We start from the raw sequence: 42470 nt of genomic DNA, 5'->3' as shown, positions 1-42470 counted from the left end.
CGAGATATTTTGGACCGGCTCTTTTGATAATGCTATGCTTTCGGGTTTGATCAGGACTTTTAATTCCTGGTTTATCGCCACATCTTTTAGGATGGTATTAAATATAAAGCAAGAAATGCCTGCTTTATCAAGCAACTTTTCGCGGAAACACAAACAATTTCAGAATAGAATCACATATTATTGCGGCATAATTATTGGCAAACATCGATCCTCCATGTGTTCTCCCCGGTTCTATTATATATAATCTCGCAAAAAACCGGCCCTGCCCGTTCAGAACATACCCTTATCCTTAATTGAAATAAGTGTGACCAGTAATTTTAATGGGATGCTTTATTCGAACTTTTTATTTTATCAGCAGATTTTCTGCTCTAAATGACCCAAAAGAGTTTCTGTCAAGCTTAATATATACTGAATCTAAATCTCTTTTTACAACTAATAAATTTTCTGACTTCCAATCGGGCCCTCTCTCCTCTTCTCCTTATTTAAGTGAGGTATAAAACAAACTCCTACTTTAGCTGTGCTTTCCGCCAGTACATTTGAGAGATGGCATACTGGTTAGTTCCAAGCAATATGCAACTATTTATTAAACCGATGTCTCTTCAAAGCTCAAGTCGTCGAATAATTCTCGAAAATATTTCCTCGGTTGATGACACACGAAAAGACCGAACATAGAATCACTACTTTTCCCCTGAGACCTCCAATGCCGAAGACATTACAATAATGATTGATTTTCTATGCCCATTCATCTTTTATTGCGGACGTGGAATTTATAGCTCATCTTTTAATCCTACTGTAGCGCTCCTTTAATTATTATATATACCGTAATGATTCGTGCTTGTGTCGACACATTTCAGGATGGGACATTGGCATAAAAAAAGCCATCCGGTTTCCCGAATGGCTTTAAATATATTCTTTTGCTTTGTATTAAGCGTTCAAAGTATAGCGGTCGAAAGCTGTTACAGCTAACTCAGCATCTGCACCTTTCAGGTATTCTTTTACAGACATTTTTCCATCTTTAACAAAAGCCTGATTGATAAGTGTCACATCTTTGTACCACTTGTTCAACGAACCTTGAGCAATTTTTTCAAGCATTGCTTCCGGCTTACCTTCTTTGCGGTATTTTTCTTTTGCGAACTCTAATTCCTTATCAATTTCAGCTTGTGGAATAGATGCTTCGTCAACTGAAACAGGAGCCATAGCAGCAACCTGCATCGCGATATCTTTTCCTACCTGAGTATCAACTGCTTTATTGAAAGCAACAAGTGTTGATAATTTGTTTCCAGGGTGAATGTAAGGAACTACAGCCTCGTCGGCTAAACATTTGTAGTACGAAAGGTCAAGTTTCTCACCAGTTACACCAGTTTGCTCAGTAATTAGTGCTTCAATTGTAGAACCGTCAATCTCAATCGCTTTTAATGCTTCCAAACTTTCAGGTTTAGCTTCCAATGCTTTTGCAAGAATTTTCTCAGCAAATACCACGAAGCTTTCGTTTTTGGCAACAAAGTCAGTTTCGCAATTCAATACGATTATCGCACCGAATTTACCGTCTTCAGTTGCACTGGCAAGAGCAACACCTTCAGCGGCGTCTCTGTCTGCACGTTTGTTAGCAATTAATTTACCTTTTTCGCGGATGATTTCCAGTGCTTTATCGAAGTCACCTTCGGCGTCTTTCAGGGCATTTTTGCAATCCATCATCCCTGCGCCTGATACTTTACGCAATTTTACTACGTCTGCTGTTGTAAAAGACATAATTAAAATTTCTTTTAAATGGTTTATATATTACTGAACCTTTACTTACTCTTCAGAAGCTTCTTCTGCTTTTGCTGCCTTCTTTTTAGGAGCTTCTTCAGTTTCGTCTTCTTTATCTTTTTCAATTTTGCGCTCGCTCAATCCAGCTTTAATTGCGTCGCACATCTCACCCACAATAATGCGGATTGACTGAGAAGCGTCATCGTTAGCTGGAATTACGAAGTCGATATCATCAGGATTTGAGTTCGTATCAACAATAGCAAATACAGGAATTCCCAATTTTTTTGCTTCGCGAACAGCAATTTTTTCTTTCAATACGTCAACAACAAATAATGCAGCAGGTAAACGGGTAAGGTCTGAGATTGAACCCAATACTTTATCCAGTTTCGCACGCTGACGAGTGATTTGTAATTTCTCGCGTTTTGAAAGGTTATCCCAACTTGTGTCCTTCATCATTTTATCGATGGAGATCATTTTTTTAACCGCTTTACGGATTGTTGGGAAGTTGGTAAGCATACCTCCTGGCCAGCGCTCAGTTACGTAAGGCATTCCTACCTCTTTAACTTGCTCGGCAACCAATTCTTTGGCTTGCTTTTTAGTGGCAACGAATAACACTTTACGGCCTGATTTTGCAATTTGTTTGATAGCTGCAGCAGCTTCATCAATTTTTACAACTGTTTTTTGCAGGTCGATAATGTGGATACCGTTTTTCTCCATGAAGATATAAGGCTCCATGTTTGGATTCCACTTTCTTTTCAGGTGACCGAAATGTGCACCTGCTTCCAATAATTCTTGAAAATTTGTTTTTGGCATCTGTTTACTTTTTCTATGCTCTAAAAGCAACCGCTGAGTAGTCCGTCAACCGACGGAATCACAGCCGTTTTAGATCCATATAAATTGATAAATAATAATCTTAACGTTTTGAGAACTGGAAACGTTTTCTTGCTTTTGGTTGTCCAGGTTTTTTACGCTCAACTTCGCGTGGATCTCTGGTAACAAAACCTGCAGCTTTCAACTGTGGTCTTGACTCCGGATCGATTTCCATTAATGCGCGGGTAACAGCCAAACGGAAAGCTTCTGCCTGACCTTTTGGACCACCACCATCAAGATTTGCTTTAATATCATATTTCTCTGCAACTGCTAAAAGGTTTAGCGGCTGCATAGCAATGTATTGCAATGTTTCTGCAGGAAAGTACTCTTTAAGTTCTCTTTTATTAATGGTAATATTTCCTTTACCTTCGCTTACGTAAATACGAGCAACAGCTGTTTTTCTACGTCCGATTGTGTTTACTACTTCCATTATTTAATCGTATTTAAATCAACAACTTTTGGTTTTTGAGCCTCATATTTGTGCTCTGCACCAACTACTACATGCAAATTTCGGTATAAAGCGCTACCCAATTTATTTTTAGGAAGCATACCTTTTACGGCTTTCTCAACCAAACGCTCTGGATATTTAGCTAAAATATCTTGAGGAGACATAGTACGCTGTCCACCCGGGTAACCTGTGTGACGAACATATACTTTGTCCGACATTTTTTTACCGGTTAATGCTACTTTTTCAGCATTGATAACAATTACGTTATCGCCACAATCAACGTGAGGTGTGAAATTTGGCTTGTATTTACCTCTTAACATTTTGGCAACTACACTTGCCAAACGTCCCAATACCATATTTTCGGCATCAACAACTACCCACTCTTTGTTTGCGGTAGCTTTATTCGCCGAAACAGTTTTATAACTAAGTGTGTCCACTTTTCTAATTTTTTATTGTTTAAAACACTTCTGATTTTACTTTTCGCCGCATTTTTTGTCTCAACGGAATTTTTCGACAAACTGCTTTACTCCAAGAAAATCAACTATTTACACTCCTTATTTCTAAGGATAATAATCGGGACTGCAAAAGTATTCTCTTTTTTTGGATTTCCAAAGAAATAACAGTCAAAATTTCAATTAGTTAAATGATTTTCTGACCGATTAGTATTCCTTCTCTGAAAACGGCTGGAAATTGCCATATGCTGCAGGCTTCGCGACTTTTGCTTCAGATGAATTTAATGTTAACACCCCGATGTAAAAAAAAGAAGCCAGGGCGAAATTATTGTCGCTCACAAAATTATTTACATTTGTAAGAGACAGAAATTTTGTAACAGCATGAGCAAAAAACCTAAAAAGTTTAAAAAGCGTTTTTTCAACTCCTGGATTACTTCGTTAACCAGTATTACGCTTGTGCTTATTTTGCTGGGCATACTCAGTTTCATTCTAATTAACAGCAAAAAGCTATCGGATTATGTGCGCGAAAAAATCGGGTTCACCCTCGTTTTGGCCGACGACTTGCGGGAGACTGAAATCATTCGACTTCAAAAAGTTTTAAGCGCTGCCGACTTTGTAAAATCAGTAAACTACATTGATAAAGAATCGGCGGCCAAAGAATTAACAAACGAATTGGGCGAAGATTTCCAGGGGTTCCTGGGTTATAACCCGCTATTTGCTTCGCTTGATATTAAATTAAATGCCGCTTACACCCATACCGACAGTCTTCAGTTTTTGGAACAGCGGTTTTTGGAGCACCCTCAGGTTACCGAAGTGTATTACCAAAAAAACCTGGTTAGCCTGATTAACGAAAACGTAAGAAAAATAAGCGTGGCCCTGCTGATTTTAAGCGGACTGCTCACATTTATATTCTTTGGTCTTATTAATAACACCATTCGCCTGTTGATTTATTCGCAGCGTTTTACCATAAACACCATGCAAATGGTTGGTGCCAGTAAAGGTTTTATTCGCAAACCATTTTTAATTAAAAGTTTATTCCTTGGTGCGCTTGGCGGAATTTTGGCAAACACCATTCTTATTGGCAGCATTTATTTCTATAAACAAGAACTTTACGGATTGGTAAATTTTGCCGATCTGCAAACTATCGCTCTAATTGCAGGCATTGTTTTTATATTGGGTTTTACCATCTCGTTTTTATCAACGTGGCTGGCGTTGGGCAAATTCCTTCGTATGAAATTTGATGAATTATTTTATTAATTATCTTTACCCCACCAATTACAGAAAATAATGGCAAAAAAAAGTAAAGAAGTAAAGGAAACTGCAGGCTTTGCACTGGGCAAAGAAAACTATAAACTCATGGCAATTGGTTTTGCCGTAATCGTTATTGGATTTATATTAATGGCCGGTGGCGGGAGCGATGATCCCAATGTTTTTAGCGAAGAAATTTTTAGTTTTCGCCGGATTACGCTGGCTCCAATCCTGTTGCTTTTAGGTTTTGGATTCGAGATTTATGCCATTATGAAAAAACCAAAAGACGATTAACCTCCATTTTTTATGACTGAACTCCAGGCATTACTTCTCGGTATCATCCAGGGACTTACCGAATTTCTTCCCGTTAGCTCCAGCGGACATCTTGAAATTGGACACGCGCTTCTGGGAATTAAAGATGAAAACAATTTACTTTTTGTGTTAACCGTTCATGTGGCAACGGTACTGAGCACCATTCTTGTATTCAGAAAAGACATTGCGCTACTTTGCAAAGATCTATTTGCATTTCAATGGAACGACTCAACCGAATATATCAGCAAGCTCTTGTTTTCGTCTATACCAATAGTTATTGTCGGTTTTATGTTTCGCGATAAGCTGGAAAGCCTTTTTACCGGCAATTTATTTTTTGTGGGTTGCATGTTGCTTTTTACTGCCTGCTTACTTACCCTTACTCAATTTGTTAAAAAAAGCGATGGGAAGATCACCTTTGGCAAAGCACTGCTAATTGGCGTTGCCCAAACGCTGGCTGTTTTGCCGGGAATTTCACGAAGCGGATCGACCATTGCAACGGGCTTACTGTTAAAAGGTAAAAAAGAAGATGTTGCCCGTTTTTCGTTCCTTATGGTTTTAATACCCATTTTAGGAGCTGCTTTTCTCGACATTGTAACAGGCGAACTAAAGTCAACCAAAGTTGATTTACTCCCCTTACTCATCGGATTTGTAAGTGCTTTTATTTCAGGATGGCTGGCCTGTTCGTGGATGATAAAAATCGTAAAACGTGGTAAATTAATTTATTTTGCAATTTATTGCGCTCTTATTGGGCTAATTGCTATCTTTGCAGCCTGATTTTTCAAAACAGGCTTAATTTACTGGAAGATAGATTCTTAATGCCCGATTTCAAAAAAACATACGATTTCCCTGGCGGGGAAATTTTGCTTTTCGATAAAGAACTGGAATGGACATCGTTTGATGTGGTTAACAAGATAAGGTATAACCTGTGCCAAATGATGAGAATAAAAAAGTTGAAAGTTGGCCATGCCGGAACACTTGATCCGCTGGCAACCGGACTGGTACTTTTGTGCACAGGCAAAGCCACAAAAAAGATTGAAGAGTTACAGCTTGGTGAAAAAGAGTACATCGCAACCCTAAAAATCGGGGCAACAACTCCTTCATTCGACCTGGAAACAGAAGAAGACAGCCAGGCCGATTTTTCGCATGTAACACGAGAAAGCTTTGAAAATATACTGCCGCAGTTTATCGGAGAGATCGATCAGGTACCACCGGTGTTTTCGGCAGTAAAAGTAAAAGGTAAACGCGCATTCGATTATGCCCGAAATGGCGAAGATGTAAAACTTAAAGCAAAAAAGATTGTTATAAGAAGCATTGAAATTGAATCGTTTAATCTTCCGGAGGTAAAACTTAAGGTTGTTTGTGGCAAAGGAACTTACATCCGATCGCTGGCACGCGACATTGGCGAGGCATTAAATTGCGGCGCCTACTTAACCGGATTAATTAGAACAAGAATTGGCGATTACAAACTGGAGGATGCTTTTAAGGTGGATTTTTTTCTGGAAAACTTAAATTTAAATGAAACCAATTGAAAATATCGCCGTATAACGTGATTCTGAATTAAAAAACCAACTGACTGTATTATCTTTGCAGATCGCTTAAAAATGACTATTAATAAATAAATTACAATATGAAGTTATCAAAATTCAAGTACAATTTAGAACAGGAAAAGATTGCTTTGCACCCGGCGGATAACAGAGACGAATCGAAACTTATGGTGCTAAACAGAGCAACACGAACAATTGAACACAGATTGTTCAAGGACCTGCTTGATTATTTTGATGATAAAGATGTGATGGTTTTTAACGATACCAAAGTGTTTCCCGCACGTTTGTATGGTAACAAAGAAAAAACCGGAGCAGAAATCGAAGTTTTTCTACTTCGCGAATTAAACCGCGAGCAGCGTTTGTGGGATGTTTTGGTTGATCCGGCACGTAAAATACGTATTGGTAACAAGCTGTATTTTGGCGACGACGATTTATTGGTTGCCGAGGTAATTGATAATACTACATCGCGCGGTCGTACTTTACGTTTCTTGTTTGATGGTCCTTACGACGAATTCAAGCAAACACTTTACAGCCTGGGAGAAACTCCTCTTCCAAAATTTATCAACCGCCCGGTACAACCTGAAGACAAGGATCGTTACCAGACTATTTTTGCAAAACACGAAGGCGCAGTTGCTGCACCAACAGCCGGTTTGCACTTTAGCCGCGAGTTGTTAAAACGTTTGGAGATCAGAGGTGTTGATTTTTCATACGTTACTTTGCATGTTGGTTTAGGAAACTTCCGCAGTGTTGATGTTGAAGACCTTACCAAACACAAAATGGACTCGGAGCAGATTTGGATAAAAAACGAAGCCTGTGAGATGGTAAACAACGCAAAGCAAGAGAAACGTAATGTTTGTGCCGTGGGAACTACGGTAATGCGTACACTTGAAAGCTCGGTATCAACACAAGGATTTTTGAAGCCATTTGAAGGATGGACAAACAAATTTATTTTCCCTCCTTACGAGTTTAGCGTCGCAAACAGCATGATTACAAACTTTCACTTGCCATACTCAACATTACTGATGATGGTTGCCGCATTTGGCGGATACGATTTTGTAATGGAAGCTTACGATGTTGCCACTAAAAACGACTACCGTTTTGGTACATATGGCGATGCTATGCTGATTATTTGATCGATAACTTACACGACAATATGGAAACCACGGAATTTATTTCGTGGTTTTTTTTATTTCATTTCTGAAGCCATTTTGGCTATTCTGTAATTATTCCAACTCGTAGCACAACAGGTTTCCATCATCATCGCCAACTACCAGGCTCAGCGGTCCACCATTTTTTAATTGCCCAATCGCAAATTCACTGTTACCGTTCAACGGAAATCCGCCGTACTGTTTTCCCTTTGCATCAAACAAATAAATCTCGTTTTCATCAGCATCGGTTACACCAATCATTTTTTGGGTTGCTGTAAAAGAATACAGATTTACTGCCAACAAATTATTGTCGAACTCTTCTTCAAATAGCTTATCGCCTTCTTCGTTGAAAACAAACAGCCCGTCTTCGTCAATAAAGACAAACTCCGGCTTTCCGTCTCCGTTAATATCATCCACTTCAAACTGGTGCTCTGATGAAAATTTACCGGCTTTCTTTTGTGCAAATTTGCCGTCGAAGAACAGGTAGAAAACATCTCCATCATTGCTTGTGGTTACCATTTTGGGTACACCTTGTGTATTTAAAGTTATTTCGTTTGCCGATGGTGAAAATTTTGCTGATGAATTTACACGTGTCTCACCCCTTCTGTTTTGGATATAAACCTGGCTTTCATCGCTAAAAACAATATAATCTTTATTGCTCACCCTGAAAAACTGAATCGGGGCCGTAATCGTTCCGCTGGTTTTATCGAATATCCAACCGTTGAGAATTGACCCGTCGTGACTGTAAGCATAAACCTTCTTATCCTTGCAAGCCACAAAATAACGGTATTGGTTATTGTTGTTATAATCAAACACATTGATACCGTTGGTAGCGGGCGATTTCAGAATAACCGGGAAGTTGGCCACACTTGTTCCGGTTCTGTCGATCAGGTAAATTTTTTCGCTGGTATTAAACAGGTATTGCAATTTACCATTGTTGTAATAATCCACCTGGTGAATCTGCCCCAAAATTTTTCCGCTAACCGGTGCGCTCCAAATAATTTTACCATCAGCATCAATTAAATGCAGTTGATTATTTACATCCTGAACAATTATTTCCTTATTCGCTTTATTCGTATGATTGATTACAACTTGTGGCTTTATGGCCACTTCGGCTCCTAACCGGCACTGCCATTTTGCGCGAACATCGTTTTTCGGCTTCTGCCGGTAACCCAGATTCAGCGCGTTAAAATAAATGTTGTTTTCGCAAACCACCTGCCAGCATATGGCATTAAACTTTCTGAATATCTCTTCATGTTTCTCCAGGCCTTTGTTTATGCCAGAATTAAATAAATCGTGGCGAAGCGCATAAAGATTATTTATATTGCCATAAACATTCAGGTTCGCTTTGCTTTCGGCCGCTTTGTTAATCGTTTCATAGTCGGAATCTGTTCGTAATGTTTCTCCCGAATCCATATCGTCGAGGTATTTTTCCAACACTTTTGCCGAGCTGGCAAAAATCAGTTGATCTTCACGGAAGGCAGCAAACCGGGCACGCACAAAATCAAATGCTCCACCCAACCAGATTCCCGGCAGCGTTGGATAAGGGAATTCGTATATCCGGTAGTTTTGTTCGTCTGACGATTTATACGTGCTCACCATACTTTCAAATTCAATATCTTTTCGTTTGGCATAATTCGCCAGCATTCCTTCAAAAAGCTCCTGACTTTCTTTCCTCGACTGGCCACTTAAAATAAAAAGCGAGCCCATCTCTGCCTCTGTAGGAATAGAAGTTATGGCTGCCAGCACCCTGTCTTTTACCAGGCTTCTTAATTTCTCGCGACTATCAGTACGGAAATTTTGCTCCATCATTTTTATCTTCTCTTCCCGGTCGTAATATGCCTCGGAGTGCACAAAATAGTTCTCCAGGTTTTTAAAAAACAGGTCTCTGTCGGAAAATGAAAATCCAATGTAAAACGATGTTGATTTTGGCAACAAACGATCGGCATTACTACTCACTGCTTCCTGCCCCTGTAAAACCGATAGAAAATGATTCAGCGAATCGTCGGCAGCCGTAATTCCGTTTAATGTTAAGCGATTGTCGTGAAAACTCAAATCCAACTCACTCCAACTGGCGTAATCTTTAATTTTTAACACGTCGTTTTTGAGGTTAACGCGATCGGTTTCACCAAATTCGTTCTCCTTCTTTTTTGTTGTGGAATTGAGTAAATTGGCCCAAAACTCAGGAAAACGCCTGTGGTTAATATACCAGGCAACCTCCGATTGATTGGCAACGGTGCGGTTTACCAGATTAAAGTATCGATTATCGGTAATGCCCGGCGCATCGAGTTGCCTGATACATTTCTCTACCAAAATTACTTCGGGACTAATAATTACCAGGTTTCCGGCAACACTATAGCTCAATACATTTTCGCCATCCGAATCAAAAACATCGATTATGGCATAACCGTTATAGTTCCGTTTCTGAAAAGAAGTTCGTGCAATTCCCGTGAGCTTCTCAATTAAAAGCTCAAGTCCCTCGCGCTCTTTGGCACTTTTCAGGTTGCTTATTACAACCGGATACAAAACATTCTTCCCAACAAAATCGAGTGCCAGTACAACCGGCCGTTTACCAAGTTGTTTCTGAATCTCGGGTTCACTCTCGATAACATTCTGTATGCCCGATACTTCGTTCAACAGGTTATTGAATTCGGGAATTCCCGATAATTCCATTACCACAGGATTATCAGTTGGAATAGCTTTTAGCCCGTCGGCCTCAAGAAACAGCGGCGCCGACAAAGGCACAGCTTTATATAAAGGCGACTCTTTGGTGAAAGCCACCTCTTCTTTTGTAAAATAGAGAAACCCTGCCACTGCCGCGACTAAAATAAGGAGTATGATTATGAGGTACCGCTTCATTTTTCTATCTTTTTGTCAAAAGTAATAATTAGAGAACGCCCGGAGCTACCTTTTTCGTTTATGAAATTAAACATTGATTGTTAATAATTTAGGGATAACAAAAAAGGCCGGGATAACCCGGCCTCTTCATATCTCGTTTCTACGATTTTCTTACAATGTTTTTGCTACCTCAATTTCGTGGTAAGCTTCAACGTGGTCTCCAACTTTAATATCATTGAATTTCTCGATATTCAATCCACACTCGTAGCCGTTTTTCACCTCTTTTACGTCTTCTTTAAAACGTTTCAGTGAACCTAATATTCCGTCGTAGATTACAATACCATCGCGAATTACACGAGCTTTCGAGTTACGTGTAACTTTTCCATCGCGAACAATACAACCTGCAACAGTTCCCACTTTCGTGATTTTGAACACCTCCAGTACCTCAACAGTTCCGGTAATTTCCTCCTTAATTTCCGGAGAAAGCATACCTTCCATTGCTGCTTTAATCTCGTTAATGGCATCGTAAATAATCGAGTACAAACGAATATCAATTTGTTCTCTTTCGGCAATTTTACGTGCATTCAACGACGGACGTACCTGGAACCCAACTACAATCGCTTCTGATGCGGCAGCCAGCGAAATATCAGATTCAGAGATCTGACCAACTGCTTTATGGATAATATTGATCTGAATTTCTTCGGTTGATAACTTGATCAATGAATCAGACAGTGCTTCGATAGATCCATCAACGTCACCCTTAACAATCAGGTTCAACTCCTGGAAGTTACCAATTGCAATACGACGGCCAATCTCATCAAGCGTAATGTGTTTCTGCGTACGCAATCCTTGCTCACGGGCCAGTTGCTCACGTTTATTGGTTATGCTTCTTGCCTCGCGCTCATTCTCCATTACATTGAACTTGTCACCCGCCTGTGGTGCTCCGTTCAATCCAAGAATAATTGCAGGTTGCGCCGGGCCAACCTCTTTAACGTTTTGGTTACGTTCGTTGAACATTGCTTTTACGTGGCCGTAATACTGACCGGCAATAATAATATCGCCAACACGAAGTGTACCGCTTTGAACCAATAAAGTTGAAACGTAACCTCTACCACGGTCGAGCTCCGATTCAATAATTGTTCCCTGCGCCTTTTTATCTGCATTGGCTTTCAGCTCAAGCATTTCGGCTTCAAGCAATACTTTTTCAAGTAACTCTTCAATACCAATTCCGTTTTTGGCCGAAATATCGTGCGACTGGTATTTACCACCCCACTCTTCAACCAGGTAATTCATATTGGCCAGTTCTTCTTTTATCTTTTCAGGATTTGCTCCCGGTTTATCGATCTTGTTAATTGCAAAAACAATTGGAACTCCCGCTGCCGATGCGTGGTTGATCGCCTCAATGGTTTGTGGCATCACATTATCGTCGGCTGCTACAATAATAATTGCAATATCGGTTACCTGTGCTCCACGCGCACGCATTGCGGTAAACGCCTCGTGACCCGGAGTATCAAGGAAAGTAATCATTCTGCCATCTTCCAGGCTTACGTGGTATGCACCAATATGCTGGGTAATACCACCAGCCTCTCCGGCAATTACGTTTGTGCTACGAATATGGTCGAGCAGCGATGTTTTACCGTGGTCAACGTGTCCCATCACAGTTACAATTGGCGGACGAGGTTTTAAATCTTCCGGATTGTCTTCCTCCTCCTCAATCGCTTCAGCAATTTCAACACTAACAAACTCTACTTTGTACCCAAATTCTTCGGCAACAACAGCGAGTGTTTCAGCATCAAGACGCTGGTTGATGGAAACAAACAGCCCCAATGACATACATGACGAGATAATTTCGTTTACGCCAACATTCATCATGGTAGCCAGTTCGGCAACAGTAACAAACTCGGTAACTTTAAGAATGTTCTGTTCCAGCATTTGCTGTTCCATGTCGGCCTGCATTCTTTCGCTGGCAGCGGCACGTTTGTCGCGACGGTGTTTTGCTCCTTTTTTAGTTTTGCCTTTTGTTGTTAAGCGGGCAAGTGTATCTTTAATTTGCTTTTGTACGTCCTCTTCGTTAACCTCTTTTTTAAGTGGTCGTTTTTTCTTTCCTGGTATTTGTTTATTTGCCTGGAATTTTCCTCTCGGACGATCGCCTGGTTTTTGCTGCTGTTGTTGTCTGTCAACAGTAACCTTTCCGGTTTCTTTAGAAATACGTTTCCTGCGTTTTTTTCTATCACCCTGATTTCCGGCATCTTGTTTCTTTTCAGGAAGATCAATTTTACCAAGAATGGTTGGACCATTCAGCTTGTTAACTTTTGCCTTTATAACTCCTGAATTTTCATCCCTGTCTTTTTCTGGTCCCTGGCGCTCGGCAATTCGTTGTTTCTTGCGCTCCTGACGCTCTTTTTCGCGTTCTTCTTTTGTTTTTTTGGCAGGGCGTGTTTTCTGATTCATATTGCTCAGATCGATCTTGCCCACTACCTTTATCTTGTCGTCCGACTTTGGAGCAGTTGTTTCAATAAGGTCTTCCACTTTTTCTTTTGGTGTACTTTCGGCTTTTGGTGCAGCTTCCTCTTTTTCTGCTTTCGGTGCCGGTTCTTCTTTCTTTTCGGCTGCAGGCGCCTCTTTTATTTCTTCTTTTACAGGAACCTGTTTTTCAGGTTTCTTTTCTTCGGCTTTAACTTCGACAGGCTTCTCTTCTACTGGTTTTTCAACCTTCTTCTTCGGTTTGTTAAGCTCATCCAGATCAATCTTGTCGAGCACTTTAACCTTCACCTCAGGTTTTTTAATAACTTCTTCTGCCGGTTTTTCTTCAACCTTTTTTACAGCAGCAGGCTCTTCAATCTTTGGTTCTTTTTTCTCCTGTTCTTCAGCTTCGGGCTCCATCGAAATCACTTCTTTCTTTGGACGCTGACTTTTCAGGTTCATTTTTTCCGACTCTTTCTTGATTGTAATATCTACTTTATATTCCTTTTCAAGAAGTTGCACGGCGTCTTCTGCAACTTTAGTATTAGGGTTTGAATCGATTTCGTACCCTTTTTTATGCAAAAACTCAACAATGGTATGAATACCTACGTTGAACTGTCTTGCAAGTTTACTAAGTCTTGTTGTTTTGCCTGCTACCATATAATTCTTTATTTACTTTTCTAATTTGTATGAACAAAAACCAATCTGTATTGATGGTTATTATTCAAATTCTGAACTAAGGATTTTCAGAACCTCATCGATTGTTTCGTCTTCCAGGTCGGTTCTTTTAATCAATTCAGCACGCGGGATGTTTAATACGTTCTTGGCGGTATCGCAACCGATTCCTTTTAACGCATCAATTACCCAGCTTTCAATTTCGTCTGCAAACTCATCCAGGTTCACATCTTCGTCGTCTTCTTCCATCTCACGATAAACATCGATCTCGTATCCGGTTAACTGGCTGGCCAAACGAATATTTAATCCGCCTTTACCAATTGCCAGCGAAACTTCTTCCGGTTTCAGATATACTTCTGCTTTTTTATCGTCTTCCAGAATTTTAATCGAATTAATTTTCGCCGGATTCAGTGCTCGTTTAATAAACAACTGAAGGTTCGATGAATAATTAATCACATCGATGTTTTCGTTACGCAACTCGCGAACGATTCCGTGGATTCTCGATCCTTTCATTCCCACACATGCTCCAACCGGATCGATACGTTCGTCGTACGATTCAACGGCAACTTTAGCACGCTCGCCCGGTACACGAACAATTTTTTTGATGGTAATTAAACCATCGAAAATTTCCGGAATTTCCAACTCGAACAAACGCTCGAGGAAAGCCGGTGCTGTACGCGACAAAATAATTAGCGGGTTGTTATTTCGTAATTCAACTTTATATACAATTGCGCGAACGTTATCGCCTTTACGGAAATAATCAGATGGAATTTGCTCTGATTTTGGAAGGATCAATTCGTTTCCTTCGTCATCAAGAATCAAAATTTCTTTTTTCCAAACCTGATAAACTTCACCGGTTACAATGTCGCCAATTTTATTTTTATACTTTCCGTAGATATGGTCTTTCTCCAGTTCCAGAATTTTACTGGCCAGGTTCTGACGCAAATTTAAAATGGCACGACGACCAAAATCGGCTAATTTAACCTCGTCGGTAACTTCTTCGCCTACTTCGTAATCGTCGTCAATTTTCAGCGCATCGCTTAAAGTTATTTGCAAATTCGGATCTTCAATCTCGTCGTCTGCAACAACTTCGCGGTTTCGCCAAATCTCAAAGTCGCCCTTATCAATGTTGATAATCACATCGAAGTTCTCATCAGTTCCATACTGACGGATAAGCACACTGCGGAAAACGTCTTCCAGCACGCTCATCATTGTAACCCTGTCAATGTTTTTCAGCTCCTTAAATTCGGCAAAAGTATCTATCAGGTTAATATTTTCCATCTTTCATCGCTTTATTTAAATGAAATAACCGCTTTCGCACTTTTTATTTCGTCGTATTTTAAATTATGTTTTTTTACTACCAATTGCTTTTTCTTGTGCCCCTCCACTTTTTCGCGCTTCGAAGTCTCAAGTACTATGCCATCTTCACTATTTTCCAAAAGCAGCCCTTTCAGTTTTTCACTGTCGGCTGTTAAAACCTCAATTTCTTTTCCGGTATATTTTTCGTATTGCTGCCTTACTTTAAAGCTTTCGGTTAGGCCCGGAGACGAAACCTGCAACGAAAAGTCCTCTTCTTCTCTGTCGAGATTATGCTCTACATTACGACTGACAGCAATACATTGTTCGATGGTAATGCCGTTAAATCCATCAACGTACACATTAATGTCGTTCGATGAACTTATAGTCACATCAACAATAAACATCTGATCATCAAGACGTTCATTCACCAAATCTATTACTTTTTGTTTTGCTATCATTTCTCTATATGTAACAAAATAGGGAACCAACGGTCCCCTAAAAATTTCGCTTTTTAGAAAATTCTCGGCAAAAATAGTAATATTATCCAACATTAACAAATATGCGCAGTTACATAAAATGCTGATTTTAAACTAAAAAATCATTAACCGCATTCTGTGTATAACAAATTCATTTTTACCTGTCTTTGCGTTTTATTTCCTAAAAAAAACATTGTCATTTGTATAACAGAAAGTTTTGTAGTTTTAAACCAATCGAAAAACAGCTTTGTGCAACAAGTCCAGCTCAATAAAAAGAAAATTATAAACGACCCCGTTTTTGGATTTATCAACCTGCAGTCTGATATTATATTCGATTTGCTTGAACACCCCATATTTCAACGTCTCCGTTACATCAAGCAGCTGGGTTTGTCGTACCTGGTTTTTCCGGGTGCCAATCACACGCGATTTGAGCACGCTATCGGTACTGTGCACTTAATGCGCCAGGCTATTACGGTGCTAAAAATAAAAGGGCACGAAATTACCGACGAAGAGGCCGAAGCGGTTAGCATTGCCATTTTGTTGCACGACATTGGCCACGCTCCTTTTTCGCATGTGCTTGAAAATACCCTGGTAAATATTTCGCACGAAGAAATTTCGTTGATGCTGATGCAAGAGCTGAACCAGCAGTTTAACGGCAAGCTGGATCTGGCCATCAAAGTGTTTACCAATAAATACAGGAAACAGTTTTTGCACCAGCTTGTTGCCAGCCAACTGGACATGGACCGGCTTGACTACCTGAGCCGCGACAGTTTTTTTACTGGAGTGGTGGAAGGCACAATTGGTATCGACCGCATTATTAAAATGCTAAATGTACACAATGATCAGCTGGTGGTTGATGTAAAGGGAATTTATTCGATTGAAAAATTCCTGATCTCTCGACGCCTGATGTACTGGCAGGTTTACCTGCATAAAACAGTTGTGGCTGCCGAGTTTTTATTGATAAATGTATTAAAACGTGCACGTGAAATTATTACAAACGGCGGCGAACTGTTTGTAACCCCCACCCTAAAAGTTTTTTTAACGAATAATTTCACCCCTGAGGATTTTCGTTCAAACATTAAAATACAAGAGAGAAATGTATTGCAGTGGTACACGCTGCTCGACGACAACGACATTTTGATCTCGATAAAAGAATGGCAAAACCATCCTGATCCGGTTTTATCGGAGATGGCAAAAAGTATAACAAACCGAAAACTGCCGCGAACAAAATTCAGCGACAAACCCATTTCTACAGCAAAAGAACTGAAGTATTTAAAACAAATTGAAAAGCAGCTGGTTCCCGATCCTGATCTGGCGAAATATTTCCTGATGACAGGCGTTATAACCAACAATGCATACAACAAACACTACGAAAACATTTCGGTTTTATATAAGGATGGAACAGTAAAAGAAATCAACGATGCATCGGATATAAACCTGTCTGCACTTGGAAAAACAGTGAAGAAGTATTTTGTGTGTTATCCTAAAGAATTGGACATTTACTAGTTAAAACCTATATTTGCATCGCCAAAAAAACAGATAATGGATTTTAAAGCTACGGATATCGCCTCTTTTTTGAATGGAGAAATTGTTGGTGATGGTGATGCGAAAGTATCAAATGTTTCAAAGATAGAGGACGGAAAACCAGGCACTTTGGCTTTCCTTGCCAATCCAAAATACGAGAACTACATTTACGAGACCAAAGCCTCGGTGGTATTGGTTAATAAAAGTTTTACTCCAAAAGAGGAAATTTCGGCTACTTTGATAAAAGTTGACGATGCCTACCAGGCATTTGCGTCGTTACTTGATTTGTATGTACAGGCGAAAGCCAGTATGAAACAGGGAATTGAGCAACCTTGCTACATTGCAGAAAGTGCAACTCGTGGCGATGACGGTTACGTTGGAGCCTTTGCATACATCGGCAACAATGCCAAAATCGGGAAAAATGTAAAAATATACCCGCAGGTACATGTTGGCGACAATGTTAAAATTGGTGATGACTGTATTCTTTACCCGGGCGCAAAAATTTACGACGACTGTGTTATCGGAAACCGTTGTATCATTCACTCAGGAGCAGTAATCGGAGCCGATGGTTTTGGTTTTGCACCTCAGGCAGACGGTACGTACAAAAAGGTTCATCAGATTGGGAATGCCGTGCTGGAAGACGATGTTGAAATTGGTGCCAACACCACTATCGACTGTGGCACAATGGAGTCAACCATTATCAGAAAAGGTGTAAAACTCGACAACCTTATTCAAATAGCCCATAACGTTGAAGTTGGCGACAACACTGTTATGGCGGCTCAAACCGGTATTTCTGGCTCGGCCAAAATTGGTAAAAACTGTATGTTTGGCGGCCAGGTTGGTTTAGGTGGACACATTACTGTTGGCGACAACGTTACGCTTGGTGCTCAATCGGGTGTTGTTTCCAACCTTAAAAGCAATCAAACACTTCTTGGCTCTCCGGCCATCGAAATCAAAACGGCCATGCGCGCCTATGTTCTTCTGAAGGACCTTCCGGAAATTCGCCGCGATGTGCTTCAATTGAAGAAGACAATCAATACAGACAAAAAAAATTAAGAAATATTTCACTTTTCAATGGTTGTAAAACAAAAGACATTAGAAAACTCTTTTAAGATTGAGGGGAAAGGCTTGCATACCGGTGTTAATGTAACAATGAATTTTTTACCTGCACCGGAGAACCATGGCTTTAAATTTAAACGTGTTGATCTGGAACACCAGCCTATTATTGACGCTGATGTAGATTTGGTAATCGACACATCGCGTGGAACACTGCTTGAAAAAGATGGTGCGCGCATAGGAACAATCGAACATGCACTTGCCGCATTGGTGGGAATGGATCTCGACAATGTTCTTATTGAAGTAAATAACGAAGAAGCTCCGATTATCGACGGAAGCTCGAAATATTTTGTTGAAGCCATTGAGAAAGCGGGCATTGTTGAACAGGAAGCTGAGCGCGATTATTTCGAGATCAGCGAAAAAATCGAAATGTTCGACGAAAAATCAGGTTCGCACATTATTGCGCTACCCGACAACGATTACAGTTTAAATGTAATGATTTCGTTTCCGTCGGCAGTGCTGAACAATCAATACGCAACACTCGAGTCGATCAAGGATTTCAAAACTGAGATTGCCGAATGCCGGACCTTTGTTTTCCTTCGCGAAATTGAATTTTTACTGAGCCACAACCTGATTAAAGGCGGCGATCTGAATAATGCAATTGTAATTATCGATAAAGAGATCAGCCAGGAAGAACTGGACCGTTTGGCCGATCTAACAAATCATCCACGTGTTGAAGTAAAACCACAGGGTATTTTAAATAACCTCGATTTGCATTTCGACAACGAATGTGCACGCCACAAATTACTGGATGTAATTGGCGACCTGGCCTTGCTGGGCAAGCGCATTAAAGGAAGGATTATTGCTTCGAAACCGGGACACGGGCCAAACACCATGTTTGCTGCTACCCTAAAAAAGCAATTACGTAAAGAAGCTGATGCAGCTCCAAAATGTAATCCAAACGACGAGCCATTAATGGACGTTAACCGGATAAAAGAATTACTTCCGCACCGTTACCCTTTCCTTCTGGTCGACAAAGTAGTTTGTATTCACGAAGACGAAATTGTTGGTGTTAAAAACGTTACGGTAAACGAGCCCTTCTTCCAGGGACATTTCCCCGACGAGCCGGTTATGCCGGGAGTTTTACTGGTTGAAGCCATGGCTCAATGCGGAGGATTATTGGTACTCAATAAACAAGAAGGACAATTTGCGACCTACTTTATTCGAATTGATAATGTTAAATTCAGAAAAAAAGTAGTTCCGGGCGATACGCTGATTTTCAAATTAAAATTAACTTCGCCGATTAGAAGAGGAATTGCCAATATGAAAGGAACAACCTATGTTGGTGATAAAATTGTTGCCGAAGGTGAATTTATGGCACAGATTGTAAAAAAGTAGATAAATAAAGACAGTTAAAAAGTATAACATGAAACAACCATTAGCCTATGTCCATCCCGATGCAAAAGTTGCCGATAATGTAGTTATCGAGCCTTTTGTTTCAATTGATCATGATGTTGTAATCGGTGAAGGGACAAGAATTGGTTCAAGCGTAACGATTTTACCCGGAACGCGAATTGGAAAAAATTGTAAGATTTTCCCGGGTGCTGTAATTGGTGCCGCTCCTCAGGACTTAAAGTTCCAGGGTGAATATTCAACCGTTGAAATTGGCGACAACAACACCATTCGCGAGTTTGTGACCATTAACAGAGGTACCTCGGCAAAAGGTAAAACTGTAATTGGGAACAACAACCTTTTAATGGCTTACGTACACGTTGCTCACGATTGTAAAGTTGGTAACAACATTATTTTGGTGAACAATGTACAGCTGGCCGGCGAGGTTCAGGTTGACGACTGGGCAATCCTTGGTGGTATGTCTGCCGTACACCAGTTTGTAAGAATCGGATCGCACGTTATGATTTCGGGTGGTTCATTGGTTCGTAAAGATGTTCCTCCTTTTATTAAAGCAGGTCGCGAACCGCTTTCGTACGTTGGTATTAACTCTATTGGTTTACGTCGCCGTCAGTACAACAACGACAAAATTCGTGAAGTACAGGACATTTACCGTTACATTTACCAAAAAGGGTTGAACACTGCACAGGCTGTTGAAATTATTGAAGCAGAAATGCCGGCAACACCTGAGCGTGATGAAGTTTTACTTTTTGTAAAAGACTCGAAACGTGGTATTATCCGTGGTTATTTCCCGGATTAATTACCATCAGAAAATATCAAACAAAAAATGCCATCCGTCAACCGACAGATGGCATTTTTTTATGCAGCTTATTTCCTAATAATTTTTCCTAAACAATTGTTTTAATCCCTCATTACTTAAACCATGAGACAGATGTGGGTTAAGTACTTCACCCTGTTTTCCCACCAATGTATAATGTGGAATGCCTGAGATGTTAAATTGTCCACACAAGTAATTCCATTCATCCTGCGAAACCCTGTAATGTTCGCCATCAATGGTTTTAATCATGTTATTGTAAGTCCCCTCAGGCGAACTTGGATTTGTAATATATACAAACACAACATCTTCATCTTTCAGCTCTTCTTTAAGTGGCGCTATTCTTTTAATCGCCGAGCGGCAAGGTCCGCACCACGTTGCCCAAAAGTCAACCAAAACAACCTTTCCCCGGTAGTTTTCCAGTATCGCATCAAAAATTTCCTCAGCCTTTGTTTTGGGCACATCGTTCACAATTGAATTTTCACCATGTTTCGTATTATTGATTTTTTCAATGGTATTGTCATTCATCAATTGGATATAATCGGCTACAAAAGGTGTTGTAATTCGCCCCTTAACTTCGAGCAATTGAGGCTCCGAGAGAGGCGTATATTCTTCAACTACCTTTCGGCAAACATCTTCAGATAAAAATACATCTGTTGCAAAACCTTGCCCAACACCAAAATGTTTCTCCATTTGTTCATTCCTCATTTCTTCAAATCGCAGATTCACCAGCTCACTAATTCGTTCTGCTTTTGCTTTTGTGAGTTTTTGCCAGGCCTCAGAATGATCTTTATAAAATGCACCCCTCATTTTGCTGTAATCCGACGCTGCTATTTCCTTTTGCTTCGCAATAAACTCCTTTTCTGTATCATTTAGCGTTTCACCCTTTTCTTTTAGGTATTGCTCAAACTTTTCATAGTCCATTTCATGGTTATTCTCTTCATAAAATGTCCTCAATTCACCTTCGTATTTCCTGTAAAATTCTCCTCCAACATCTCTCATGCTTTCGCTAAGTTCCTTCATCCCCGAGCTAACACCTAAACGCTCAATCTTTTTAAATTCATGTATTAAAACTTGTTCATCGGGGGTAAAATCGCTGTCATCCATTTGCAGCAATATATCATCATGGGAAATGCCTACGCTTGTTCTAAGCAGCGGAAGAAACTTCAGTCGGTTATAAAATGTATCGAAATTATTACTGATTACAGCTAAGGGATTTTCAATATTTTCAGGAGTAACAAAATCATAATAATCTGCTTCCGGTTTTTCGATTTCAACACCTAAGTCACGCTGAGACCGGGGAATTTTATTTTTTTCGCGATAAGCATTCTCATAATTCCAATCATACTCCATGGCATTGCTCATTGCATCGTATTCGATATCAAATTTCTTTATCTGATAAGCTTGTGCATTTATTTCACCTTCATTTTTTAGTCGATCAAGTTCCTGAAGCCCCTTTTCGGCAAAACCAAAACAATACGCTTTATAAGCCTCCAAATCCATATCCAGAATTTTGTTTTGCATTTCCCTGTAATCCATCCGGGCCAGGTTGTTCAACTTTGCCAGATCGATATTTACGGCAGCACAATCTCCCATAAAAATACCGCCTTCTTTTTTTGGAGTAATTATATGAAACAGATGAGCCCCCGGTTCCAAATGAACGGAACTGTAATAATTTGGCATTCGAACAAACACGCCATGCGGATAATAAAACGGGAAAGTTTTGGAAAACGAACCATCATCCTGAATTTCTACTAAATGAGTTTCTTGAGAGCCGGTAAGAATGTTATTAACATATATGTTACCGGTTTTTTGCCCGTAGCGGGGTTTGTAAGTTAATACACATCCGGAATAGGTAACTGAATCGTATTTAAAAACAGAAAGCGCATATTCTGAAACATCAGCTTTTGTTGCCGCTGTTCCATCTTTTGTATAAGTGCGAAGTGATTTTTTTGAATCTCCAATCAGCACGTTTCCGTTTTTTTCCTGTTTCAAAAAAAGAACTTTCTGTGTCTTTCCATCTGAGATTGTTAGTTCTCCTTTCTTTTCCGATCCACTAAAAGCCTGAACACTCCAGAGACACATATCGGTTACCACATTTTTTTGAGTGATATAATATTCTAAGTCACCACTTGTCGCGTTAATCCAAGCACCCAAATAACTATCGGGCAATGAATTCTCCCCTTCTTTTGAATGAAGGGCAATATCATACAAAAACCAGGAACCGCCATCATTTGCCTCACCAAAATCTATCGCTTTTACCGTATCAGAAATAGCAGGAAACACCAGTTGATAATGAACCACTCCCGAATCTGGCATAAAATACTGCTCGCCAACCGGTATTCCTTTTGCAGAAGAAAGAAAAAGCTTTTCGCCGCCAACCGGCTGAATGTAGGACTCTTTGGGGATAAAGATCCAATTCCCCGGAGTGTATTCAGTCCTAAAATCCAAAATGGTCGCTCTGTCATTTATCTCCAGTTTCTTTATAGAAACATTTGAGCTGGTACTAAAGCCTACATCCGGATTTGTAACAATTTTTTGAGCAAAGGAATTACATACAATAAGAATGCAAAGGGTAAAAAACATTAGTCTCTTCATAACTTACTTTTTGATTTTTGATTATTTAAAAATGAGCTATGAAGATAACCAAATATAACTTACTCCCGTACTCTATGGATCATAATTAACATTTTATAAGAATTATTTTCCATGATTCCAGCCCTGGGCTTCCAGCGGAATTGACGAGCCGCCTGTTGTTTGCAGATTCACGCCTTCTCCCGCTTCTGTCATGTGACCAATAACAGTAAAATCAGGATCATTTTTTATTTTGTCATAATCGTCTAACGGCAGTGTAAACAACAGTTCGTAATCTTCGCCACCGTTTAAAGCTGCAACCAAAGGATTAATATTTAATTCTTCTGCCATTTGTTTGGTTTGGTAATCCATCGGCACTTTATCTTCGAACAAACTACAACCAACGCCCGAGTTTTTGCACAAATGCATAATTTCCGACGACAAACCATCCGAAATATCGATCATCGACGTAGGTTTTATTCCCAGTCGTTTAAATGCCGCAATAATATCTCCTCTGGCTTCGGGTTTTAACTGGCGCTCCAGAATATAATCGTAACCATCCATTTTGGGCTGCATGTTCTCGTTCACCTTAAAAACTTCATTTTCGCGCTCAAGCAACTGAAGTCCCATGTAAGCGCCACCCAAATCGCCCGACACACATAAAATGTCGTTTGGTTTTGCACCGCTTCGCATCACAATATCATCCTTTTCAGCTTCGCCAATGGCAGTAATACTCAATGTTAATCCCGTTAACGAACTGGTTGTATCGCCACCCACCAAATCAACATTATACTGCTCGCACGCCAGGTGAATTCCTTCGTACAATTCCTCCAAAGCTTCCACCGAAAATTTTCCGGAAACTGCCATACTCACCGTCACCTGTTTCGGTATGGCATTCATGGCATAAATGTCCGACAAATTTACAACTACCGCCTTGTAACCAAGGTGCTTTAGCGGAACATACATCAGGTTAAAATGAATTCCTTCGGTTAGCAAATCGGATGAAACAACCACTTGTTTATTCTTAAAATCAAGAATCGCTGCATCATCGCCAATTCCTTTAACCGTACTCTCGTTTTTTATGGTTACTGCTTTCGTTAACCGGTCGATTAAACCAAACTCTCCCAGTTCTGAAATATTCGTTTGTTTTCTTTCTTTATTCATTGTTAATAAAAGACCTTTTAGTCTGTTTTTGTACACTTTTCACCTGCAAAAGTACCTATAGTTTTATATCTTTGCAATTTATGCGTGAACAGGAACAAAAAAGCGTTGTTATTTAATCGAAATTGCTGTTATTTATTGCATTAAACCTGGGGAATTGCATGGGTAGAAAGCCATCAAAAAGATTCCGCAGCCAAAATTAGTTGAGTAGCAAGTTTTAAAGGAGACGCAAATTTTTTAATCATTCAAGATAGAGAAAGAGAGTCAGAAAATGGAAGAACAAGATAAAATATTGAATGACGTAACGCAAGGCGAATACAAATACGGTTTTATCACCAACATTGAAACTGATATTATCGACAAAGGCCTTAACGAAGACGTGATTCGTTTGATATCTGCCAAAAAGGAAGAACCGGAGTTCATGTTGAATTTCAGATTGGAAGCTTATCGAAAATGGCTGAAAATGAAAATGCCAAACTGGGCCTATTTAAAAGTTCCGCCCATCGATTTTCAGGCAATAAGTTACTACGCGGCCCCAAAAAAAGGCCCTAAATATGAAAGTCTGGACGAGGTTGATCCGGAACTGATTGATACATTTAACAAACTGGGTATTCCGCTGGAAGAGCAAAAACATTTGGCGGGAGTTGCAGTTGATGCGGTAATCGATTCGGTTTCTGTAAAAACAACCTTTAAAGAAACATTAGCCGAAAAAGGAATTATATTCTGTTCGTTCTCGGAAGCAGTAAAAGAACATCCCGATTTAGTAAAAAAATACCTGGGGCAGGCCGTACCTGTTGCCGACAACTATTTTGCAGCATTGAACTCGGCCGTGTTTAGCGATGGCTCGTTCTGTTACATTCCAAAAGGCGTTCGTTGCCCGATGGAATTATCAACTTATTTCAGGATAAACGCAGCCAATACCGGGCAGTTTGAACGTACACTTATTGTGGCCGACGACGATAGTTATGTAAGTTACCTCGAAGGTTGTACCGCTCCGATGCGCGACGAAAATCAGTTGCACGCAGCAGTTGTTGAAATTATCGCACTTGATCGTGCTGAAGTAAAATATTCAACCGTTCAGAACTGGTACCCGGGAGATAAAAACGGAAAAGGCGGTATTTACAACTTCGTTACAAAACGTGGTATTTGCCGTGGTGTATCGTCAAAAATTAGCTGGACTCAGGTTGAAACCGGCTCAGCAATTACCTGGAAATACCCAAGTTGTATTTTGATGGGCGACAATTCGATCGGTGAATTCAACTCAGTGGCAGTTACCAACAATCATCAGCAGGCCGATACCGGATCGAAAATGATCCACATCGGACGCAATACCAAATCAACAATTGTATCGAAAGGTATTTCGGCCGGAAAAAGTGAGAACTCGTACCGTGGTTTGGTAAAAGTAATGCCAAAGGCCACCAATTCGCGAAACTTCTCGCAGTGTGATTCATTGTTGTTGAACGATACTTGTGGTGCACACACTTTCCCTTACATTGAAGTGGGAAACAAATCATCGGTTGTTGAACACGAGGCAACAACATCGAAAATTGGTGAAGACCAGATTTTCTATTGTAACCAACGTGGAATCGATACGGAAACTGCAATTGGAATGATTGTGAACGGTTACGCCAAAGAAGTGCTGAATAAACTTCCGATGGAGTTTGCCGTTGAAGCCCAAAAGCTTCTGCAAATCAGTCTTGAAGGTAGTGTAGGATAAACAAATTTTAAATAACTCAGGGCAAGAGTTCAGGCTCTTTCCCGCAACAGTATAGGATTAACGATGTTAAAAATTAAAGACTTATATGCTTCCGTTGAAGGAATGGAAATCCTGAAGGGAATCAATCTTGAAGTTAAACCCGGCGAAGTTCATGCTATTATGGGACCTAACGGTTCAGGAAAAAGTACACTTGCAAACGTACTTGCCGGAAAAGAGGATTACGAAATTACCAAGGGTGAAGTTATTTTCGAAGGAGAAGATTTATTGGACAAGTCTCCTGAAGAACGTGCCAAGGAAGGTATCTTTTTAAGTTTTCAATACCCGGTTGAAATTCCCGGTGTACCAATGGTAAACTTCCTGAAAACTTCAGTAAACGAACACCGGAAGCACAAAGGATTAAAAGAACTTACTGCAGGCGAATTCCTGAAATTGATGCGTGAAAAAATGGATTTGGTCGACATGCATACCAAATTAACCAACCGCATGGTAAACGAAGGATTCTCGGGTGGTGAGAAAAAGAAAAACGAGATTTTCCAGATGGCACTGCTCGAGCCGAAATTAGCAATTCTTGATGAAACTGATTCGGGACTTGATATCGACGCATTAAAAACAGTCGCCAACGGAGTAAACGCGCTAAAATCGCCCGAAAGGTCGACAATTGTAGTAACACACTACCAGCGCCTGCTCGATTATATTGTACCCGATTTTGTACATATTCTTTACCAGGGAAAAATTGTAAAAACGGCCGGAAAAGAACTGGCGCTTCATTTGGAAGAAAAAGGGTACGACTGGATTAAATCAGAAAACGGAAATTAACATGAGCGTTTTAGTTGACAAAACAGATTTATCGCTAAAATATACCGCGCATTACAACGAAGTAAAAGACGAGCTTTTTGCCAACTCGTCCGATATTTTGAACGCTCAACGAAAAAAGGCGTTTCAGAACTTTGTTTTGCAGGGTATACCAACGCGAAAAAATGAAAATTATAAATACACCAACCTGAATCCGGCATTTGTGCCCGATTTTAAATTCATCCACACAAGGGAGGAAAAGAAAGCCGATATGAGCGAGGTTTTTCGTTGCGATGTTCCGCAACTAAATACCAACTTGGCACTGGTTTTTAATGGTTGGTTCTACAAAAACGAAACAGAAAAAGGAGATCTTCCGGAAGGTGTTATTCTTGACAGCCTCGAAAGTATTTCGAAAGAAAGACCGGAGCTGCTGGAAAAATATGCCAGCCTTGCCAATGTTGAAGAAGACCCGATGGTGGCGCTGAATACAGCTTTTGCCAAAGATGGTTTTTTCCTTTATGTTCCGAAAAATGTAGTGGTTGAAAGTCCTGTCCAGATCATCAATCTGTTGCAGGACGAAAAAGATACATTCTCTACTCAACGGAATTTTATTCTTGTTGAAGATGGTGCTAAAGTTCAGGTGTTGTTATGCGATCACACACTGAACCTGAACCAATACCTGAATAACTCGGTTACCGAGATTTTTGCCGGCAACAATGCTGAAGTTGAGTTTTACACACTGCAAAACCAGCACAACAAAGCCACAAATATTAATTCAGTATTTATCGATCAGCAACGCGATTCGCGTGTTACAACACACACTGCGTCGTTACACGGCGGTTTGATTCGTAACAACCTGCAATTTGCGTTAAACGGAGAAAATGCCGAGGCGCACATGTTTGGAATGGCCTTTATGGACAAAAAACAACATGTGGATAATTTCACACAGGTCATTCATGCTGCACCGCACTGTGAAAGTAATCAGATATACAAAAACGTGCTCGACGAAAAATCAACCGGTGCATTCTCCGGAAGAATACACGTGGTTCGCGATGCACAAAAAACAAATGCTTTCCAGCGCAACAACAACTTGTTGTTGACCGACGAAGCCACGATGCAAACAAAACCTCAGCTGATTATTGATGCTGACGATGTAAAATGTAGTCACGGTGCAACAGTTGGTCAGATCGATGAAGAAGCATTGTTTTACCTGCGTGCCCGCGGAATTAACGAAGATCAGGCACGTTTGATGATGATGAACGCTTTTGCCCACGAGGTGGTAAAAGAGATCAAACTGGAGCCATTGCGCGACCGTATCGACGAACTGGTAGACAAACGCCTGAAAGGTGAAGTTTCCCGTTGTCACGATTGTGCTTACCAGTGCGATTGCTAAGATACAAAACAACTGAGCAGGTGACTTAAAGTCACCTGCTCAGTCAAGTTTAGTACAATCCAAGCTCACTCGCCAATTCCCTATTTATCAAGTCACCATTTCTTTTCCCCGAATAATCCAAAAACGACGAAAATTCCCAATCAGCCAACCGGGTTACAAGCCTTTACTTTATAGTATTCTTATGAATATGAAAAATATGATTGGGCGCAAAGTTCAGAAGCAAATTAAGATTCAGATAAATAGGTATGAAATAAATGTATACTCCAATAAAATTACAAAATCTTTTGCACCTTTGTATAACATCGACAGAGGAGGTGACTCTGAGTCACCCGCTCAGTAAACAATGAGTCTATGAATTACGATATCGAAAAAATCAGATCATATTTCCCCATTCTTCAGCAAAAGGTATACAATAAGCCACTTGTTTATCTCGACACGGCTGCATCGGCGCAAAAACCGGTTCAGGTGTTAATGAAACTTGAGCAGTTGCATAACGATTACTATGGCAACATACATCGTGGCGCGCACTACATGGCTGATAAAGCAACGGTTGAGTACGAAGAGGTACGCGATAAAGTGAAGGAGTTTATTAATGCTGGTTCGCGAAAAGAAATAATTTTCACAAAAGGAACCACCGAAAGTATTAACCTGGTGGCAAGTAGCTTTTGTGAAAAGTATGTTTCGGAAGGTGATGAGATCATTGTTTCGGAAATGGAGCACCACTCCAACATTGTGCCCTGGCAAATTGAAGCAGGAAAACGTAAAGCAAAGATTGTAAAACTTCCGTTTAACGACACCGGTTTGCTTGAAATGGATAAGTTGCCGGAACTGATCACTCCAAAAACAAAACTGATTGCTGTTAATCACGTTTCCAATGTTTTGGGAACAATAAATCCGATTGAGAAGATAATTGAAATAGCCCACCAACACAATGTTGCTGTTTTAATCGACGGAGCACAAGCATCGGCACACATAAAAATTGATGTGCAAAAACTGGATGTTGACTTCTATGCTTTTTCGGCACACAAGGTATACGGCCCCAACGGAGTAGGTGTTTTATATGGCAAAAAGAAATGGCTTGAGGAAATGCCTCCATACCAGGGAGGAGGACAAATGATTTCAGAGGTTTCGTTCGATGGAACAACCTTCAACGAATTGCCATATAAATTTGAAGCAGGTACGCCTAATATTTCAGGATTAGCAGCTTTTGGAGCAGCAATCGACCTGATAAACGAAATTGGCGTAGAGAATATGGGGATCCATGAGCATGAGTTGCTGGAATATGCCACCGAAAAACTAAAAGCTATCCCTGGCTTGAAGATTTACGGAGAAGCGCCTCACAAATCGGGAGTGATCTGTTTTAACATCGACGGAATACATTCTTACGACCTGGGAATGTTGCTCGACAAAATGGGTATTGCCATTCGCACCGGGCATCATTGTGCCGATCCGATTATGCAGCATTTTGGCATGTCGGCCTGCGCGCGTATATCTTTTGGAATGTACAACACCAAAGAAGAGATTGACATTTTTATGGAGGCTCTGAATAAAGCAATTATGATGCTTTGATTTCAGCGCTCAGCTAAAAAGAAAATGCCATCCGGATTGAATAAGCAATCGGATGGCATTTTTCATATTGGAAATTCCACTAAAAGTAAGCTTAATAATTTGATTCTTTAATTTCGAAATAAGCCTGCGAGTGCTGACAAGCCGGACATAATTTCGGAGCTGCAGTTCCTTCGTGAATAAAACCACAATTACGGCATTTCCACACCACTTTATCACCACGTTTAAACACTTTTCCTTCTTCAAGATTGTTGTATAGGGTACGGTAGCGGTTTTCATGCGCTTCTTCAACACGGGCAATCAGTTTAAATGCCATAGCAATTTCTTTAAAACCTTCCTCTTCTGCAACCTTTGCAAATTCAGGATAAAGCTCTGTCCACTCTTCGTTTTCACCGTCGGCCGAAGCTTTCAGGTTTTCCATGGTAGTACCAATCTTTCCGGCTGGGTAAGTGGCTGTAATTTCAACCATGTTGCCATCTTCTAAAAATTTAAAGAAACGCTTGGCATGCTCCTTTTCGTTCATGGCTGTTTCTTCAAAAATGGCGGCTATTTGTTCCAATCCTTCTTTTTTGGCTTGTTTTGCAAAATAATCATAACGCATACGTGCCTGAGACTCACCGGCAAATGCTTTTAATAAATTCTGTTCGGTTTTTGTACCTGCTAACTTTGTCATTCTTCTCTTGATTTTTTAGTTTTTCTGTTCGGAAGTTTAAAGATAATGATTTCGACATTTGTAAACTATACGAAAACTTAGTTTTGAATTAGTCTGAATAAACGGCTTCCAGCATTGTCATAAACAAGAAATTTACGATCTTTGCTAACTCTTAAAATGATATTTATGAGCATGGAAGAAATTCAACAGGAGATAATTGAAGAGTTTTCGATGTACGAAGACTGGATGGACAAATATGGCTACCTGATTGAATTGGGGAACGATTTGGAAGAGCTTGACGCCAAAGATAAAAACGACCAGAACATTATAAAAGGATGTCAATCGCGGGTGTGGTTGGTAGCCGAACTGAAAGATGGTAAAATATATTTCAAAGGCGAGAGTGATGCCGTTATCGTTAAAGGTTTGGTGGCACTGCTTCTACGCGTTGTTTCGGGCCGTACACCACAAGAGCTGCTTGAATCAGAGCTGCACTTTATCGACGATCTGGGGCTGAAACAACACCTGTCGCCTACCCGTTCAAACGGTCTGCTTGCCATGGTAAAACAAATTCGTTTATACGCTGTTGCTTATAGCAAGATTGCAGGATAAGGAGGGAACGAAATGGATAAAAGAATAGATTTAATAATAAATAACCTGAAAGAGGTTTACGACCCGGAAATACCGGTAAACGTATACGACCTGGGACTGATTTACAACGTAGATATTGACGAAAATAACCAGGCAAATATTTTAATGACACTTACCGCTCCGGGCTGCCCGGTGGTTGATGTGTTGGTTGATGATATTACCCAGGCCGCCCAATCGGTTGATGGTGTAGAAAAAGTTGATGTAGAATTAACGTTCGAACCGCCGTGGGATAAATCGATGATGAGCGAAGAAGCCCGGCTGGAACTGGGATTCTTTTAAAAAGCATATTTAAGAGGTTGACATTTTACAGAGTCAGCCTTTTTTTGACATTCTGTATAGCTATTTTTGCATACTTAATTGATTTAAATTTGATTTTCTGTGCAATATTAGCTATTTTTGTAAATATAAGATATGAACGACAACAGAACATACAGCAATATCCCAATGGAAATGCCGGTTGTTAGAGAAATAATTGGTGATTATCTCTCGCCAAATAATAAAATTAGCAGCATGGAACAAGCCGGAGACATTATCCGCTTACGACGAGGTTTATATGTTGCCAATCCTCAACTCAGTAACCAGGAAATATCGCGCGAACTCATTGCCAATAATCTTTACGGCCCATCATATGTATCTTGCGAAAGCGCTCTCTCTTATCATGGTTTAATTCCGGAGAGAGTTTATACAACCATTTCATCAACATTTAAAAGAGCTAAAAGTTACACAACTCCCCTTGGCGAGTTTGAGTACATTACCGTTCCTCGAGAATATTTTCCGATTGGAATAGAACAAATAATTGTTGAAGATGAATATGCCTTTTTAATGGCATCGCCGGAGAAAGCACTTTGCGATTTAATCATTTCAACAGCTGGCCTGCGTTTTCAATCGGTAAAAGCTGCACGCGAATATTTACTTTTTGATTTGCGAATAGAACTGAGTGAACACAATTGGAACACAGAAATTATTTCGCAATGCGCTGAGCACAGAAGAAAAAGGCGGGAGCTACACTTTTTACAGGAGGGACTTCAAAATGGCTGAAATATTTAATCAAATGTTGTCGAGGTACAACATTCAAACAAAAGAAGATAAACTAAATGCCCAACACGAGGTAATGCAACAAGTATGCTTGGCAGGTTTAAACAGGTCGGGCTTTTTCGAAAAGGCCGCCTTTTACGGAGGTACATGCTTAAGAATCTTTCACCAACTCCCTCGTTATTCGGAAGATATGGATTTTTCCCTTATGCACTCAGATCCAGAATTTCAACTGGAAAACTATTTCGATGTAATTCAGAATGAGTTTTCAGCTGTAGGAAGAAATGTAAGCATTGAGAAAAAAGTAAAACAAGAAACCAGTTCTATTGAATCTGCATTTTTAAAAGACAATACCGACATTGTAAACATCCGTTTTCAAACCCAACCATCTGTTAAAATAAAAATCGAAGTCGATAAGGATCCACCTCTTCATTTTAAAACAGAATACAAACTCTTACTTCTCCCCTTCTCGTTCATGACCCGCTGTTTTACTCTTCCTTGCTTGTTTGCAGGCAAAATTCACGCCCTGCTTTTCAGGACATGGAGAAATCGGGTAAAAGGACGAGACTGGTACGATTTTGAATGGTATATAAGAAACAACATACCTCTCAACTTCGATCACTTTAAAGAAAGGGCTGTTCAAAGCGAAGGAGATTACATGCGAGATATAACAAAAGACGGGTTTAAAGAATTATTAATCGATAAATTTAAAACAACCAACATAGAAAATGTAAAAGACGATATTAGTCGATTCATTTCGAATCCAAATGAGCTTGAAATATGGTCAACAGACTATTTTATACAGCTGCTTGATTTTCTGCAATTTGAAAAATAAAAAAAACCGCTTAGGAATATCCCAGGCGGCTTTTCTATATCATTTTGCAATAAATGGCTATTCAATCTTCATCGGCTTATCTACTTTAGCCTTTAAAAGTGCAATCTCAAGAACATCCATAATGGTATTTACAAAGTGGAACTTCAATCCTTTAATGTAAGCCTCTTTTATATCCTCAAGGTTTTTCTTGTTTTGCTCCGAAAGAATGATCTCAGTAATTCCGGCACGTTTGGCAGCAAGAATTTTCTCCTTTATACCACCAACCGGAAGTACTTTGCCACGAAGGGTGATCTCTCCTGTCATTGCCAGGTTTTTCTTCACTTTGCGTTGTGTAAATGCCGAAGCGAGCGATGTTACCATAGTTACCCCTGCCGAAGGACCATCTTTAGGAATAGCTCCTTCAGGAACGTGAACGTGTACATTCCACTTTTCGAATATTTCAGGATTCAGATCCAGCTCATCAGCGTGCGATTTAAGGTATTCGTGGGCCAGCATTGCCGACTCTTTCATAACATCGCCCAGGTTTCCGGTAAGCGTTAAAGCTCCTTTACCTTTACTCAGGCTGGTTTCTACGAACAGAATCTCGCCACCAACAGCTGTCCAGGCCAAACCGGTTACCACACCGGCAAATTCGTTACCCTGGTATTTTTCTTTTGAATACTCGGTAACCCCCAGGTATTCGCGCACATCAGCTTTGGTCAGTTTTTTATTGTACGATTCCTCAAAAGCAATCTTCTTGGCAATTCTACGAATCAGTTTTGCCAGCTTTTTATCCAACTCACGAACACCACTTTCGCGGGTGTATCCGTCAATAATCAACTCGATAATATCTTTTGGGAAAGTGATATCTGATTTCTTTAATCCATGATTCTCCAACTGTTTTGGAATCAGGTGACGTTTCGCAATCTCTACCTTTTCTTCTAACAGGTAACCGCTTACTTCAATGAGTTCCAAACGGTCGCGCAAAGGCGGAGCAATCGTACTCAGCGAGTTGGCCGTGGCAATAAACATCACTTTCGACAAGTCGTAATCATGCTCAATGTAGTTATCATGAAACTCGCTGTTTTGCTCCGGATCAAGAACTTCCAACAGTGCCGAAGCAGGGTCGCCATGGAAATGTTTTGACACCTTATCAATCTCATCCAGGATAAACACCGGATTTGATGATTTTGACTTTTTAATATTCTGAATGATACGACCCGGCATAGCACCGATGTATGTTTTTCGGTGTCCGCGAATCTCCGACTCGTCATGTAAACCACCTAAACTCATTCGTGCATATTTGCGGCCAAGGGCGCGTGCTACCGATTTCCCCAACGATGTTTTCCCAACTCCCGGAGGGCCGTACAAACAAAGGATCGGCGCTTTCATATCGTTTTTCAGTTTCAACACGGCAAGGTGCTCCAGCATACGTTCTTTCACTTTCTCCAGTCCGTAGTGGTCCTCATCCAGCACTTTGTTGGCGTGTTTCAAATCGAAATTATCTTCAGTATATTCATTCCAGGGCAAATCGAGCAAAGTCTGGCAAAACGTGAACTGCACCGAATATTCGCCGGCGGCCGGGTTTAATCGTCCCAGTTTTTCCACCTCGCGATGGAAAAATTCATCCACATCTTTGTTCCACTTTTTATCTTTCGCCTTTTCTTTTAAGGCATTAATTTCCTGCTCGACAGGATTTCCGCCCAGCTCATCCTGAATGGTTTTCATTTGCTGGTTCAACATGAACTCACGCTGTTGCTTGTCCATGTCGGTTTTCACCTTTTTCTGAATATCATGCTTCAACTCCAGCATCTGCACTTCTTTCACCAAAAAGCTAATGGCTTGCACACCACGGTCTTTCAGGCTTTCAATTTCAAGTAACTTTTGTTTGTCGTCAACATTTATATCAGTATTCGAACAAATAAAGTTGATCAGGAAAGTTGAGTTTTCAATATTCTTAACGGCAAAAGTGGCTTCGGGTGGCACATTGGCTGAGAACTGTGCAACCTTAATCGACAGGTCTTTCAGCGAACCAACAATGGCATTAAACTCATTGTCATCTTTCGATGTAATATCGGTTAAGGGTTCAACCGATGCTTTAAAATAAGGCTCTTCACTAACGATCTCGTTTATTCTAAAACGGCGTTTCCCCTGAATGATAACAGAAGTTGATCCGTCGGGCATTTCCAGTACCTTCATAATTTCAGCCACGGTACCAATCTCGTACAAATCGCCTGCTTCGGGTTTGTCAACCGTATAATCTTTTTGGGCCACGGTACCCAGCAATTTGCTTCCCTGGTTAACATCGCGAATGAGCTTCAACGATCGCTCGCGGCCAACGGTAATTGGCAAAACCACTCCCGGAAACAACACGGTGTTACGCAGCGGCAAAATCGGAAGAACAGATGGTACTTCCACATTCTTTAAATCCTTGTCATCGCCATCGGCAATAATTGGAAGAAAGTCTGATTCATTATCCATCATTCCCGATCCGAACATTGTTTGAAAAGCTGTATTTTTATATTTACCCATATTTCTTATTAATTATAATGACATTCTGTCGCTAAACAGACAGAACAGGCAAAACATTGCCGGTTTTATGTGCAGGGTACAATAACGCAATTGCCATGCCATTTAAGCAGACTGCTTACATTGTCGGTTTGTTCACCGGAATTCGGAAAATAACCCGACAAAATTGCATTAATACGTTTTGGGGAACGATATTTCTGAACGTATAGAAATAAAAAAAGCATTCATCAAAACGACGAATGCTCTTCTCTATATCGGTAAGAAATATTATTTCTTTCTGTTTTCCATGTGTTTACCGTAACGGCTCATGAATTTATCAACACGACCTGCAGTATCCACAAGTTTAGTTTTACCAGTGTAAAACGGGTGCGAAGTGTTAGAAATTTCCAGTTTGTAAACAGGGTATTCAACACCGTCGATAGTCTCAGTCTCTTTTGTATCAACAGTAGAGCGGGTAATAAAAGTATGTCCGTTCGACATATCTTTGAATGCTACCAATCTGTATTCCGTTGGATGAATGTCTTTTTTCATTTTGCTTTATTTTTTTATTGAATGGTTACACTCTCTTGTGCAATCCATTCGAAAATTTATATTTCTACTCTAAATTTCGGGCTGCAAAGATATATATTGTTTGCAACTTTCCAAAAACTTATTCTATTTATTTGCTTATTAAACAAGTTGTTAAAACTAGGAAATCAACGGTGCTTTTACAACCTTCTTACTACGGTCGAACATATAGCGCATGGTATAATGCGTTTTGGCCTTTTTAGCGCCTGTTGCCTCGTAAATTGCAATAATTTTCGGGTTAAAATCACCGGCCCACGACAGCTCAACTTCGGTGTAATGTTGGTGCGATTTCTTTTTCATAATCTGCTCCTGGTGCCAGAAAATTCCCGACTCGATTCCTGCGCGCTGGTATTTAGGATCAACACCCATCAGGAAGATCCGGGTTCGATTCATCACCTTTTTCTTTTTGTAATAAAAGAACTTTAAAATACCCGGCAAATTCAGTTTTCCGTTTAGTTTTATCAGCAGCTGATTAATGTCCGGAATCATCACGAACATGGCAATCGGCTTATCTTCAGAATACGCAAACCAGATCATTTCAGGATCGAGAATTGCTTTCGACTCGGTCAGAAAATCATACAGATCATCCGGATCGAGCGGTTTGTAGTGCTCGTGAAACGACCAGGCTGCATCGTAGATCTCGCAGAAATCTTTTACGAATTTATCGGTTTGTTTAAAATCGAAATGTTTGAACTGATATTGTGGTTTTTTAGCCACCCAGCCCGCAATTTTCCAGAAACGCTCGGGAAACGGAACGGTATAATCGAGGTGGAAACAATACTGCTCAAAATACACTTCGAAACCAAATCCGCGAAACAGCTTTTCGTAGTACTTTGGATTGTAAGGCATACCAAAACCCTGAGGCATAAAACCGTCAACCAGCAAACCCCAGTTCATGTAATTCTCGCCAAAGTTTATCGGTCCGTCCATGGCTTCCATGCCATTTTCTTTGTTCCAGTCGGCAGCCGCTTTAAAAAGCGTATTGGCTGCTTCCTGATCGTCGATGCACTCGAAAAAACCACAGCCACCGGTTGGTTGCTCGTAAGTTTTTGCCAGGTTGAAATTTATAAATGCGGCAATCCGGCCAATCAGTTTGCCACTATCGTCAACCAAAATCCAACGAATAGCTTTTCCGTTCCTAAAAGTTTTGTTCTTTTTCGGATCAAATATACTCTCAACCATCCCCTGCAAAGGAGCGGCCCAGTTCGGATCATTCTTATAAATTATGTGCGGTATCTGGTGGAACTGTTTTTTCGTTTTCTTGTCAACGACTTCTAGTAACTGCATTTCTCAAATTTGTCGCAATAATAGTTTAAAAAAAACAATAAGTATAAATTTTATTCAATAATCGGTGCCCTTACAAATTCTTTCTCCCGGTCGAACAAATAACGCATTGTACGGTGAGTTTGAGTGCGGTCGGCACCAAACGATTTAAACAGGGCATTCATCTTTGGATTAAAATCTCCGATCCAGCTCATTTCCATATCGTCGTACCATTTTTTTCGTAGCATTACTTTCTTTAAATGATGGAAAATTGCCGATTCAATTCCTTTTCCCTGATAGGCGGGAACCACGCCCAAAACAATAACCCGACAACGTGTAATGGTTTTTCGTTTCTTAAGATATAGAAGCTTCAAACCCTGCCATAAACTCAGCTTGCCGGTTTTTAATTTTTGCAGAATCTGGTTCAAATCAAGTATCTGCATAAAAAAGGCAATGGGCTTTCCGTTGTGGTAGGCATACCAAATAAATTCCTCATCGAGTATAATTTTTGCACCCGATAAAAGATCTTTCAGCAACTGAAATTTAATGGGTTTATAGTTGTCGTGATTCCCCCATGCTTTTTCATGAATCTCGATAAAATCGCGAATAAACTTGTCTTGGTTTTTATATGAAAAATGCTCAACCGAATAACCAGGCTTTCTCGCCACCCATTCTGCAATTTTCCAGAACCGATCGGGCAAATCGGGATTGGTAATGTCGAGCGAATAACTGTATTGTTCGTAATAGGTTTTAAAACCGTAGGCGGCAAATAAATCGTTGTAGTACGGTGGATTGTAGTTCATTCCAAACGTTTGTGGCCGAAATCCGTCTTTTAGCATTCCCCAGAAAAAGAAATTCTCATCGAAATTTACCGGGCCATCCATGGCTTCCATGCCATGTTCTTTCAACCAATCGCGCGCCGTATCAAGTAGTTTAAATGCTGCCTCTTCATCATTAATACACTCAAAAAAACCACAACATCCGGTGGGCTGATCGTAACCCGAAGAGTAATCATCGTCGTAAAATGCAGCAATCCGGCCAACTAATTTTCCATCGTTTTTTAATACCCACCGCCGGGCATCGCCTTTTTTATAACGGCCGTTTTTCGCCGGATCAAAAGTATTTTCGATCATCAGCCGAAGCTGGGGAATCCAACTACGATCCTTCTTATAAATTATTTCCGGGACTTTATGAAACTCGTCTACCAGGTGTTTGCCGGTAACCTGAATAACCTCCATAGCCTTTCTGGTTTATGCTTGAACAATATTCGAAAATAATACTTCGACAGTAAAAATGAAAAAGGACCTATCCTTTTAATCAGAATAAGTCCTCTTTTTACAATTTCATTGAGGTATTAATTATTAATCACGGCTCGCCAGTTTCGATAGCAGACGCAATATTTCAAGGTACAACCAGATTAGTGTTACCATCAGGCCAAAAGCTCCATACCACTCCATATATTTTGGTGCGCCTGACTCTGCTGCCCGCTCAATAAACGAAAAGTCGAGTACCAAATTTAATGCAGCAACAGCAACAACAACCAGGCTAATCCCGATGCTGAGGTTTGAATTGCCATGCAAAAACGACATTTCGGCACCAAACATTCCGGCAATAAAGCTGACAAAATATACCAGTGCAATACCGGCCGTAGCCGCAAAAACACCCATCATAAATTTTTGTGTTACCTTAATGATTCCCGAGCGGTATAAGAACAGCATCACCATAAAAACCGCCAGTGTTAACATCACAGCACGCATTACAATTCCGGAATACTGCATCTCAAATATGGCTGAAATCCCACCCAGAAACAGTCCTTCGAAAACCGCATATATTGGTGCTGATATTCCCGAACTCTTCGGGCGAAAAACAGTTACCAAAACAGTAATAAAACCGCCAATAGCGCCAACAGCCAGCCACGGCCCCACTGCCGCCAAACCGGCTTCGGGGTTAGTGGAAACAGCTTCAAAAAACTTATTCCAGGTAAATACCGCACCGGCAATTACCAACAACAACATTAATGCTGTTTTATTTACAGTTCCGTTTACAGTCATTACATCCGACTGTGCTGTATAACCTGTGTTAAAAGTTTTTTCTTTTAAAACAGGATTTGAAGATTTTGTAAGATTCATCATTTTATTCCAATTAAACGTTCAATGCCCGGTTTTTAGTTTTTACCGAGACGTGACAAAAATAACAAACAACCTGCCACGAAGTTTCGGCATGACAGCTTTGCAGTTAAAGAAAGTTAATTCCCCAAGTTGCGAGACGCGAGTTGCGAATTGTTAGCCTCCAGTATCTAAAATCCAGCATCCAGACTATTCCTGAAACTGTTCCTGAAAATACTCACTGGTTAACTCCTCAAACAAACTCTCGCCAAGCTTCACCGCATTTTCCGATCCGCTCAACTGAAATTCTTTGGCCAGCTCTACGCATTGTTCATTCAGCATTTTCGAGCGGCTTCCCATTCCAATTACCGAACGATAGATTGGCGTATATAATTTTTTGTCTTTTGCCAGTGTTGTCAGTTCCTCGAAAAATGGTTCAAACATTTCGTCGATGGCTTTTTTGTCAGCTATTGCCAATCGCCCAATCAGGTGAACTCCGGTAAAACGCACCAGGTGTTTTTTGCCACGGCACCACTCCAGCGCTTTCACAAAAGCAAACTTGCTTTTCACCCATAAATTAGTTGAGGCCTGTTCGGCAATCTCGATATTCTCGAAACTTTTTGTCCAAAAATCCATCTGTTCTTCGCTTACTTCCTCCGGATTATCAATCAGCGTGGCAAGTATCATCGTTTCGCGCCATTGTTTGTTCCAAAGCTTAAGCGCCAGCAAATGATCGGCTTCGTACGATTGGGCAATTTCACGCAAATCGAGCAACGACACTCCCCAATTCATTTTATACGAAATCCCGCGTTCATTCATCGCTGCCGCAACTTCACCGCTTTGCCGAAGTCGGATCACTTTAATCAGTTGCTGAAATTTCTTTTCCGTTTCGTGGTTATCGAGAATAAAATCCATTATTGCTATTTCCCATTTTACTATTCAACGAACAAAAATATAAAAAGCACCAGTATTTCTTTGTTTTCACGAAAAAGCTTAATCAAAGCAATTATTTTTATGATATTTACATCAAATGAGACACCTGTTTTTAGTGCATGAACTTCTCCAGTTATTTCAGAAATAGTATTCGCCGGTTTAACCAAAGTGAGTTTTATAAAAACATTGCTTCGCTGTTTACCGGAATGGTACTGGCCCGTGCAGTTCCCTTTGTTTTTGCGCTGGCGATTGCACGGCTGTATGCACCCGAACAGTTTGGCGATTTTGTACTTTACCTCACCATTGCTTCGGTACTTTCTATCATATCCGCCGGCAAATACGAAAAGGCAATTATACTGGTTGAAACCTCAGCTGAACGAAAGCTTATCGGGAATTTTGCACAGAAAATAAATGCTGCCGTAAATTTAATCGCATTGGTTATAGTTGGCTTAATCATCCTGGTTTTACAGCCCGAGACAAGCCAAAAACTGCATATCCTACTTGTTCCGTTTTACGCTTACTTTTTTAGCGCCATTCAACTAATCCGAAATATTTTCATCAGCAAAAAACAGTTTAACCGTCTATCGGTTTTAGAAATTACAAGGGCTGTTTTAACCGGTGTTTTGCAATGCGCATTTTTTCTGTTTCCGGCAACAGGATTGTTTTTAGGTGCCGTTGTCGCTCAACTTTTTACCTTTTTCGTTTTCTCATTTCGGGTTGAGGAAGCAAGTTTATTTCGCCTCGGGAAATTTACTGAAGAAGAAAAAGTATTGGCACAGCGTTACATTAAATTTCCAAAGTTCTCCATCCTTTCAGAAGTGATGAATTTTGTAAGCAGCCAGCTGCCGGTTTTTCTTTTCAAACCATTTTTTGGCGATAAAATGCTGGGATTGTATTCTTTTTCGCACCGATACATCAGTGTTCCGGTTCAGCTGTTAAGCATTTCTATTTCCAGTGTTTACATCCAAAACGCCAAAACGCTGGAGCAAACACCGGCCAAATTAAAAGAACTTACCTACTCACTCTTCCGCAAACAAGTGTTGCTTGGCATTTTTCCATTTGCAGTACTTGGTTTTTGGGGGCAACAAATCTTCTCCATTTTATTTGGAGACGAATGGGCATTCTCCGGGTACCTCGCTCAGTTTATTGCACCCTGGCTTTATTTTGTAATGCTGGGTTCGCCGCTTTCCGCCATCCTAATCGTTAAGGAAAAACAAAACGTATCGATGTGGTACAACGTATTTTTGCTGATTGCCCGGATTGCCAGTTTACTAATCGGCGGATTAATCCTGAAAGATGTTGTTTCCACCGTGATTTTATATAGTTTGTCGGGCGTGATATTTTTTGCATTTCTAACGATTTACTCCTTGCTTTTGGCAGGTGTAAATTTGATACAAGCGGGAATCTACTTTCTTAAAATGGTACTTTTGATTATTCCAATTGCACTGCTTAAAATCTGGTTGTAAAAATGTTGTATCTCAAAAAATATAGTTGGTCGATAGAAAAGGATGTCAGTGTTTCCGGCTTTGCCTGGCTGGGCGAAGATTATTTCTGTGGACAGGATTTTGCCGAGCAAACACAAAAACATGCTTCTGATTTCGGGCAATTTAAAGAATTTGTTTCGCGATTGAACGGACAATTCTCCATCGTAATAAATAACGATGTGGAAACATGGGCAACGTGTTGTCACACCTGGAGTTTCCCGCTTTTCTATAAAATTGACAAGGATAATTTTTACATCAGCGACCAACCTGAGCAACTGCTGCAAACAAATGCAGACAAAGAAATTGATGCTTTTGCCTCCTCCTATTTTTTACAATTTGGCGTAACACCTTTTCAGCAAACGTTAAATGCAACAATCGCACAAATTCAACCGGGCGAGATTGTCTGCTTCAAAAATAAATCAGGAAATGTAACTTCTGATTTTGTATTTCAACTTCAGCATAAACCAAATGCAGAACAAACTCCCCAGGATGTTGCAACGCATTTCCGCAAGGTTTTTGAAAAGTACTTCAAACAGATAAAAAATAAACAGATATTATTGCCACTCACCCGGGGCTACGATTCGCGTTTACTGGCTTGCCTGTTAGCAGAATTCGGTCATAAAAATGTTCTGTGTGCCACTTGGGGAAGAAAAAATAACAGCGAAAAACAAACCGCCCAAAAAGTGGCCGAAAAACTGGGATTTCAATACCAATTTATTGAGTATAATGAGGAACTGATCGATAATTTTAAAAGCGACCCGACATTTACCGACTACGCCAATTACTCCGGTCACTGGTCGTCGATGCCGTATTTGCAGGATTATTTTGCGGTAAAATATTTGCGTGAAAAGAAACTCATCAACGAAAAAACAGTTGCACTTCCCGGTCATCCCGGCGATTTTTTAAGAGGTGCA

Annotated in this window: 36 protein-coding genes (1 of these 36 only partly in view); 19 read left to right on the top strand and 17 right to left on the bottom strand. The window is 40.3% G+C overall.

All coding sequences use genetic code 11. The features are described 5' to 3' along the window. Positions 1-924: 924 nt before the first annotated feature. The 4 genes from tsf to rplM all read right to left on the bottom strand — a co-directional run bounded on the left by tsf (position 925) and on the right by rplM (position 3504). A complete protein-coding gene (gene tsf, locus LH29_RS16775) occupies positions 925-1749 on the bottom strand; it encodes a translation elongation factor Ts (RefSeq protein ID WP_045031864.1) in 825 nt (274 codons plus the stop codon). 45 nt (positions 1750-1794) lie between these two features. After that, a complete protein-coding gene (rpsB, locus tag LH29_RS16770) occupies positions 1795-2562 on the bottom strand; it encodes a 30S ribosomal protein S2 (protein ID WP_045031862.1) in 768 nt (255 codons plus the stop codon). Positions 2563-2662: 100 nt separating this feature from the next. Beyond that, on the bottom strand, positions 2663-3049 hold the full coding sequence (gene rpsI, locus LH29_RS16765) for a 30S ribosomal protein S9 (protein WP_045031860.1): 387 nt from the start codon (positions 3047-3049) through the stop codon (positions 2663-2665). Continuing rightward, positions 3049-3504 (bottom strand): 50S ribosomal protein L13, encoded by a 456-nt coding sequence (gene rplM / locus LH29_RS16760; protein ID WP_045031858.1) that lies wholly within the window; start codon positions 3502-3504, stop codon positions 3049-3051. Before rplM ends, rpsI begins: the two co-directional genes overlap by 1 nt. Positions 3505-3900: 396 nt before the next feature. Between rplM and LH29_RS16755 the strand changes: the two genes are divergently transcribed. The 5 genes from LH29_RS16755 to queA all read left to right on the top strand — a co-directional run bounded on the left by LH29_RS16755 (position 3901) and on the right by queA (position 7756). Next, positions 3901-4776, top strand: a complete 876-nt coding sequence (locus tag LH29_RS16755) for a cell division protein FtsX (protein ID WP_045031857.1) — start codon at positions 3901-3903, stop codon at positions 4774-4776. 30 nt (positions 4777-4806) lie between these two features. Beyond that, the gene (locus LH29_RS16750) at positions 4807-5061 is read left to right on the top strand and encodes a DUF3098 domain-containing protein (RefSeq protein ID WP_045031856.1); all 255 of its coding nucleotides are present in this window, start codon (positions 4807-4809) and stop codon (positions 5059-5061) included. Between the two features lie 12 nt (positions 5062-5073). After that, positions 5074-5853 (top strand): undecaprenyl-diphosphate phosphatase, encoded by a 780-nt coding sequence (locus tag LH29_RS16745; protein WP_045031855.1) that lies wholly within the window; start codon positions 5074-5076, stop codon positions 5851-5853. Positions 5854-5894: 41 nt separating this feature from the next. Then, positions 5895-6608: a tRNA pseudouridine(55) synthase TruB gene (gene truB / locus LH29_RS16740; RefSeq protein ID WP_045031853.1), complete on the top strand. Its 714-nt coding sequence runs from the start codon at positions 5895-5897 to the stop codon at positions 6606-6608. A 98-nt stretch (positions 6609-6706) separates the two neighbouring features. Further along, positions 6707-7756 (top strand): tRNA preQ1(34) S-adenosylmethionine ribosyltransferase-isomerase QueA, encoded by a 1050-nt coding sequence (gene queA, locus LH29_RS16735; RefSeq protein ID WP_045031851.1) that lies wholly within the window; start codon positions 6707-6709, stop codon positions 7754-7756. A 90-nt stretch (positions 7757-7846) separates the two neighbouring features. Here queA and LH29_RS16730 read toward each other — a convergent pair whose 3' ends face one another. The 4 genes from LH29_RS16730 to rimP form a co-directional block, all read right to left on the bottom strand. Next, the gene (locus LH29_RS16730) at positions 7847-10630 is read right to left on the bottom strand and encodes a PQQ-binding-like beta-propeller repeat protein (protein WP_157493735.1); all 2784 of its coding nucleotides are present in this window, start codon (positions 10628-10630) and stop codon (positions 7847-7849) included. Positions 10631-10780: 150 nt separating this feature from the next. Further along, positions 10781-13732 (bottom strand): translation initiation factor IF-2, encoded by a 2952-nt coding sequence (gene infB, locus LH29_RS16725; RefSeq protein WP_045031846.1) that lies wholly within the window; start codon positions 13730-13732, stop codon positions 10781-10783. Between the two features lie 60 nt (positions 13733-13792). Continuing rightward, positions 13793-15028, bottom strand: a complete 1236-nt coding sequence (nusA, locus tag LH29_RS16720) for a transcription termination factor NusA (RefSeq protein WP_045031844.1) — start codon at positions 15026-15028, stop codon at positions 13793-13795. A gap of 11 nt (positions 15029-15039) precedes the next feature. Next, positions 15040-15504, bottom strand: coding sequence for a ribosome assembly cofactor RimP (gene rimP, locus LH29_RS16715; protein ID WP_198152483.1), 465 nt, complete (start codon positions 15502-15504; stop codon positions 15040-15042). A 267-nt stretch (positions 15505-15771) separates the two neighbouring features. Between rimP and LH29_RS16710 the strand changes: the two genes are divergently transcribed. From LH29_RS16710 to lpxA, 4 genes are read left to right on the top strand one after another with little or no spacing between them, the layout of a single operon-like run. Continuing rightward, positions 15772-17028 (top strand): HD domain-containing protein, encoded by a 1257-nt coding sequence (locus LH29_RS16710; RefSeq protein ID WP_045032024.1) that lies wholly within the window; start codon positions 15772-15774, stop codon positions 17026-17028. Between the two features lie 36 nt (positions 17029-17064). Continuing rightward, on the top strand, positions 17065-18102 hold the full coding sequence (lpxD, locus tag LH29_RS16705; protein WP_045031840.1) for a UDP-3-O-(3-hydroxymyristoyl)glucosamine N-acyltransferase: 1038 nt from the start codon (positions 17065-17067) through the stop codon (positions 18100-18102). Positions 18103-18120: 18 nt separating this feature from the next. Beyond that, on the top strand, positions 18121-19500 hold the full coding sequence (locus tag LH29_RS16700) for a bifunctional UDP-3-O-[3-hydroxymyristoyl] N-acetylglucosamine deacetylase/3-hydroxyacyl-ACP dehydratase (protein ID WP_045031838.1): 1380 nt from the start codon (positions 18121-18123) through the stop codon (positions 19498-19500). Between the two features lie 28 nt (positions 19501-19528). After that, complete coding sequence (lpxA, locus tag LH29_RS16695; protein ID WP_045031837.1) at positions 19529-20311, top strand: acyl-ACP--UDP-N-acetylglucosamine O-acyltransferase; 783 nt, start codon at positions 19529-19531, stop codon at positions 20309-20311. Positions 20312-20386: 75 nt separating this feature from the next. On the opposite strand, the gene LH29_RS23990 is transcribed toward lpxA, so the two are convergent. Then, positions 20387-22924 carry a TlpA family protein disulfide reductase gene (locus tag LH29_RS23990; protein ID WP_052671034.1) on the bottom strand — a complete coding sequence of 846 codons (2538 nt, stop codon included), beginning with the start codon at positions 22922-22924 and terminating at the stop codon, positions 20387-20389. A 102-nt stretch (positions 22925-23026) separates the two neighbouring features. Beyond that, entirely contained in the window at positions 23027-24064 is a 1038-nt protein-coding gene (gene thiL / locus LH29_RS16685; protein WP_045031835.1) for a thiamine-phosphate kinase, read from the bottom strand. A 268-nt stretch (positions 24065-24332) separates the two neighbouring features. Here thiL and sufB point away from each other — a divergent pair, with 268 nt between their 5' ends. The 4 genes from sufB (at position 24333) to LH29_RS16665 (ending at position 29532) form a co-directional block, all read left to right on the top strand. After that, positions 24333-25778, top strand: a complete 1446-nt coding sequence (sufB, locus tag LH29_RS16680) for a Fe-S cluster assembly protein SufB (RefSeq protein WP_045031832.1) — start codon at positions 24333-24335, stop codon at positions 25776-25778. A 63-nt stretch (positions 25779-25841) separates the two neighbouring features. Then, positions 25842-26594 (top strand): Fe-S cluster assembly ATPase SufC, encoded by a 753-nt coding sequence (gene sufC / locus LH29_RS16675; RefSeq protein WP_045031830.1) that lies wholly within the window; start codon positions 25842-25844, stop codon positions 26592-26594. 1 nt (position 26595) lies between these two features. Further along, the gene (sufD, locus tag LH29_RS16670; RefSeq protein WP_045031828.1) at positions 26596-27963 is read left to right on the top strand and encodes a Fe-S cluster assembly protein SufD; all 1368 of its coding nucleotides are present in this window, start codon (positions 26596-26598) and stop codon (positions 27961-27963) included. Positions 27964-28314: 351 nt separating this feature from the next. Then, complete coding sequence (locus LH29_RS16665; protein WP_045031827.1) at positions 28315-29532, top strand: aminotransferase class V-fold PLP-dependent enzyme; 1218 nt, start codon at positions 28315-28317, stop codon at positions 29530-29532. A 91-nt stretch (positions 29533-29623) separates the two neighbouring features. Here LH29_RS16665 and rbr read toward each other — a convergent pair whose 3' ends face one another. Then, positions 29624-30202, bottom strand: a complete 579-nt coding sequence (gene rbr / locus LH29_RS16660; RefSeq protein WP_045031825.1) for a rubrerythrin — start codon at positions 30200-30202, stop codon at positions 29624-29626. A gap of 165 nt (positions 30203-30367) precedes the next feature. Here rbr and LH29_RS16655 point away from each other — a divergent pair, with 165 nt between their 5' ends. From LH29_RS16655 to LH29_RS16640, 4 genes are all read left to right on the top strand, one after another. Next, on the top strand, positions 30368-30790 hold the full coding sequence (locus LH29_RS16655; RefSeq protein WP_045031824.1) for a SufE family protein: 423 nt from the start codon (positions 30368-30370) through the stop codon (positions 30788-30790). Positions 30791-30802: 12 nt separating this feature from the next. Beyond that, a complete protein-coding gene (locus LH29_RS16650; RefSeq protein WP_045031823.1) occupies positions 30803-31108 on the top strand; it encodes a metal-sulfur cluster assembly factor in 306 nt (101 codons plus the stop codon). A gap of 132 nt (positions 31109-31240) precedes the next feature. Continuing rightward, on the top strand, positions 31241-31867 hold the full coding sequence (locus tag LH29_RS16645; protein ID WP_045031822.1) for a type IV toxin-antitoxin system AbiEi family antitoxin domain-containing protein: 627 nt from the start codon (positions 31241-31243) through the stop codon (positions 31865-31867). Then, on the top strand, positions 31860-32696 hold the full coding sequence (locus LH29_RS16640) for a nucleotidyl transferase AbiEii/AbiGii toxin family protein (protein ID WP_045031820.1): 837 nt from the start codon (positions 31860-31862) through the stop codon (positions 32694-32696). The genes LH29_RS16645 and LH29_RS16640 overlap by 8 nt, the downstream gene beginning before the upstream one ends. Positions 32697-32753: 57 nt before the next feature. On the opposite strand, the gene lon is transcribed toward LH29_RS16640, so the two are convergent. The 6 genes from lon to LH29_RS16610 form a co-directional block, all read right to left on the bottom strand. After that, complete coding sequence (gene lon, locus LH29_RS16635) at positions 32754-35207, bottom strand: endopeptidase La (protein WP_082063791.1); 2454 nt, start codon at positions 35205-35207, stop codon at positions 32754-32756. A gap of 264 nt (positions 35208-35471) precedes the next feature. After that, positions 35472-35735, bottom strand: coding sequence for a type B 50S ribosomal protein L31 (locus LH29_RS16630; protein ID WP_045031818.1), 264 nt, complete (start codon positions 35733-35735; stop codon positions 35472-35474). Between the two features lie 156 nt (positions 35736-35891). Continuing rightward, on the bottom strand, positions 35892-37058 hold the full coding sequence (locus LH29_RS16625) for a hypothetical protein (protein ID WP_045031816.1): 1167 nt from the start codon (positions 37056-37058) through the stop codon (positions 35892-35894). A gap of 50 nt (positions 37059-37108) precedes the next feature. Then, positions 37109-38272 (bottom strand): hypothetical protein, encoded by a 1164-nt coding sequence (locus LH29_RS16620; protein WP_045031814.1) that lies wholly within the window; start codon positions 38270-38272, stop codon positions 37109-37111. A 123-nt stretch (positions 38273-38395) separates the two neighbouring features. Further along, entirely contained in the window at positions 38396-39166 is a 771-nt protein-coding gene (locus LH29_RS16615) for a Bax inhibitor-1/YccA family protein (RefSeq protein WP_045031812.1), read from the bottom strand. A gap of 183 nt (positions 39167-39349) precedes the next feature. Further along, positions 39350-40054 (bottom strand): DNA alkylation repair protein, encoded by a 705-nt coding sequence (locus LH29_RS16610; RefSeq protein ID WP_045031810.1) that lies wholly within the window; start codon positions 40052-40054, stop codon positions 39350-39352. A 137-nt stretch (positions 40055-40191) separates the two neighbouring features. Here LH29_RS16610 and LH29_RS16605 point away from each other — a divergent pair, with 137 nt between their 5' ends. Both LH29_RS16605 and LH29_RS16600 read left to right on the top strand, forming a co-directional pair. Next, complete coding sequence (locus tag LH29_RS16605; RefSeq protein WP_045031808.1) at positions 40192-41538, top strand: lipopolysaccharide biosynthesis protein; 1347 nt, start codon at positions 40192-40194, stop codon at positions 41536-41538. Positions 41539-41540: 2 nt separating this feature from the next. After that, positions 41541-42470: the 5' portion of an asparagine synthetase B family protein gene (locus LH29_RS16600; RefSeq protein ID WP_045031807.1), read on the top strand. It continues 621 nt past the right edge of the window; only the first 930 of its 1551 coding nucleotides appear in the window; the start codon lies at positions 41541-41543; its stop codon lies beyond the right edge, outside the window.

The sequence above is a fragment of the Draconibacterium sediminis genome, from assembly GCF_000949475.1.
GTDB classification, from domain to species: Bacteria; Bacteroidota; Bacteroidia; order Bacteroidales; family Prolixibacteraceae; genus Draconibacterium; species Draconibacterium sediminis.
Note: the sequence above shows the minus strand (reverse complement) of the source record. Positions and strands in the feature narration are given on the sequence as shown.

What these genes read in the sequence shown, in the direction of transcription:
- rimP (WP_198152483.1), bottom strand. Translation starts at nt 15,504, where the DNA reads ATGATAGCAAAACAAAAAGTAATAGATTTGGTGAATGAACGTCTTGAT.
- LH29_RS16665 (WP_045031827.1), top strand. Translation starts at nt 28,315, where the DNA reads ATGAATTACGATATCGAAAAAATCAGATCATATTTCCCCATTCTTCAG.
- LH29_RS16745 (WP_045031855.1), top strand. Translation starts at nt 5,074, where the DNA reads ATGACTGAACTCCAGGCATTACTTCTCGGTATCATCCAGGGACTTACC.
- LH29_RS16650 (WP_045031823.1), top strand. Translation starts at nt 30,803, where the DNA reads ATGGATAAAAGAATAGATTTAATAATAAATAACCTGAAAGAGGTTTAC.
- nusA (WP_045031844.1), bottom strand. Translation starts at nt 15,028, where the DNA reads ATGGAAAATATTAACCTGATAGATACTTTTGCCGAATTTAAGGAGCTG.
- rpsI (WP_045031860.1), bottom strand. Translation starts at nt 3,049, where the DNA reads ATGGAAGTAGTAAACACAATCGGACGTAGAAAAACAGCTGTTGCTCGT.
- LH29_RS16755 (WP_045031857.1), top strand. Translation starts at nt 3,901, where the DNA reads ATGAGCAAAAAACCTAAAAAGTTTAAAAAGCGTTTTTTCAACTCCTGG.
- LH29_RS16610 (WP_045031810.1), bottom strand. Translation starts at nt 40,054, where the DNA reads ATGGATTTTATTCTCGATAACCACGAAACGGAAAAGAAATTTCAGCAA.
- tsf (WP_045031864.1), bottom strand. Translation starts at nt 1,749, where the DNA reads ATGTCTTTTACAACAGCAGACGTAGTAAAATTGCGTAAAGTATCAGGC.
- LH29_RS16730 (WP_157493735.1), bottom strand. Translation starts at nt 10,630, where the DNA reads ATGAAGCGGTACCTCATAATCATACTCCTTATTTTAGTCGCGGCAGTG.
- LH29_RS16615 (WP_045031812.1), bottom strand. Translation starts at nt 39,166, where the DNA reads ATGATGAATCTTACAAAATCTTCAAATCCTGTTTTAAAAGAAAAAACT.
- rbr (WP_045031825.1), bottom strand. Translation starts at nt 30,202, where the DNA reads ATGACAAAGTTAGCAGGTACAAAAACCGAACAGAATTTATTAAAAGCA.
- sufC (WP_045031830.1), top strand. Translation starts at nt 25,842, where the DNA reads ATGTTAAAAATTAAAGACTTATATGCTTCCGTTGAAGGAATGGAAATC.
- LH29_RS16605 (WP_045031808.1), top strand. Translation starts at nt 40,192, where the DNA reads ATGAACTTCTCCAGTTATTTCAGAAATAGTATTCGCCGGTTTAACCAA.
- LH29_RS16645 (WP_045031822.1), top strand. Translation starts at nt 31,241, where the DNA reads ATGAACGACAACAGAACATACAGCAATATCCCAATGGAAATGCCGGTT.
- LH29_RS16630 (WP_045031818.1), bottom strand. Translation starts at nt 35,735, where the DNA reads ATGAAAAAAGACATTCATCCAACGGAATACAGATTGGTAGCATTCAAA.
- LH29_RS23990 (WP_052671034.1), bottom strand. Translation starts at nt 22,924, where the DNA reads ATGAAGAGACTAATGTTTTTTACCCTTTGCATTCTTATTGTATGTAAT.
- queA (WP_045031851.1), top strand. Translation starts at nt 6,707, where the DNA reads ATGAAGTTATCAAAATTCAAGTACAATTTAGAACAGGAAAAGATTGCT.
- rpsB (WP_045031862.1), bottom strand. Translation starts at nt 2,562, where the DNA reads ATGCCAAAAACAAATTTTCAAGAATTATTGGAAGCAGGTGCACATTTC.
- LH29_RS16750 (WP_045031856.1), top strand. Translation starts at nt 4,807, where the DNA reads ATGGCAAAAAAAAGTAAAGAAGTAAAGGAAACTGCAGGCTTTGCACTG.
- lpxD (WP_045031840.1), top strand. Translation starts at nt 17,065, where the DNA reads ATGGATTTTAAAGCTACGGATATCGCCTCTTTTTTGAATGGAGAAATT.
- truB (WP_045031853.1), top strand. Translation starts at nt 5,895, where the DNA reads ATGCCCGATTTCAAAAAAACATACGATTTCCCTGGCGGGGAAATTTTG.
- sufB (WP_045031832.1), top strand. Translation starts at nt 24,333, where the DNA reads ATGGAAGAACAAGATAAAATATTGAATGACGTAACGCAAGGCGAATAC.
- LH29_RS16640 (WP_045031820.1), top strand. Translation starts at nt 31,860, where the DNA reads ATGGCTGAAATATTTAATCAAATGTTGTCGAGGTACAACATTCAAACA.
- lon (WP_082063791.1), bottom strand. Translation starts at nt 35,207, where the DNA reads ATGGGTAAATATAAAAATACAGCTTTTCAAACAATGTTCGGATCGGGA.
- sufD (WP_045031828.1), top strand. Translation starts at nt 26,596, where the DNA reads ATGAGCGTTTTAGTTGACAAAACAGATTTATCGCTAAAATATACCGCG.
- thiL (WP_045031835.1), bottom strand. Translation starts at nt 24,064, where the DNA reads ATGAATAAAGAAAGAAAACAAACGAATATTTCAGAACTGGGAGAGTTT.
- LH29_RS16620 (WP_045031814.1), bottom strand. Translation starts at nt 38,272, where the DNA reads ATGGAGGTTATTCAGGTTACCGGCAAACACCTGGTAGACGAGTTTCAT.
- LH29_RS16700 (WP_045031838.1), top strand. Translation starts at nt 18,121, where the DNA reads ATGGTTGTAAAACAAAAGACATTAGAAAACTCTTTTAAGATTGAGGGG.
- lpxA (WP_045031837.1), top strand. Translation starts at nt 19,529, where the DNA reads ATGAAACAACCATTAGCCTATGTCCATCCCGATGCAAAAGTTGCCGAT.
- infB (WP_045031846.1), bottom strand. Translation starts at nt 13,732, where the DNA reads ATGGTAGCAGGCAAAACAACAAGACTTAGTAAACTTGCAAGACAGTTC.
- LH29_RS16655 (WP_045031824.1), top strand. Translation starts at nt 30,368, where the DNA reads ATGAGCATGGAAGAAATTCAACAGGAGATAATTGAAGAGTTTTCGATG.
- LH29_RS16625 (WP_045031816.1), bottom strand. Translation starts at nt 37,058, where the DNA reads ATGCAGTTACTAGAAGTCGTTGACAAGAAAACGAAAAAACAGTTCCAC.